This window comes from Thauera aminoaromatica, from assembly GCF_000021765.1.
Classification (GTDB): Bacteria; Pseudomonadota; Gammaproteobacteria; order Burkholderiales; family Rhodocyclaceae; genus Thauera; species Thauera aminoaromatica.
Map to the genome: position 1 here is coordinate 737,124 of NC_011662.2, position 52,247 is coordinate 789,370.

Here is a 52,247-nt window from a genome sequence, read left to right on the forward strand (position 1 = left end):
CGCGCGCTGCCGCGAGCTCGGCCTGCATGTGGTCGCCCATGCCGGCGAGGAGGGGCCGCCGGCCTACATCGTCGATGCGCTCGACCTGCTGAAGGCCGAGCGCATCGACCACGGCGTGCGCTGCACCGAGGATCCGGCGCTGGTCGGACGCCTCGTGCGCGAGCAGGTACCGCTCACCGTGTGCCCGCTCTCCAACGTCAAGCTGTGCGTGTTCCCCGACCTCGCCCGGCACAACCTCGGGCAGCTGTTCGCCGCGGGGCTCAAGGTGACGATCAATTCCGACGACCCGGCCTATTTCGGCGGCTACGTGGCGAAGAATTATGTCGACACCGCGCGCGCGCTCGGCCTCGGCCGTGCCGAGCTGCGTCGCATCGCGCGCAACAGCCTGGAGGCGAGCTTTGTGTCCGCCGCCGAACGCGCGCCCTGGCTCGCCCGGCTCGACGCGCTCGGGGAGGACTGCGAGGGAGAGGGCGGCGCGGCATGACGCCATCGACTGCCGCAGAGCGCCGGGCGCTGCGTGACCGCCTCACCGCGGTGCCGCTGTTCGCCGGCCTGCCCGCCGTGCAGCTGGCCGAGCTCGCCGCCGCGGCGCGCCTGCTCGAGCTGCCGGCGCGCACCCTGGTGCATGGCTGCGGCGAGCCCTTCGACGAGGCATACGTGTTGTGCAGCGGGACGGTGGTGCGCTTTCGCGAGCTCGACGGCGACGCGCGCAAGGTGGTCGAGCTGGTGCACACCCCTCAGATGCTCGGCTGCGGCGAGTTCTTCGGTGCCAGCCGTCATGAATCGGGCTGCGAGACGGCAAGCGCCTGCGCGCTGATCGCGCTCGACGCCGGCGTGCTGCGCGCGGTGGCCGAGCGCAGCCTGGTGCTGACCCGGCGCATGCTGCAGGCGGTGGCGGCGCGGCTGTGCGAGGTCGAGTTCGACGTCGCCGGGCGCCATGCCAGCCGCACCAGCGCGCAGCGCATCCTCGATTATCTGGTCGAGCTCGCCGGCGGCAGCCTGGCACTCGCCGGCGAGACCACGGTGGAGCTGGCCTCGACCAAGAAGGTGCTCGCCGCGCGCATCGGCATCACCCCCGAGGCCTTCTCGCGCAGTCTGCGCGAGCTTGCCGACAAGGGCGTGATCGTGGTCGACAAGCGCCTGATCCACATCCAGAACGCCGCCACCCTGGACACTGGTGCGGGCGAGCAGCCGCAGCGCCTGAGCTTCTCGCGCCGCAACAAGGGTGCGCGCCGCGACGAGACGATGTCGGTCGGTGAGCTGATCAACCTGTGCGGCCGCCTGCGCCTGCAGGTGCAGCGTCTGGCGATCGACTGGGTGCTGATCGGGCATGGCGTGGCGCCGGTCGAGATGCAGCTGCGCCTGCGCCAGGACATCGCCGAGTTCGAGCGCAGCCTCGCGGTCCTGCAGGCCGCCAGCCTCGCCCCCGAGCTCGGCGAGGCGCTGGAGGACGTGGGCCGGGTGTGGGCGGATTTTCGCGATGCGCTGGGTGCGGCCGAGCGCCCGCCGGCGGGCGCGGCGCGGGTGCTGCAGCTGAGCGAGGACTTCATCACCGCGGCGGATTTTCTCAACGCCGTGGCCGGCGGCTTCGCCGCCTCCGGCAGCCTGTACATGGTCAACGTCGCCGGACGCAACCGCATGTTGTCGCAGCGGGTGGCGAAGTTCTTCCTCTTCGAGGGCTTCGAGGGCTGCCCAGACCCGCAGGCGCAGATCGCCGCTTCGTGCCGGGCCTTCGAGCACAACCTGCAGCGCTTGCGCGAGAATGCCGGCGAGCTGCCCGAGCTGGTGGCGCAGATCGACGCCACGGCCGCCCTGTGGGCGCGCTTCATCGCCGCGCTCGACCCCGCGATCCGCCAGCCTCATCGCATCGGCCGGGTGCGCGCGGTGCTCGACGAGGGGGAGCGCCTGTTGCGCTACACCAACACCCTGGTCAAGCTCTTCGAGCGCCTCGCGCACTGAAATCCGGCCGCTGATTCCGCGCCCCGCCTGTCCGGCACGGGGCGCCCTTTTCCCCTCGATCCGTGGAGCAACCCATGAGCGCAGCCTCCAGCCCCTCCCACCCGACGACGCCGCCCGCCACCGAGCCGGCGTTGCGCCTGATGCCGATGCCGGCCGACCTCAACTCCGCCGGCGACGTGTTCGGCGGTTGGGTCATGGCGATGGTCGACATCGCCGGCGCCCTGCCCGCGATCCGCCGCGCTCGCTCGCACGTGGTCACGATGGCGGTGAATTCCTTCGTCTTCAGGCAGCCGATCTCGGTCGGCGACATCGTCAGCTTCCACGCCGACGTGGTCGCGGTGGGCAAGTCCTCGATCACGGTCGACGTGCACGTGTTTGCCGAGCGCCATCCGGCGGATCCGGTGGTGGTCAAGGTGACCGAGGCGCGCATGACTTACGTCGCCGTCGACCGCGCGGGCTGCAAGCGCATGGTGGGCCCGGAGTCGACCCTGCCCCCCGGCGGCGAGCGTCCGCCCCTGGACAAGGAGCTCGTGCTGCGGGTCGTGCCCATGCCGGCCGACCTCAACCCTTCGGGCGACGTGTTCGGCGGCTGGATCATGTCGATGGTGGACATCGCCGGGGCGGTGCCGGCGATCCGCGTCGCGCGCTCCAAGGTCGCCACCGTGGCGGTGGACTCCTTCGTGTTCAGGCAGCCGGTGTCGATGGGCGACATCGTCAGCTTCCACGCCGAGGTGGTGCGCGTGGGGCGCACCTCGATCACCGTGGATGTCGAGGTCTACGCCCAGCGCCACCCGGAGAACCCGGTGGTGGTGAAGGTGACCGAGGCGCGCCTGACCTATGTCGCGGTGGACGAATTCCGCGCCAAGCGCACGATCGGGGAGGGCTGAGCCCGCTTTCAGCCGAGCTGGCCGCGCACCCAGCGCACGATGTCGGCCGCGCTCATCGCGCCGGCCTGGCGGGCGATCTCGCGTCCGCCGCGAAACAGCGCCAGGGTGGGGATGCTGCGGATGCCGAAGCGTGCCGCCAAGGCCTGGTGGGCTTCGGTGTCGAGCTTGGCGAGGCGTAGCTGCGGTTCGAGCATGCCCGCGGCCTGCGCGAAGGCGGGCGCCATCGTGCGGCAGGGGCCGCACCACGGCGCCCAGAAGTCCACCAGCACCGGGACGTCGCTGCGGCCGACATGGCGGTCGAAGTTCGCCGCGTCGAGCTCCACCGGGTGGGCGGTGAACAGCGGCTTGCCGCACCTGCCGCAGTTCGGTGCTTCGGCGAGGCGGGTGGCGGGGACACGGTTGACGGCGTCGCAGTGAGGGCAGACGAGGTGCAGGGCGTCGGACATGGCGGGGCTCCCGGGCATTTCGGATTCTCCCGATGTCGAGGCGAAGCGGCGGGATTCAAGAGGGCCGGTGTCCGTCGATGCGGCTGGGGGTGGGGGCGGCATGTGGCCGCGATCCGGCGGATAATGCCGGCATCTCGTTGTGAAGGAGAAGCGCCGATGAAGCTGCCCCGAATCGTGGTGATGCCAGGCAGCCGCCGGCGCGAGGCCTTGTCGCGTCGCGTGGCGCAGGTGTGCGCGCAGGCCGTGCGGGAGGCGGGGGCCGAGGTCGAGCTCGTCGATCTGGACGATTACCCCGCGCCGCTCTACGACGGCGACCTCGAAGCCGCCTCCGGCCTGCCCGAGGGCATCGTGCGCCTGCAGCGGGTGCTGCATGCGAGCGACGGCCTGCTGCTGGTCAATCCCGAGTACAACGGCTCGCTCACGCCCTTGCTCAAGAACACCCTCGACTGGTGCTCGCGGCCCAACCCGGCCGACGCCGAGCGCTCCGGCGGCAAGGTGTATGCCGGGCGGGCGGCGGCGGTGGTGGGAACCTCGCCGGGCGCGCTCGGTGGCATGCGGGTGCTGTTCCACGTGCGCGACGTGCTCGGCTACCTCGGCATGCAGGTCATTCCGCAGCAGGTCGCGGTGGGCCAGGCCGGCGAGGCGGTCGGCGCCGACGGACGCCTGCTCGATGCCGCCCGGCAGGGCATGCTGGAGGGGCTTGCGGAGGCGTTGGTGGACACGGCGCGGCGCCTGCGCGCCTGAGGGCTTCAGTCCGTCGTCCCGCCCGTCATCGCGGTGGCGGGCGTCGCACGCAGGCCGCGCACCGCTGCGCGGGCCTGCTCGAAAACGCGCTCGGCCTCTTCGCGATCGAAATCCGTGGCGTAGCGCTTCTTGACCCCCTGCTCGTTGAGCAGCAGGTGGGCGGCGGGTCGGACGCCGCGCTCGGCCAGGCTGCTGCGCGTGCATTCGAGCGCGCAGCCGTCGAGCGCGAGGATCGGTCGCCCGGAGCGGGCGATGTTCACCAGATGGGGGACGTTGCCGCCGACCCCGGCGATGCAGGACATCTCTGCCTCGCCCTCGCGATCCAGGCGCAGCGCCACGTGGTTGGCCATCTGCGCTGCGCTGGAGCAGCCCGAGCAGGAATAGACGAGCGGCAGGTTCTTCTTGCGGCCGGCCATGGCGGGGTCCTCGGGCGGGCATGTTGGGACGAATAGTTTACTATGCTGCGGCAGTTCACCCGGTGGACCGTGTTCGGGGTGAATTGACCGCTATCAATCAACTTGTGAGGGTTTGCCGCTAGTGTGCAATGCATTCGCGGAGACGCTCTGCGACGGACCACGACAAATCGGAGAATACGCATGACCAAGTTTCCCTTCCTGATCGCCGCTGCGGCGTCCGTTCTGCTGGCTGCCTGTGGCAACTCCGGTAGCGGCACTCCCGCGGCGCCTGCCAAGGCCCCCGCGGCTCCGGCAGCGGCTGCGGCCCCCGCTGCGCCGGCCGCAGCTCCCGCTGCCGCCCCTGTTGCGGCCGCGCCCGCCGCCGCTCCGGCCGGTGCCGCGGGCGAGGGCACCTACAAGAAGGTTTGTGCGCTTTGCCACGCATCCGGTGTTGCCGGGGCTCCGATCCCGGGCAACAAGGCCGACTGGGAGCCGCGCGTCGCACAGGGCAAGGACACGCTCTACAAGCACGCGATCGAGGGCTTCACCGGCTCGAAGGGCATGATGCCCCCGCGCGGTGGCGGCGCTTCCTTGACCGACGATGAAGTCAAGGCTGCGGTCGACTTCATGGTTGGCAAGTTGAAGTAAGCCGGACTGCGGCAGTCCGCTGCGGCGGACGACGATGTGTTTTTCGCGGGGCCTGCGGGCCCCGCTTTCCATCGCGCGCCGGTGCGCTCAGTGCATGTGATGGGCGTGGTTGGCGTCGCGCAGGCCGGTGACGACGCTGGCGTCCACCTGCTCGAAGGTCAGTGCGCGGCCGCCTTGCTCGGCGATGAAGGCCTGCGCTGCGACGGTGTCGGCGAAGGCCGGCAGATCGGGGCCGCGCATCGGCCCGCGCGCGCGCGAGTCGCGCACGAAGACGGCGTGGCGGGCGGGAAGCCAGGTGCCGTTGCGGAAGTCGGCGACGTACATCGCCGCAGCCTCGGCGGCGGTGCGCGTGCTGCCGAAGCTTGCCGGTTTGTCCAGGAACATGAACAGGTCGACCGGCGAGTCGAAGAAGTGCGCCGCGCCGTCCTCGAAGACGATCTGCGCCGCCCAGCGCGGGAAGCGTGCCGGATACATGCCGCATACGGGGCAGCGTGCGTCCGCGGGGATGGGCCTGGCGTCGTATTTGCCCAGGCCGCTCGCAGGGTCGTACGGATGGGCCTGCGCCGCCCGCGTCGGGGTGACGACGCAGATGTCTTCCGCGGGCGGCTCGAAGCTGCGGCCGGCGCGCGTCGTGTAGTCCCACAGCAGCGCGCTGCCCGCGGCGAGCGAGACGGCGGCGCCGGCGAGCAGGAGCCGGCGGCGACCGCGTACGATGCTCACGTGCCGAAATCCGCGAGTTGCGGATCGCGACCGAGGACGTCGATCACCCGCGCGAGGTTTTCCTGCGGACTGCGCCGCGGATCGGTGAGCGGATCGGCCGCGACGCTGCCGTCGGCCCGATGCAGATGGTTGGGTGTGGTCTCGAGTTGCGGATGAACGGGCGCGGTGTCGATGCCCAGTTCGACTCCGTCGATGTCCGCGCTCGTGCGCCAGCGCAGCGAGTAGGCATCGGGTGCGGCGTAGCGCACGGTGAGGACCACTCCATTCCTGAGCACCAGGTTCAATGCATCCTGCGACAACCGTGCGGGGGCAAGCAGTGCACCTTCGTGTGCGCGCTCGACGTAGTCGAGCAGTTCGGTGTGCAGGCTCATCAGCGGTTGATCTCCCGCAGGCGCTCTCCCACGACCTGGCGTGCGGCCTCGTGGGTATCGGCCAGGATGCGCGCGGCGAGGTAGTGTTCGTAGCCGGGATGTTCGTCGACCGCGCCGGCGGCGATGCGGGCGAGCAACTCGGCTTCGTCGTTCGCGCCGATGGCGGCGAGGACCTTGCGGCGGTTTTCGCGCGCCTCGTAGATGAGCCGGGCGATCTGCTCGAGCTCGAGGGCCTGCTCGGGGGGGATGGCGTCGAAGATCGGATTCATCGTGGTGCCTGTCCTGCTTACATGGACTGATCGTGGAGGGCGCCGCCGTCGAGGATCGCCATGTCGGGCGTGACCTCGTCGAAGCGCAGCACCTTGCCGCCGTTCTCCGTGGCGAAGGCCTTGGCGTCGGCTTCGTTGGCGAACGAGGCCGCGGTGGGGCCCATCGCACCCATGCGCCGGGAGCCGAACACGTACCAGGCCTTCTTCGCATCGATCCAGTGCCCCTGGGGGGCGTTCCACGAGGCCTTGGCCATGTCCTGCACGAAGATCGCGGTGACCAGGCGGGCCTGCTCCGGGTTCAGGTATACGTTGAACATCTCGATGGTGTCGCAGAACCAGTCGGGGCGCTCCACGCCGGCGTAGTGCATCTGGACCTTGGAGCCGGGGTAGTCGGCCAGCAGCATGCCGTCGAGCGCGCAACTGGTGGCGCGGTCGATCTCGAGCGGCGTCACGGTGCCGCTGCCGGCTCCCTGCTTGCCGCTGCCGCAGGCCGCGAGCAGCCCGGCGGCAACGCCGGCGATCAGGAAGCGGCGACGGCTCGGGCAGGCGTGATGTGTGCACATGGGGAAATCACTCGATACGGTTCGTTTGGAAGGAGTGTTCAGCGGCGGAAGCGCCACGTCGCGATCGCCAGCGGACCCGCGATCCATGCCGCCATGACCAGCCCGAGCAGCCAGGGCCGCGCCAGCGCGGGCGGGAAGACGGTCGACAGGCCGTAGAGCGTGCGGACGTCCTCCATCGAGAAGATGTTCAGGATGCGGAAGACGTCGGCCGGGTTGAACAGCAAGGCGTAGGGCAGCGCTTCGCCGCCCCACCGGCCGGCGGTGACGACCAGCACGCCGAGCACCAGGAGGTCGAAGATCAGCACGAAGAAGAACCAGGTGGCGATCGCCAGGCCGGAGGCGCGGGTACGGTCGGCGGCGAATACCGAAAGCATCACCGCGATGCTCAGGAAGGCGCAGCCGAGCAGAACCGAGCTGAGCATGAAGCCGAAGTAATGGAACAGCGAGCCGAGGTCGAGCTGCGCCGACAGCACCACGCCGACCAGGCCGAAGCCGGCGACGGTGGAAAAGGTGAGCGCGCCCGCGAGGCCGAGGTATTTGCCGAGCAGGAGTTCGAGGCGGGTGATCGGCATCGACAGCAGCAGGTCGAGCGAGCCGCGTTCGCGCTCGCCGACGATGGCGTCGAAGCCGAGCACCAGCGCGATCAGGGGAATCAGGTAGATGACCAGGCTGACCAGGCTGGCGATGGTGACCTCGATCGAACGGAAGCCCACGGCGCCCTGCTGCGCCGAGCCGAAGTAGGCGATCGACAGCGCGAACACGGTGAACACCAGCGCCACGGCCAGGACCCAGCGGTTGCGGATGCGGTCCCAGAACTCCTTGCCGGCGATGGTGGCGATCTGTGAAAACTCCATGGTCCGCCTCTCAGTCCGAAAAGCCGAAGAACACGTCTTCGAGCGAAGGCTCGCGCACCGTGAGGTCGCGGACCTTGCCATTCAGGGTGGCCAAGGCGGCGATCACCGCCATCTTGGCATCGCGCGCGCACTGCACCGCGACATGGCCGTCGCGGGCTTCGATGGCGCCTACCGGCAGGCCGCCGAGGGCGTTGCGCACCGCCTCGAAATCCTCGGGCGCGACGCGCACGTCGAACCACAGCGGCAGATCCATCTGCTCGCGCAGGGCCTGCACCGTGCCGGTGGCCTGCACCTTGCCCGCGGCCATGATCGCAAGGCGGTCCACGCGTTCCTGGATCTCGGCGAGGATGTGCGAGGTGATCACCATGGTGACTCCCTCGCTCTTCAATTGCCGCAGGATGGCGTAGAAGCCGCGGATCGCCTCCGGGTCCAGACCGGTCGTCGGCTCGTCGAGGAACAGGATGCGCGGCTTGCCGAGGAGGGCCTGGGCGAAGCCGAGGCGCTGGCGCATGCCCTTGGAGTATTCGCGCACGCGACGCTTGGCCGCGTGCATCAGGCCGACACGCTCGAGCACTGCGGCGTTGTTCGCCGTCGAGACGCCCTTGAGACGGGCGAAGAAGTCGAGCGTTTCGGTGCCGGTGAGGTTGTCGTAGAGCACGACGTTCTCGGGCAGGTAGCCGACCTTGCGTCGCACCGTGCGGAAGTCGCTGCCCGGCACCGGCGCGCCGTCGATGCGGATCTCGCCGGCGGTGAGCGGGATCAGCCCCAGCATCATCTTGAACATGGTGCTCTTGCCCGCGCCGTTGTGGCCGATGAGGCCGAACAGCTCGCCGCTGCGGACCTCCAGGTCCACGCCATCCACCGCGTGGATGGGGCCGTAGTGCTTGCGAACGCCGCGGGCGACGATCACCGGTGCGCCGGGATCATTCTGAGCGGGGGAAATGTCTGCCACGCCATTGGCTCCAGTCAGGTTTGTTCGGTTCCATGCGCGGCCTGGGGTCCACGATGCTGGGCGCACGCAGCAGGGGAAACTGCTGGGCCACCATGCGCAAGGTCTGGATGGCTGGGCTGCCGAGCAGCAGCTTCATCATCGGGTGACGCCAGGTCAGGCGGTCGACCAGGTCGTTGGCCTCGTACCGCACGTCGCCCAGGCCGTCGCCGTTGCGGTCCCAGCCGAGGTAGTTGCTCCAGTGGTTGCCTTCCTTCTCGCCCCAGATCATGTCGTGCGCGGCCACGTAGCGGATCTGCTCGCGGTTGCCGATGAAGTCGTTGCGCTCCACCTTGTTGTTCTTGGACCCCGCCCACAGGTGGATCCCGACCACGTTGTCGATGATCTGGTTGCCGCGCAGCTCGTTGTACTCGGCATCGTAGATGAAGAAGCCGCGCTGGTTGCCGGCGACCACGTTGTTCTCGATCACGGCGTCCTGGATCGAGCGCAGCATGATGCCGTGGTCCGAGTTGCCCCAGGCGCGGTTGTTGCGCACCACCTGGTCGCGCACTTCCATCAGCGCGAGACCGCCGCGGTTGTACCAGGTCTCGTTGTCCTCCCAGACGTTGCGGTAGGAGGTCATGTAGTGCGTGCCGTAGCGGCTGTGATGCAGCTTGTTGCCGCGGAAGAGCGCGTCGTGGGAGACGTCCACGTAGATCGCGTCGCGCACGAAGCTGATGTTGTTGCCGATGATGCGCGCGCGCTGGGTGTTGTAGAGCTGGATGCCGTTGCCGCGCTTGGGCGAGTCGAAGTCGCGCTTGCCGGTGATGAGGTTGTTCTCGATCAGGACGTCGTTGGCCTTCTCGATCCACAGCCCGAACAGGGTGTAGGAGAAGTCGCAATGGCGCACGACCGCCTTGTGCGAGCCGGGGTAGATATAGACGCCGGCGTGCTGGTAGAGGGTGTCGCCGCCCGAGTTGGCGACGATGAGCCCCTCGATGGTGACGCCCTCCGCCTTTATGCTGATGGTGTTTTCCTTCAGCTCGCCGTCGATCGTGGGGCGCTCGATGCCGCGCAGGGTCAGCGGCTTGTCGACCAGCAACTGGCCGGCGTAGCGTCCGCGCTCGATTTCGATCACGTCGCCCGGCGCTGCGCGGTCGATCGCTGCCTGGATGGACTCGCCCGGCGTTACCCGCCACGGCGTGGCTGCAGCCGGCGTGGCCAGTGCGGCGAGCAGGGCTGCGGCAGCCAGGAGGCGAGGAAGACGGTGGAGGGAGCGCATTGCAGGGGGGGCGTTTGACAGTGGGGCAGAGTATGCGACGCAATGTCGCAGCGAGACTTGATCTAGGTGAAGTGCCCGGCGGCGGCGGGCCCGCGGAAAACGGCGCGCCGCCCCGGGGGCGGCGCGCAATGTAACCCGGGCGGGCCCCGGATGTCAGACCTGCACCAGGCCCATGCTCTTCAGCACGATGAACAGGGCGGCGCCGATCAGCAGGTTCTTGAAGCCCACGTAGCAGATCATGTCCATGATGCTGGCGCGGCGGTAGCGGCTGCCCCACCACGGACCGTCCTTCACGTAGGGCTTGGAACCCAGGCGCACCGCCACCTCGAACACGCTCCAGCCGAACCACCAGCCGATGATGGCACCGGGCGTCATGTTGCCCATCGCTGCCAGGATCCAGGCCACGCTCGCGGCCGCGGCGAGCGCCAGGCCGGCGGCCTGGACGACGCGCTGGCGCTGGAAGCCGTTGCGGCTCCACGGCCACAGGTGATCCCAGATCTCGGCAGGCAGGCGGCTGGCGGAGCCGCGGCTGGCATAGGGCGGCTCCACCTGCTCGGTCAGAATGCGCGGATCGACCATGATCGAATCCTCCTCGAATGCAGTGTCTTGATCAGGCCCGCGGCGCTGCGGGCGCCACCGGCTTGATCGGGATGTAGTAACCGTCCTTGCCGATCGGGGTCAGCGGCAGGCCGTCCTTGGTGCGACGCTTGCGTTCCTGTGCCAGCGGCGGGCAGGCGTGGTCGTCGGTGTAGAGGACCATGCAGTCCAGGCAGAGCATGCATTCGCGATGGTCGATGCGACCTTTCTCGTCGATCGCCAGCGAGCCGCAGCCGACCGCGCAGGCCTTGCAGCTGTCGCATTCCTGCTTGCGGCGCAGGCCGAACCAGCGGAAGGTCGAGGGCATGGCCAGCGAGGCGCCGAGCGGGCACAGGTATTTGCAGAACGGCCGCTCCATGAAGATCGACAGGCCGAGCAGGCCGGCGGCGAACAGCGTGTAGGGCCAGCTGCGGTTGAACAGGCCGACCAGGAAGGTGGTCTTGAAGGGTTCGACCTCCGCGAGCTTCTCGGCCAGGCCCATCGAGAACATCGATACCGCGAGCAGGCCGAAGAACACCGCGTACTTCACCCACTTCAGGCGGTTGTGCCACTTCATCGGCAGCGCGAACTGGAAGCGCTTGAGGCCGATCGCGCCACCCACCTTGTACAGCAGTTCCGACAGCGAGCCGAACGGGCACAGCCAGCCGCAGAACAGGCCGCGGCCCCAAACGAACACGGTGACGATGATGAAGATCCAGAACAGGAAGATGAACGGATCGGTGAGGAACAGCTCCCATTCCCACTTGAACAGCAGCGAGTGGAACCAGGTCAGCACCTGCGTGATCGAGGGCTGGGCGAGCAGGCCGAAGCCGACAAAACCGATGCTGATGATCCACGCGCTGTACTTGAAGGCGTTGACTGGCCACTTGTTCTTGCGCGTCGAGCGGCGGGTCAGTTCATCGCGCTTGGCATAGACCACCGCCACGGCGACGAGCAAGGCCGAGAACAGGACGATCTCGAGCGCGCGCGTCTTCCACACGCGGACCCAGGGCGCATCGGGCTTCTTGACCTCGGGCCGGCCACCCTCGATATAGGCGTCGGGCAGCCAGTATTCCCTGTCGAAGTTGATGAAGGTGCGCGCACCGGTCTCGCGGTCGATGCGGTTGCCGAGGAAGATGAACTTCCATGGGAAGGCGCCGGAGAACGAGGATGAGCGCACGATGAAGATCGCCGACTCGGTGAAGGACGGCGCGCCTGGTGCGGAAATCCCATAGAGGTTGTAGTAGTCGAGGTCGCGGAAGGTGAACACGTCCTGCCCCTGGCGAAGCTGGACACGGTCGTAGATGCCCCCGCGCACGAAGCCCGAGCCCTTGAACGACTCCCTGCCTGCGGTGCGGATGACGAAAAGCGCGTGTTCGCCCTCCTTGATGCGTGCCATCAGGTCGCGCCAGCCGGTTTCTCCCATGATCGCGCGGCCGACCTCGGGATGGTTCAGATAGCCGTACCAGAGGTCGATGAACGGGTCCTTGCCACGCTCGAGGCCGACCTGCTCGGGCATCACGGTCAGGCGTTGCACCACGCCTTCCTTGACCAGTGTCGCCCAGTCGAGCTTGCGGCCGCTGTCGACGAACCTGGCCTGAGGGCGGACGGTCTTTTCAAGGATGCCGACCTGGCGCCCGACTGCAGCGCCCGACATCATCATCACCTGGTTCTGCGCGATGACCGTGACGGTGGCGCCGGAGATGGCATCGAGGCCGATGATCTCTTCCTCGGGGCGCGAGCGGCCGATCTCGATGTTGGCGCCAACGAACTTGCCCAGGTATTGGTTGTTGAACTTGACCAGCGCGGATTCGGGGATGCCGAGCAGCAGGATCGGTTCGGAGTGCTTGAGGATCTTGATGCCGGCGAAGTTGCCTTGCGGGGTAAGCCCGATCAGCGTGATCACGGGCTTGCCGGAGTAGGCCGGGGTGTCGGTGACGTCGGTCGATAGCACCACGTAGCCCACCAGCTTGCGTTGGCCGTTTTCCTCGGCGTAGCCCTCGACGTAGGGCGGCTGACCCTTGCGCTCCGAGAAGCTGGTCGCGCCGGGCAGGACCTCCTTGCAGGGCACGTAGTCGCACAGCGCGGGTGAGGTGTTGATCTCGGGAGGCAGGTTCGCCTCATAGGCGCTCTGCGCCGAGACCTGCGCAGGCACGAGGGTTGTGGCAGCGAGCAGGGCCGCCATCGCAATGCCCCGCAGGGCGGAGAGGGGCTTCATGATGCGCTCCATAAGTAAATCACGATGGAGTTTAGGGGGTGGGGTCCGGCATGTATTTGTCCAGCGTCAAATTGCCGGTGGGCACGCCTCGAAACGCGAGCGGACTGCAGAAAACAATCGAGGGGCTTGCGCCCCTCGATCTTCAGACGGCACCGCAGTCAAGCGGCGCGGCGCGCTCCGGGATTACGGACGCACGAGCATGCGCGTACGCATCTCCAGGTGCAGCGCGTGGCAGAAGTGCGTGCAATAGCACCAGAACACGCCCGGCTTGTCGGCCTTGAAGGTGACGGACTTCGTCTCCAGCGGGTTCACCACGAAGTTGATGTCGTACTTCGGAATCGCGAAGCCGTGCGACAGGTCTTCCACCTTGTCGAGGTTGGTGAGGATGAGGGTGACCTCGTCGCCCACCTTGAGTTCGAACTCGCGCAGGCTATAGGCCGGTGCCTGCGAGGCGATCCTCACCGTGACCTTGTTGCCGTCGCGGAACACGCCCGATTCCTTTGCATCCTTGATCGCCAGCGGGTGTGCGTCCAGCACGCCGACCTGACGGGTCTTGATGAGTTCGCGCTTGACGATGATGAAGTCGTGCGGCTCCGGATGCACCGGGTGGTCGGCCAGCAGCACCATCTTCTCGCCACGGATGTCGATCAGCTGCTCGTTTTCCGGGTGCATCGGACCCACCGGCAGGAAGCGGTCCTTGGAGAACTTGCAGCCCACCGCCAGGAACTGGCCGCTGGCTTCCTTGGTTTCGCCCATGTCGGCGCTGATGTGGCCGGGCTGGTAATGCACATCGATACGGTCGACCACGTACTGCGCGGCCTTGTCGCCGTTATGGAACTTGATCGCGGCGTCGATGTTCCACTTGACGATCTGGCTGTCCAGGAAGAGGGTCGTGAAGGCGTTGCCGCGGCCGTCGTAGGTGGTGTGCAGGGGGCCGAGGCCGACTTCGACTTCAGCGACCACCGACTTGCGGATGTCGTCGAGCTTGCCGTCGAGGAAGTCGGCGACCTTGGCGACTTCGATGACCGTGCAGGTGGGCGACAGCTTGCCCGAGCAGATCATGTACTTGCCGTCCGGGCTGGCGTTGACGCCGTGCGGGTTCTTGGGGACCGGTACATAGGCGGTCAGCGCGGTCTTCGGATCGGGGTTGGCGGCCTTGGTGCCGTCGACGACCGGGACCTTGGAGGTGCCGACGGTGAAGGACTTGCCGTCCTTGATCGCCTTTTCGATGCGGGCGACGTCGAAGAACACGCAGGCGTCCATCTCGGCCGACATCATGTCTTCGTAGCGCGCGCCGCCCTCGGTGTTGTACTGGTTGGCGGCGGCGAAGCGGCCGTCATAGGAGGTCGCGACCAGATCCATGTTGCCGTCGACCTTGCACTGCCAGCGCACTTCCATCGTCTCGGCGTCGACGCAGGTGAACAGGCAGAAATACTTGGTCGGATCGTCGAGGTCGCGGCCGTCGTTCGGCTGCGGGATATGGAACTCGTTGCCGCAGAACACGCGGGTGGTGTGGTTGATGGCCTTGTCGACCGGGTCGCGCTTGTCCGAGAAGATGCCGTGGAAGCCCTGGATGTTCGGGATCTCGGTGATCGCGTCGCATTCGAAGACGTCGCCACGGATACGGCCCAGGCGGCCGTGGATCTTGTCGTTGACCCAGAAGTACTTGCCGTCGTAGGTGCCGTCGGTGTAGGAGCCGTGGATGTGGTGGGTGTCGCCGGTCTTGTACTTCAACTGGCCGTCCGCACGCGTGCCGATCACCTTCTTGGACTCGTTGGTGATGCCCCAGCCGCTCATGCAGTCGATGTTGAAGGTCGGCACGCGCTTGATTTCACGCCCCGAAGGCAGGCCGAGGACGCGGCATTCGCCGGAGTGGCCGCCGGACCAGATGCCGTAGTAGGTGTCGAGCTCACCCGGTGCCATGTGCAGCTTGAGGCCGGAGGCAGCATGCGCCGCGGCGGGCGCGGCGGCCGGTGCCGCGGCGGGTGCAGCGGCCGGAGCGGGAGCGGTTTCCTTGTTGCACGCGGACAGGCCCACCGACATGCCGGCACCGGCGAGGCCGGCGAGCGCTGCGGTGTTGAGGAACTTGCGGCGGCTCGGATCGGGCATGGCTTCGACCGGGTTCATCTTTGCGTCGTTCATGGTTCTTTGCTCCCGTAGGCAGGTGTAGTCGATCTCACAGACCCGGCATCGCGACCTTGCGCCCCTTGCGTCGGTTCTTCATGCGTGTCGGGGGCCTGTGACAAATTGTCCTGTGACGTTTTGTCGCACCCCAATTCTATGAAGGTGGAAATCAGTAAACCTTGATATAAGGCAAAGATGAGTCCTTCAGTTCTTGTTTGCGAAGGGAAGAATGCAGCCGATCGAGCAGGAAACCGAGCCCGCCGAGGATCTCGACAACCCCAATCCGGTACTGATGCCTGCGCGGGTGCTCAACGCCGTGCGCACCGATCGCGGGCGCCTGCTGCAGTTGCGCTGGGTTTCCCTGCTCGCGATGGTACTGATGAGCTTGGTCGTCTTCCCCTGGCTCGCGCCCGCGCAGCCGGTCGGGCCGCTCGCCGGGGTCACCTTGTGCCTGCTCGCGGTCAACCTCGCCCTGCTCGGTGGGGCTGCACGTTGGCTGGTGGGGCGCTGGGGCGCCTTCCTGCAACTCGCCGTGGATCTGCTGGCATGGGCGGCATTCCTCTATTTCACCGGTGGCGTGACCAACCCGGCGATCTCGCTGCTGCTGCCGGTGGTGGCGGTGGGCGCTTCGATCCTGCCCGCGGCACAGGCCTGGGCGCTGGCGGCCCTCGCGGTCGCGCTGTATTCCGTGCTGTGGCAGTTTCACCAGCCGGTTCGCCTGGCCGACGCCGATCAGGCGATGTACTGGCACCTGGCCGGCATGTGGATCAGCTTCGCGGTCTCCGCCGCCACCGTGGTCTGGTTCATCGTGCGGCTCAACGTGGAGCTGGCGCGGCGCGACAACGAACTCGCGGCGGTCAACGCGGCGCGTGCGCGCGACACCTACGCGGTCGGACTGGGCAAGCTCGCCGCCGGTGCCGCCCACCGCCTCGGCACACCGCTCGGCACGCTGCGCATTCTCGCCGACGATCTGGCGAGCCGACCCGAGCTCGCCTCCGGGCTGCGTGAAGACGTGCAGCTGATGCGCGAGCAGGTCGACTACTGCCGCGACATTCTCAACGGGCTCACGCGCGAGGCCGGCCAGCAGCGGGCGGAGAGCGGCGGGGCGGTCGAGGTGCGGGCCTGGGTGACGGAGGTGGGCGGGCGCTGGCAGCGTCTGCGCCCCGGGGCAGGCTTGTACATCGATGCGGAGGCGGCGGACGGGCAGGCGGTCATCGTCGCCGACGCATCGCTCGGCGATGCCCTGCACAACCTCATCGACAACGCCGCCAATGCCAACGAGCGCGCGGGAGCGCGCGCTTGCGCGGTGGAGCTCGGGATCCGCCGCGAGGGCGCGCGGGTGGTTGTCGAGGTGCTGGATCGCGGGCCCGGGTTGCCGCCGGAGCGCGTGGAGGCGGCGCGTCTGGCGCGGCTCGGGGAGCGTGCGCAAGGCATGGGCGTCGGCTTGATGCTGGCGCACGCCGCCGTCGAGCATCATGGCGGGCATCTTGAATTCCGTTCCAGACCGGGTGGTGGCACGATTGCGCGCATGCTGATTCCGCGACAGTCCGTACGATGACCCCCGACAACACGCCCTGCCTCCTTGTCGTCGATGACGATCCGGCCTTCAATCGCGTCCTCGTGCGCGCCCTCGGCCCGCGTGGCTTCGATACCTACGGGGCGACCGACAGCGAGGGCGCGCTCGAGCTCGCCCGCGACCACGAGCCCGAGTTCATCGTGCTCGACCTCAACATCGGCGGCGAGTCGGGCCTGAAGCTCATCCGCCCCCTGCTCGAGGCGAGCCCCGGGGCGCGTATCCTCGTGCTCACCGGTTACGCCAGCATCGCCACGGCGGTCGATGCGGTGAAGCTGGGGGCCGTCCAGTACCTGGCCAAGCCGGCCGACATCGACAGCATCATCCGCGCCTTGCGCGCCGAGGGCGTGAGACCCGAGGATCACGCGCCCGGGGCTCCGCTTTCGGTCGACCGCCTCGAGTGGGAACACATCCAGCGCGTGCTCGCGGAGCACCACGGCAACATCTCGGCAACCGCGCGTGCGCTGCAGATGCACCGGCGCACGCTGCAACGCAAGCTCGCGCGCCCGCCGGCGGGGGCCTGACCGGCAGGCGGGTCGCGCCGGTTCCCCTCTGTTCAAGGACGGCCTTCCGCTCTAACCTTCGTTCCCGATCGAACCTCCCCCAGACCCCCACAAGGATCCCATCATGCGCCGCTTGCTCCTGCTGCTGACGCCCGTCCTCGCTGCCACCGCACATGCCAGCCCCGTGCCTGCCGAGGCGCCGATCCGCATGGCCGGTCTGTGGCTGATGAACACGACCCCCGTCGGGGCCGCGGCGCAGACCTCCAGCTTCCACATCTGCATCGGCGCGCCTGCGCGCGACGACGTGCTCGCCCACCCCGGCAGCGCCGTGCAGAACTGCCGCGAAGAGCGCTGGAGCAAGGACGAGCACTACACCTACTATCAGGCGAGCTGCGAGGCCAAGGGCGGCAACGCGGGGGTCGAGGCGAGGTTTGCCGGTGACTTCAAGTACAACTTCCAGGGGGAGGTCACCATGACGATCGCGTCGCAAGCCGGCGCTGCCGAGGTGACCAGGATGGAGATCGATGGGCGGCGGCTGGCGCCTTGTCGCGGTGGGCTGCCGGAAGGCAGGTTCCTGATCAAGGGGCAGGATGGGGTGGGCAACCTGAATCTGGGCGAACCGATTCGCCAGCCGGCGCGCTGAAGCACGAGCCGTTGCCGACCACGGGAGTCGGTCGTCACAGCCACGGTCCGCAGATCACCGAGCGGGCAGCGGACGACCTCGCCGGGTCCTGCACCGCCTCCCCACGGAGCGATCACGACGTGCCTCCGCGACGACAGCATTACCGCGGCCGCAACCCGGCGCGCGCCCACAGCATCGCCGAGCTGCGCGCGATGGCGGCGCGCCGGCTCCCCGACTTCTGCCTCGAATACCTCGATGGCGGCGCCGACGACGAGCTCGCGCTCGCGCGCAACCGGCGCGTGCTCGACGAGATCCTGCTGCTGCCGCGCACCTTGGTCGATGTGTCGCAGCGCGAGCTTGCGGTGCCGCTCTTCGGTACCGAAATCGCGCTGCCGGCGGTGATCGCGCCCACCGGCTTCAACGGCCTGCTCACCCACGCGGGCGACCGCGTGCTCGCCGAGGCGGCGCACGCGGCGGGCATCCCGTTCTGCCAGAGCATGGTGTCGACCGTGGCGCTGGAGGACATCGCCGCCACCGGGGTGCGCCACTGGATGCAGATCTATCCCTTCAAGGACCGCGACAACCTCGCCGCGGTGGTGAAGCGGGCCGAGCATGCCGGCTGCGAGGCGATCGTGCTCACCACCGACGCCTCGGTGTTCGGCAACCGCGAATGGGACCGCCGCAACTACCGCGCGCCGATGAAGCTGGCCTGGCGCAAGCTGCTCGATGTCGGCCTTCATCCGCGCTGGGTCCTCGACGTGCTGGTGCCGCACGGCATGCCGCGCTTCCGCAACCTCGGCGACTTCCTGCCGCCGGGCATGGACAGCGCGAAGAACGCCGCCGCCTTCCTCGCCGCGCAGATGGACACCTCGCTGACCTGGGAGGACCTGCGCCGCCTGCGCGACCTGTGGCCGCGCCGGCTGCTGGTGAAGGGCGTGCTGCTGCCCGAGGATGCGCTGCGTGCGCAGGAGGCGGGTGCCGACGGCGTGGTGGTGAGCAACCACGGCGGGCGTCAGCTCGACTGCGCGCCGGCGCCGATCGAGACCCTGGCCGCGGTGCGCCAGGCGGTGGGGGCGGAGATGACGGTGATCGTGGATAGCGGCTTTCGCCGCGGCAGCGACTTCGTCAAGGCGCGCGCGCTCGGTGCCGATGCGGCGATGTCGGGGCGGGCGACGCTGTACGGCCTTGCCGCCGCGGGTGCCGCGGGCGCGGCGCGCGCGTTGGAGATCCTGCGCGGCGAGATGGAGCGCACGCTCGGGCTGATCGGCTGTGCGCGGATGGACGAGGTGGACGCGCGCTACGTCGGTCGCGGCTGAAGGCCTCGTGGGGAGGCGTGTGCCTCAGACCCCCCAGACCACCGGCGTCTCCTCGCGCAGCGATTCTTCCAGCATGGCCAGCAGCGGCCACGCGCGCTGGGCGAGGCCGACCGGGGCAGCCATGCCGGTGTTCCCGGCTTCCTTCTCTGCCTCCTCGTCGGCGTGGCTGCGCTGGCGTTCGAGCTCGGCCTGGCGGGCGCGCTCCTCCTCGATCGCGGCCTTGAGGCGGGCGATGGCCTCGGGGAGTTGTTGCACGGTGACGATGCCCTTGGCGTCGGCGGGGTCCTTGCCGAGGATGCCGACGAGCTTCTTCGCGGCGTCGCCGAACATGATCACGTCGGCGCTCGCGTGGGACTTGAAGGTGACCAGCATGGGGTGTCGCTCCTTGTCTTACAGGCCCTTGACGGCGTAGATGCCGGGCGCGTTGCGCCAGTAGCCCTTGTAGTCCATGCCGCAGCCGAACAGGAAGCGGTCGGGGATGTCGAGCCCGGTGAAGTCGGCGCGCATGCCGGGCCTCGCCTTGCGCTCGTGCAGCTTGTGCACCAGCACCGCGGACAGCACCTCGGCGGCGCCTTCTTCCTTCAGGTGCGCGATGATGGCCTCGAGCGTGTGGCCTTCGTCGAGGATGTCGTCGAGCACCAGCACCGTGCGTCCGCGCAGGTCCTGGGTCGGACGCACGCGCCAGTCGAGCAGGGTGCCCTGGATGGCATGGCCGTAGCGCGTGGCGTGCAGGTAGGCGACTTCGAGCGGGAAGGGCAGGCGCGGCAGGATGCGGCCGGCGAGGATCAGCCCGCCGTTCATCACCGCATAGACCAGCGGGTTGGCGTCGGCGAGGCGTGCGCTGATCTCGGCCGCCATGCGGTCGAGCGCGGCCTCCACGGTGGCGGCATCGGCGAGGCAGTCGGCCTCTTCGCGGGCGCGCTTGATTTCTTCCAGATTCAGGGACATGTCGATGAACTGCGGGCGCTCGCCCGGTGCGTTTGCGGACGCATCATTCTAGCGCCGATCCCCGCAAGGCGCCGCCTTCGAGGGCGTGCGCGGATGAGCGGCTTGCCGCGATGCCGCGGGCTGTGGTTTGTGCGCTTGTGCGCGGACCAGCGGCGCGGTAAAAGAGGCGGGTCTTCGTCCTGCCGCCCCGGAAACCGCCATGCCCATCCATGAAATCCGCCATCCGCTCGTGCGCCACAAGATCGGCCTGATGCGCGAAGGCGACATCAGCACCAAGAAGTTCCGCGAGCTCACTGCCGAGATCGCCCGCCTGCTTGCTTACGAGGCGTGCCAGGACTTCCCGCTCGAGACGGTCGAGATCCGGGGCTGGGCCGGTCCGGTCGAGATCGAGCAGATCAAGGGCAAGAAGGTCACCGTGGTGCCCATCCTGCGCGCCGGGCTGGGCATGCTCGACGGCGTGCTCGACATGGTGCCGAGCGCCAAGGTCAGCGTGGTCGGCATCGCGCGTGACGAGGAGACCCTGCAGCCGGTGCCCTACTTCGAGAAGTTCGTCGGCCAACTCGACGAGCGCATGGCGTTGATCATCGACCCGATGCTCGCCACCGGCGGCTCCATGGTCGCCACCGTGGACATGCTGAAGCGCAAGGGCTGCACCCACGTGCGCGCGCTGGTGCTGGTGGCGGCGCCCGAGGGCATCGCGCTGATGGACGAGAAGCATCCCGACGTGGACATCTACACCGCGAGCATCGACAGCCACCTCAACGAGCACGGCTACATCATCCCCGGGCTGGGAGATGCCGGCGACAAGATCTTCGGCACCCGGCACAACTGAGTCCGCGGTGACGGCGTGCGATCGTCCGCTGCGGTCGCCGCGTCATCACGGCTTCATCGATAACGACAACCATGCCGGCTGCGCGCCACGCCGACCGCGTGCGCCCGGCGGAGAACCCTCATGCGTGAAATTCCCATCCAGTCTGCCGAGCCGCTATGGCGGCAGGCGATCTCCGGCGCCCAGATCCTCTTCGTCGCCTTCGGCGCGCTGGTGCTGGTGCCGCTGCTCACCGGACTGAACCCTTCCCTGGCGCTGCTCGGCGCCGGCGTCGGCACCCTGCTGTTCCAGCTCCTCACCGGGCGCCAGGTGCCGATCTTCCTCGGCTCGAGCTTCGCCTTCATCGCGCCGATCATCTTCAGCATCCAGACCTGGGGCATCCCGGCCACCATGGGCGCGCTCGCCTGCGTGTCGCTGATGTACTTCGTCTTCGCCGGGCTGGTGTGGAAGCACGGCGCCGAGATCGTGCACCGCTACATGCCGCCGGTGGTGGTGGGGCCGATCATCATGATCATCGGCCTGTCGCTTGCCGCGGTGGGCGTCAACATGGCGATGGGGCGCAGCGGCGACGGCAAGCTCGAGCTCGTGCCCTACGCCACCGCGCTCATGGTGGCGGGGATCTCGTTCGGCACCACCGTGCTGGTGGCCGTGTTCGCGCGCGGCTTCCTCAAGCTGGTGCCCATCCTGTGCGGCGTGGCGGCGGGCTACGTCGCGGCGATCCTGTTCGGCCTGGTGGATTTCGCCGCGGTGGGTGCGGCGCCCTGGTTCGTGCTGCCGCAGTTCGTCACGCCGAGCTTCGAGCTCGCGGCCATCCTGTTCATGTTGCCGGTGGCCCTGGCGCCGGCGATCGAGCACGTCGGCGACGTGCTCGCGATCGGTGGGGTGACCGGCAAGGACTATACCGAGAAGCCCGGCCTGCACCGCACCCTGGCCGGCGACGGCGCCGGCGTGCTGTTCGCCGGCCTGGTCGGCGGCCCCCCGATCACCACCTATTCCGAGGTCACCGGCGCGCTGACCCTGACCAAGAACTACAACCCGGCGATCATGACCTGGGCCGCGGTGTTCGCGGTGATCCTCGCCTTCTTCGGCAAGTTCAACGCGCTGCTGGCGTCGATCCCGGTGCCGGTGATGGGCGGCATCATGATGCTGATGTTCGGCTCGGTGGCGGCCGTCGGGCTGAACACCCTGATCAAGGCGCGTGTCGACCTGGAGGAGCCGCGCAACCTGGTGATCGTGTCTTCGGTGCTGGTGATGGGCATCGGCGGTCTGGCGCTGAACTTCGACGGCCTGACCCTGCAGGGCGTCAGCTTGTGCGCCGTCGTCGCGGTGGTGCTGAACCTGATCCTGCCGAACGCTCGAGCCGGCGCCTGAGCAGCGCGAGCAGGCCGCGCAGGAGCGGGACGGCGGTGGGCAGCAGCGCCGAGAGCCGCCCGCCGCGCGCCTGGCGAAGCAGCAGCCAGCCGACCCAGGCGCGCTTGGCGAGCCGCAGCGTGAGTCGCGGCCTTGCAGCGAGCACGACGAGCAGTGCGACCGACAGCACGGGGACCTTGTCCTTCGCCCACGCGAGGTGATCGCGCAGCGCATCGACGCGGTCGAGCGCGCCGTCGATGCCGGCGAGGCGCTGCGTGATGTCGGCGCGCTGGGCCTCGGCGCGCAGCTGCAGCTTCTGCTTGCGCAGCGCGAGTTCGACCTGGCGGGGATCCATGCGCGGCACGCCTTCAGTCGGGTTTCTTCAAGGCCGCGCGGTCGCGGGCGAGCTCGGCCAGGCTGGCCGAGAACAGCTTCGTGCCGCTACAAAAAGCGCGCGCCGCGTTACTCGCCGCGAGCAGCCCGCCGCCGAGGCAGATCGCAGTGGAGATGCCGAGCGCGAGCAGGCGATGTTCGTCCCAGAACAGCACGGTCAGGAACACCATCAGAAACACCAGCCCGAAGCCGAGCAGCAACCCCGCCAGCACCGTGTTGAGCGCAAGCCCGGTGAGGCGGAGCTTTTCTTCCTGAAGCTCGACCGCAAGCAGTTCCAGCCGCGTCTGCGCCGTCTGCAGCCCGGCATCGACGATGCCGTGCAGGCTTTCGGCGAGACGCGGTCTGGGCGGCCTGGGCTCGGTGCTCATCGAATCAGCGACGGCTGACCAGCAGGCCGAGCAGGAAGGCGACGCCGGCGGCGACGCCGACCGACTGCCAGGGGTTTTCGTGCACGTAGTCGTCGGTTGCGCGCACGGCCTTCTTGCCGGAGTCGACGATCGCGGCCTCGGCATCGGCCAGGCGGTCCTTGGCGACCGCGACGCGACCGTTGATGCGCGCGCGCAGATCATCGAGCTTGCCGCCCTGCTGGTCGGCGGTGAGCTTGAGGAGTTCCTCCGCGTCCGAAATCAGGGACTTGAGGTCGTCGACGATCTTGTCCTTGGAGGGCTGAAGGGTCGTTGCCATGGTGGTTCTCCTGTGAGTGGTCCGGGAAAAGTGGCCTGAAGCGCTTCGTGCCATGCCTGAAGCAAGCCTACCCCGCGGGGCGTCCGGCCGCAATGAACGATGCGTAAGCGAGTGCTGAAGCCGCTGCAGGGGTATGCCGAATCGAAGCGCGATGTCCGGTTGCAGCGTGTTTTCGGCGGTGCGCCGGGTGCCGTTGCTTGGCAAAATCGGGGCATCTTTCGCGAACGTGCCTGGCGCCGACCGGAACGGCTGCGGATGAAGACGCTCCAAGGACAAGCTTCTCACCGACAAGGTTGCACCATGATCCGTAAATTCGCCCCGATCCTTTGCCTCGGCCTTTTGGCGACGACCGTCCACGCTGCCGAAGACATCGACACCGCGGCCTTGTTCTCGGCCTCGCTGACCGGGCTCGACGCTCAGCCGGTGGCCATGGAGCGCTTCCGCGGGCGGCCGCTCATCGTCAATTTCTGGGCGCGCTGGTGCGCGCCCTGTCGCGAAGAGATCCCCGAGCTCATCCGCCTGCGCGATGCGCAGGGCGCGGACGGGATCGAGGTGATCGGGGTTGCGCTCGAGAGCCAGGTCGAGGGCGTGCGCGTGTTCGCCACCGCCAACGACATGCGCTATCCGGTGGTGCTGGCGGCGAAGCAGGGCATCCCGCTGATGAAGGCGCTCGGCAACGCGGCGGGCGGCGTGCCCTACACGGTCTATATCGGCCGCGACGGCAAGGCGGTGGGCAGCAAGCTGGGGATCGTGCGCGCGGACGATCTCGCCGCGGCGACGAAGGTGCTGCTGAAGTGAGCGCGTGCGGGTGAATGCCCGCACTGCCGCGGCCAGGTTGCCGCAGCTTTCAGACACGGGCGGCGCCGGGCGCCATCGGCGCCCGGGCCGTGGGCTACTCGAAGCGCCCGGCGTCGAGCATCGACGGAAGGCCCGCGCCGACCTCGTCGAAACGCAGGACGCGCGCGCCCTTGTGCTCCTTCAGAAAGTCGGCCGCGTCCTCTCGACTGGCCAGGGGCACGAACTCGTGCCCCATCGGCCCCAGTACGTCCGAGCCCACGACGTACCACGCATTCCTCGCGTCGATGGCGGTCAGCCCGTAGTACTCGGTCACCGAAATGCGCTCGATCTGGTCGCGGCTGTGGCCGGCAGCGTACTTCGCCGGGTCGTGCCAGAACTTGAACAGGTCCTTGGCGCCGTCGAAGAAGTGGGCGTGACCGTCCTTGTAGACGATGGTCGCCACCCAGTTCGGATACTTCGACACCAGCATGCCGCACACCGGGCACAGATCCTTCGTGCCCGGCTTCGGCAGCTCGGCGGCCGGCGCCTGCGCGAGCGCGAACCCCGTCCAGGCTGCGAAAACGAAAGCGAGCAGGGTCTTCATCCTTTGTTGCGCTGCTCCATCATCTTTTGTCGACGCTCGGCGCGGTTCTTGCGGATGCGGGTGACGTCGGCCGACATGTCGGTGTAGGCGGCCAGCAGCGCGCCGTCGAAGTCGGTGAGCTCGCCGCCGTTCGCCGCCTGCGAGACCTTGGCGGCCTCGGCGCTGCCGTAGGCGACCTTGCTGCGCGCGGTCATCACGCCGGCCAACTTGCTGCCGACCAGGAAGCTGGCCTTCTCGACTTCGACCAGCGGCCTGGTATCGCCTTCGGCTGCGTTGTCGCCCACCCACAGCGCCTTGGGGTCGCGATCGATGTTCAGCGCCAGGCTGATCGCCGCGCAATGCAGCGAACAGGTGCCGTCAGCGAGGTCGTCGGCGTAGTGCACGACCATGCGCGAGTGGTGGAACTGTTTGCGATCCATGCCGCAATACGGGCATTTGGGATGCTTGGCGAGGTCATCGACCTGCGGCTGCGGATCGGCTGCGGTCTTGGGGATGAACTGCGCCGGGGTGCCGTCGCCGGTGCAGCCGGACTGCGCGGCGGCCTTGCCGGCGGTGGCCATTCCGATGCTGGCGAGGACGGACATCTTGAGGGCTTCTCTGCGATCCATGGTCTGCTCCTTCGGGGTGGTGCCGGCGCGTGCCGGCAGGGTTCGATTCGAATCGGGCTGCGCCTGCGGCAGGCGCTGCGGCCCGGGGCCGGGTCATCGCGTCTCCGGCAGGATGCGATCGAGCTGGATGGCCAGCAGCCTGTCGTCGAGTTCGCCGATGACCTTGCCGCTGATCAGCCCGTTGCGATCGACGAAGATGGTCATCGGCAGGCCTTTCACGCCGTAATCGCGGGTGATGCGCGCGCCGGGGTCGAGCACGGCCGAGTAACCGACGCCGAGGCGCTCGATGAAGGCGGCGGCGGTGGCGCGGTCCTGGGCGACGTTGACCGCCAGCACGCTCAGTCCGCTCGCCGCGTGTTCGCGCCAGGCACGGTCGATCCGCGTCATGCTGTTGGCGCAGTAGCGGCACCAGTCGGCCCAGAAATCGATGATCACCGGCTTGTCGGCAAAGTCTTCCGGGAACCGGCGTACGCCGCCGTCCAGGCCCATTGCCTCGAAGGCGGGGGCAGCGATGCCGCGCGCCGGGCCGGCGTCGGATCCGCCCCGGCCGCAGGCGGCGAGCAGGGTGCAGGCAAGGACGAGCAGCAGGTTCTTCATCGGCAGTGGCCTCAGTCGAGCAGGATCAGGTTGGAGCGCAGCACCATCACGCTCGCCACCAGCATGAAGAGCACAAAGCCCGCCGCGGCGATGCCGGCCAGGCGTGCGCTGGCCTGCGGGGCGAGGGTGGCGAGGCTGGGGCGGCCGCCGAACATCCTCAGCACCCCGGCCGCCAGCCCGGCCGCGGCGGCGGCGAACAGCGGGATGTAGAGCAGGTAGCCCTGGTAGCCGTATTCGGGTTTCAGGATGCAGAACGGGCAGTGGTGATGGGGATGCTCGTAGATGTACAGCGACACGAAGGCGACCACCCCGGCGAGCGCGGCGAAGAAGGCGGCGACCGAGGCCGTGCCGACCGCGAGCCCGCTCCACAGCCTGTGCCCGCCGCTCTTCCAGTGCCAGGCAGCGAGCAGGATCGCGCCGCCCAGCGTGGCGTAGAAGACGCTCATCGCCCGTGCCGGCGCCAGCGCGCTGACCTCGCTCGCGACCGTGTCGGCCTCTTCCGAGAACAGGCTGCCGCAGCACGAGGTGATGACGTCCGCCTCGAGGCGGATGAAGTAGTTGAACTGCAGGTACAGCACCGCCGCGGCGAGCGGCGCGTAGGCGAGCAGCAGGCGGTACTTGATGCGGGTGAGCGGATAGTCGCGCGCCTGGTTGTCGAGGCGGTTGATCGCCAGCCACGTCGCCGCGAAGAAGAACGCCACGAGCTGTGCGTATAGCGCCGGAAAGCCGTACGCGTTGGCGTTGAGCGTGCCGACGGCGCACATCGCGCCGACGAACATCACCGACATCCTGTCGGCGTTGAACACGAACAGCAGCGTCGACAGCACCTGCAGCCCGCACACCAGCGCCACCATCATCGAGAACAGGTAGGTCAGGCGCTCGAGCCGCAACTGGCGCTCGCTGCCGCTGCCGAGGTCCCAGTGGCGGATGAGCTGCAGCGCGAACGGCGACGCCACCGCCAGCATGGCCACGCTCAGGCCGGCGGCGAGCAGCAGGGCGATGATGGCGGGCTGGAAGATCATGGCCAGGCCTTGCGCGTGTCGACGACCTCGATGAGCCGGCCGTCGCGCAGCGAATACACCCGGTCGACGACCTCGGACTCGACCACCAGCGGGTCGTGGCTGGTGAGGATCACCGTGCGCCCGGCCTCGGCGAGGCGGCGCAGGATGGCGAGGAATTCGGCCGAGAGCGTGCTGTCGAGGTTGGCGGTGGGTTCGTCGGCGACGAGGATCTCGGGGTCGTTGATGAGCGCACGGCAGATCGCCACGCGCTGCTGCTCGCCCCCGGAGAGCCACTCCACCTTGGCGTCGCGGCGGTGCGCGAGCTGCAGGTCGGCGAGCAGGGCCTCGGCGCGCGCCAGCAACTGCGCGCGCGGCGTGCCGCCGGGGTAGCCGGGCAGGATGATGTTCTCGACCGCCGACAGGCCGCGGATCAGGTTGAACTGCTGGAAGATGAAGCCGAAGGTGCGGCGGCGGATCTCGGTCAGGAAGCGCTCGGGCAGGCCGGAGATGTCCTCGCCGTTCAGGCGCACGCGGCCCTCGGTGGGGCGGGCGAGGCAGCCGAGGATGGTCAGCAGCGTGGTCTTGCCCGAGCCCGAGGGGCCCTTGAGCACGCTCACCCGCGCCGGCGGGATCTCCAGGTCGATGCCCTTGAGCGCCCAGTATTCGTTGTGCTGGCCCTGGTTGAACACCTTGCGGATGTTGGCGAGTTCGAGCATCGCGTCAGCTCCGCATCACGGTGTCGGGGTCGGTGGTCGCCGCGCGCCAGATCGGCACCAGGGTGGCCGCGGTGTAGGGCAGCACGGTGAACACGAACAGCGTGGCCACCTGCAGGCCGTCGATCTGCGGCGTGAGCGCGAAGCTCGGGTACAGCACCGCCCAGCCTTTGAGCACCGGTGCGAACAGGGTGAACTCGAAGTGGAACACATGCACGTAGGCGGCGACGTAGCCGACCAGGAAGGCGAACAGCGAGACCAGGAAGCCTTCCCAGAACTTCATCGCGATCACGTCGCCGGTCTCCCAGCCGATCGCCTTGAGGATGCCGATCTCGCGTTTTTCTTCCGCCGACAGGCCGGCAGCCTTCTCCCAGGCGAAGATGCCGAAGGCGAGGATGGCGGCCGACAGCAGCGCCAGCATCATGCCCTCGCGCCAGTCGAAGATCGACGCATAGGTGCGCAGCACCTCCTCGCGCAGGATCGGGCGCGAGTCGGGCAGGGTGCCGAGCAGCTTGACACCGACGTTGCGCACCTCGAGCGGGTTGGCCACCCACAGCGCGATGTCGGTGTAGTGGCCGTCCGGATAGGCGAAGAAGCGGCGGAAGTCGGCCTCGTTCATCAGCACCAGGTCGGCGCTGACCAGTTCGGACTCGTGCGCCAGCACTGCGGCGACGATGAAGGTGTGCAACTCGCCGGAATATGCGCGGAAGGAGATGCCGTTGCCCGCCGACAGCCCGCGCGTGCGCTCCAGCGCCGGGCCGACGACGATCTCGCCCGGGACGATCTCGCGATCGGCCGGAACCATGAAGGTGTAGTTGGCCTTCAGCACGCTGTCGTAGTAGTAGCCCCACAGCCGGCCCTCGATCTTCTGCACGCCGCGGATGCGGCCGATCCGCTCGATGTAGCCCGGCGGCACCAGGTCGTGGCGGCCGGCGATGAGGCGCTGCAGCACGATCTCCGGCGCGCCGGCCAGCACCCGCGTGGCCTCGTTGCGCAGCGCGTGGGTGTACAGCGCCACCGAGGCGAGCACGAACACGAGCAGCGTATAGACGAACAGCAGCCCGAGGCTCTTGCCCTTGCGCCGCGCGAGCGACTGCGCGGTGAAGTCAATCAGGTGACGCTGCCTTTCGATCCAGGGTTTCATGGTGGTCCAGCAGCAGGCGTGGTGGCGGCAGCAGCGAGCCCGAGGGGAAGTGCTCCAGCGCCATCGGGTGGTCCTGGAAGGCGGAGTGCAGGTCGGCCTGGCTCAGGTGGCGGGTGTAGCGTGCCTCGGTGAACAGCACCACGTCGGACAGGCGCAAGCCGGTGACGAGTTCCGTTGTGCGCTGCAGTGCCGCCTCGCGTGCGCTGCGCTGCCTGGCGGCGTCGGCGAAGGTTGCCGCAAACAGCACGCCGGCGAGCAGCGTGGCGGCGAGGACGCGGTCGGAGGGGCGCTCCAAGGGCATGCCAAGGTCCCCGCTACTTGCCGCGCGCCAGGGTCTTCCGGCGCATTTCCTCGTAGCTCAGGCTGTGCGCATCGGCTGCGGGCGCTGCGCTGGCAGCGAGGTCGTAGCGCATCGGCGAGCGCTTGACGATGTAGCGGGCCTGGCGCGGATCCAGCCAGGTGACCGCCTTGACGCTCGGACTCTCCCAGGCCGCCACCCACATCCGGGTGGACACGTCGTCCATCCACGGAAAGCGCGTGCGCTGCTCTTCGAGCCAGAAGACCAGGCAGCCGACATCGTCGAACGTGAAGGTATTGTCCCTCGGCCCCCCGCGCAGTTGCGCGGCGAAGCGGTGGTCGGCGATGCGCATGTTGCAGCGCACGCAGGCATCGCGATCCCAGGCGATGGGCTTCATGCCCTCGGGCCACACCTCTCCCGAGCAGGCCGCCAGCGGCGTCAGCAGCAGGCCGCCGGTGCCGAGGCGGGCGATGAAGCGACGTCTGTCAGGGTTGTACATGGGGCTCATCTCCGACCGCTCGAGGATCTCCCTTGGAGGCGGACGCCGGGTTCGAATGCCCGGATGATAGCGCCGGCGCGTGGCCCCCGGGCCGCATGGCCCCGGAGGAGGGCAGGGGTGCGACCGCGTGTCGCACCCCACGGGGCTACAGCGTCCAGTCGTAATCCACCGTCAGCGGCGCGTGGTCCGAGAAGCGCTGCGCCTTGTAGACCTCCGCCGCCTGGGCGCTCGCAGCCAGTCCCGGGGTGGCGACCTGGTAGTCCAGCCGCCATCCCACGTTCTTCGCCCACGCTTGGCCGCGGTTCGACCACCACGTGTAGCAGGCCTCGGTGGCCTCGGGGTGCAGGCGGCGATAGACGTCGATCCAGCCCTGTTCGTCGAACAAACGCCCGAGCCACGCGCGCTCCTCGGGCAGGAAGCCGGAGTTCTTCTGGTTCGACTTCCAGTTCTTCAGATCGGCTTCGCGGTGGGCGATGTTCCAGTCGCCGCACACCACGACCTCCTGTCCGCTCTGGAAGAGCTGGTCCATGTGCGGCAGGAAGCGGTCCATGAAATCGAACTTGACCTGCTGGCGCTCCGCCGAGCTCGAGCCCGAGGGCAGATAGAGCGAAACCACCGAGAGCTTGCCGAAGTCGAGCTGCAGGAAGCGGCCCTCGGCGTCGATCGCGGGGATGCCGAGGCCCTCGACGACGCGGTCCGGCGCGTGCCGGCTGTAGATGCCGACGCCGCTGTAGCCCTTCTTCTCGGCGGCGTGGAACCAGCCCTGCATGCCCGCGGGCGCGCGCATCTCGGGGCGCAGGTCGGCGTCCTGCGCCTTGAGTTCCTGCACGCACAGGAAGTCGGCCTGCTGCGCGGGCAGCCAGTCGAGCAGGCCCTTGGTGCAGGCCGAGCGGATGCCGTTGAGGTTCAGGGTGATGATGCGTAACATCGGCGGTTTCCAGTTTCGCTGCCAGGCAGCCAAAGAGCCGTGGATTTTAGCCGGGATTTCATTGCCCTCGCGTGCCGCAAGGGCGTGCTGCGCTTCGGCGCATTCGTCACCAAGGCGGGACGCAACTCGCCGTATTTCTTCAATGCCGGTCTGTTCGACGACGGCGCCTCGTTCCGCGAGCTGTGCGGCTACTACGCGCGCACCATCCGCGCCGCGGGTATCGCCTGCGACATGCTGTTCGGGCCGGCCTACAAGGGCATCCCGCTCGTCGCCGGCACCGCGATCCGGCTCGCCGAGGACGGCGTGGACCTGCCCTTCGCGTTCAACCGCAAGGAGGCCAAGGACCACGGCGAGGGCGGCACGCTGATCGGCGCGCCGCTGCGCGGCAAGGTGCTGATCCTCGACGACGTGATCTCGGCCGGCACCTCGGTGCGCGAGTCGGTCGAGCTGATCCGCGCCGCGGGCGCCGAGCCCGCCGGTGTGGTGATCGCGCTCGATCGCATGGAACGCGGTAAAAGTGCCTTGTCCGCGGTCGAGGAGGTCAAGGAGAATTTCGGTATTCCGGTCGTCGCGGTGGCCACGCTCGAAGACCTCGTCGCCTACCTGGCGGACAGTCCCGAGCTTGCGGCCAACCTCGACGCAGTCCAGGCATATCGGGAACAGTATGGGATTTCCTCGCGCTGAACGCGTCCTCGCCGGCTTCGCCTGCACCGTCGCGCTGGTGGCCTCGTCCGGCACGCTGGCGGCGCAGCAGTCTGGCGGCGCATCGATCTACTGCTGCGATGTCGGCGGTCAGCCGGTGTGCGGCGACATCCTGCCCGCCGCCTGCTACGGCCGCGCCTACCGCGAGATGAGCCCCTCGGGCACCGTGCGCCGCACGGTCGCGGCGCCGCTCACGCCCGACGAGATCGCCCAGCGCGCGGCCGCCGAGCACAAGCGTCGCGCCGAGGAGGCAGAGCGCATGCGCCAGCTGCGCCTCGACCAGGCGCTGCTCGAGACCTATCGCAGCGTCCAGGACCTCGACAGCCGGCGCGATCGCGAGCTGCGCGAGCTCGACCGCAGCATCCGCGAGCTGCGCGCACGCGAGTCGGAGTTGATCGAGCGCCAGCGCGTCATGATCGACGAGGCCACGCATACGGACAAGAGCGACGTCGCCGCCAGCCTCGAGGCCGACATCCGCCTGCTCGACAGTGAGATCGCCGCCCAGTCCTCGGTGGTCGCGGCCAAGCTGCGCGAGCGCAATGCGGTGGTCGAGCGCTTCGAGGAACACCGTCGCCGATACGTCGAGCTCACCTCGGCGCCCGAGTCCGCGCGCATCCCGCCGATGCCGCGTCGTTGAGTCTTCTGCCGTGCCGCCCGGCCGGGCGGCCGCAACGCGAGGCAGCGATGCCCCCCTCGACCCCCTCAGAAGTCCGCGTGCGCGCGGCCTGCCCGCACGACTGCCCCGACACCTGCGCGATGGAGGTCACGGTTGCCGATGGCCGCGCGGTGAGGATCCGCGGCGCCGCCGACATGCCCTTCACCAACGGCACGCTGTGCACCAAGGTGGCGCACTACCTCGAGCGGGTGTATTCCGAGCGCCGCCTGCTGCATCCGATGAAGCGGGTGGGGCGCAAGGGCGAGGGGCGCTTCGAGCGCATCTCCTGGGACGAAGCCCTCGACACCATCGCGGCGAAATACCGCGAGATCGCCGCCGAGGACCCGCGCGCGATCCTGCCCTACAGCTACTGCGGCACCATGGGCCTGGTGCAGGGCGAGAGCCTGGACCGGCGCTTCTTCCATCGCCTGGGCGCCTCCCTGCTCGAGCGCACGATCTGCGCCACCGCGGGCGCGCACGGCTGGAAGGCGACCGTGGGCGCGATGCTCGGCGCCGATCCCGAAGCCGCCAGCGAGGCCGGCCTGATCCTGATCTGGGGCGCCAACCCGGTGGTGTCCAACCTGCACGGCTGGCGCCACCTGCAGGAGGCGAAGCGGCGCGGCGCCCGCCTGGTGTGCATCGATCCGCGGCGCACCGATACCGCGAAGAAGTGCGACCTGCACCTCGCCCCGCTGCCCGGCACCGACGGCGCGCTCGCGCTCGCGATGATGCAGGTGCTGATCGCCGAGGGCCTGCTCGACCGCGAGTACATCGCCCGCCACACCCTGGGCTTCGACGCGCTCGCCGTACGCGTGCGCGCCTGCACGCCGGAGTGGGCGGCGCCGCTCACCGGCCTCGCGGCCGAGGCCATCCGCAGCCTGGCGATCGAGTACGGGCGCAGCGCGCGCAGCCTGATCCGGCTCAACTACGGCCTCAACCGCTGCGCCGGTGGCGGCATGGCGGTGCGCAACGTGGCCTGCCTGCCCGCGCTCACCGGCGCGTGGCGCCACCCCGGCTGCGGCGCGCTGCTGTCGACCTCGGGCAACTTCCCGGTGGATGTGCAGGCGCTCGCCCGCCCCGACCTCTATCCCGACGCGAGGCGCTTCCCGCCGCGGGCGCTCAACATGTCCTTCATCGGCGACGTGCTGCTCGACAGCCGCGACCCGCCGGTGCGCGCGATCCACGTCTATAACGCCAACCCGGTCGCAGTCGCGCCCGACAGCCGTCGGGTGCGCGCCGGCTTTGCGCGCGAGGACCTCTTCTGTGTGGTGCACGAGCAGTTTCAGACCGACACCGCCGACTACGCCGACATCCTGCTGCCCGCCACCAGCCAGCTCGAGCACCGTGACCTGCACAAGGCCTACGGCCATCCCTACGTTGTGGACAACCGGCCGGCGATCGCGCCGCTCGGCGAGGCGCGCTCCAACACCGCGGTCTTCCGTGCGCTCGCCCGCCGCCTCGGCTTTGCGGCTGCCGCGCTCTACGAAAGCGACGACGCCATCGCGGCGGCGGCCTTCCGCGCCGACGACCCGCGGGTGGCGGGCCTCGCCGAGGGCCTGCAGGCGCGGGGCTGGGCGCGGCTCGCGCTGCCCGCGGGCCACGCGCCCTTCGCCGACGGTGGCTTCCGCACGCCTTCGGGCAAGTGCGAGTTCTTCTCCGCCGCGCTCGCGCACGAGGGCCTCGACCCTTTGCCGGCCTGGCATCCGCCCGCCGAGTCGGTGCCCAGCAACCCGGCGCTGGGTGCGCGCTATCCGCTCGCGCTGATCACCCCGCCGGCGCGCAACTTCCTCAATTCCACCTTCGCCAACCAGGCGCGCTTTCTCGCCGACGAGGGCGGGCCGAAGCTCGAGATCCACCCCGAGGACGCCGTCGCGCGCGGCGTCGTGGAGGGCATGCGCCTGCGCATCCACAACGACCGCGGTGACTTCATCGCGCGTGCGGTGGTCACCACCGACGTGCGCCCCGGCGTGGTGTGCAGCCCCTCGGTGTGGTGGCCCAAACTGTGCGAAGGCGGCCACAACGCCAACGCGGTCATCGCCGCGCGCCCCACCGACATGGGCGGCGGGCCGACCTTCTACGACTGCCTGGTGGAGGTGGAGCCCGCATGAGCCCGAGTACGACCCTCGACGCGGTGGCGGACATCCTCGCGCGCGCGCAGCGCATCCTCTTCGTCACCGGTGCCGGCATCTCGGTCGATTCGGGCCTTCCCACCTACCGCGGCATCGGCGGCCTCTACCACGACCGCCTCACCGAGGAGGGCCTCACCATCGAGGAGGCCTTGTCGGGCGAGATGATGGCGACCCGGCCCGAGATCGCCTGGCGCTACATCGCCCAGATCGAGGCCAGCTGCCGCGGTGCGAAGCCCAACGCCGCCCACCGCCTGATCGCCGCACTCGAGCAGGAGAAGGCGCTGGTGTGCGTGCTCACCCAGAACGTCGACGGCCTGCACCGCGCCGCCGGTTCGCGCAACGTCATCGAGATCCACGGCACCGTGCATCGGCTGCACTGCATGTCCTGCGGGCAGGGGCGCCGGGTGGAGGACTACGCCGGCCTCTCCATCCCGCCCGAATGCCCGCGTTGCGGCGGCATCCTGCGCCCGGACGTGGTGCTGTTCGGCGAGGCGCTGCCCGAGCTCGCGATCGAGCGCCTGGAGAGCGTGCTGTCGCAGGGCATGGACGCGGTGGTGTCGATCGGCACCACCAGCGTCTTCCCCTACATCGCCGGCCCGGTGCTGTGGGCGGCGCGCGAGGGCATACCCACGGTGGAGATCAACCCCGGCGACACCCAGGTCAGCCAGTTCGTCGACCACCGCCTGCGCATGTGCGCCGCCGAGGCCCTGCCCGAGCTGTGGTGGCGGATGCATCCGGCGGATCCGGCGGAAGACAGGGGTTGGTGAAGGAAACGGGGCCGTTTCCGCCAGGGGCAGGCCCGACCGAGGGTGGAGCGGGCCTCGGAAAGGATCGCGACTTGCGTCGCTCCTACAAGAATCGCGGCGCCCGGGGTGGGGCGTAGGCGCGGCGCAAGCCGAGACCTGACGCTCCTCCAACGCCGCGCTTCCGTTCGGGGCGCCGCGTGGAGGATCTCCCCGCTTACAGCAACACCCGCTCGATCCCTCCGCTGTTCGCCTTCGCCACGTAGTCCGGCAGCCAGTTCTCGCCGAGCAGGTGCCTGGCCAGCTCGACCACGATGTAGTCGGGCTCGATGCCGCCGGCGTCGTCGGCGTAGCGGTGCATGCCCTGCAGGCAGCTCGGACACGAGGTCAGCATCTTGATCTTCGCGTTCGGGTCGCCCTCGCGCAGCTTGGCCGCGCCCTTCTCGATCTCCTCCTGCTTGCGGAAGCGCACCTGGGTGGAGATGTCGGGGCGGGCCACCGCGAGCGTGCCGGATTCGCCGCAGCAGCGGTCGGACAGGTCGACGCGCGTGCCCATCAGCTCGTTGGCCACCTTGATGCCCTGGTACTGCTTCATCGGCGTGTGGCAGGGCTCGTGGTACATGTACTTCACGCCGCCCACGCCCTCGAGTTTCACGCCCTTCTCCATCAGATACTCGTGGATGTCGAGCAGGCGGCAGCCGGGGAAGATCTTCTCGAATTCGTACTTCTGCAGCTGGTCCATGCAGGTGCCGCAGGACACGATGACGGTCTTGATGTCGAGGTAGTTGAGCGTGTTGGCCACGCGGTGGAAGAGCACGCGGTTGTCGGTGGTGATCTTCTGGCCCTTCTCCTCCTCGCCGGCGGCGGTCTGCGGGTAGCCGCAGCACAGGTAGCCCGGCGGCAGCACGGTGTGCGCGCCGACGTGGTAGAGCATGGCCTGGGTGGCCAGCCCGACCTGGCTGAACAGGCGCTCGGAGCCGCAGCCCGGGAAGTAGAACACCGCCTCGGACTCGCCGTTGGCCTTGTGCGGGTCGCGGATCACCGGGATGACCTTGTCGTCCTCGATGTCGAGCAGCGCGCGGCTGGTGCGCTTGGGCAGGTTGCCGGGCATCGGCTTGTTGATGAAGTGGATCACCTGGGCCTTGATCGGGGCCTTGCCGAGCGTGGCCGGGGGCGCCTTCACCTGCGGCTGGACGAGGCCGAACTTCTTGCCCAGCTCGTGGGCGAAGCGCTGCGCCTTGTAGCCCCAGTCGATCATGCCGGTGCGGAAGGCCTTGATCGTGGTCGGGTCCTTGATGGTCAGGAAGGCCATCGCCGCCGCCTTGCCCGGATTGAACGACTTCTTGCCCTGCTTGCGCAGCAGGTTGCGCATCTTGATCGACACGTCGCCGAAGTCGATGTCCACCGGACAGGGCTTCTCGCACTTGTGGCAGATCGTGCAGTGGTCGGCCACGTCCTCGAACTCGGCCCAGTGCGCCAGCGACACGCCGCGCCGGGTCTGTTCCTCGTACAGGAAGGCCTCGATCAACAGCGAGGTGGAGAGGATCTTGTTGCGCGGGGAATACAGCAGGTTGGCGCGCGGCACGTGCGTGGAGCACACCGGCTTGCACTTGCCGCAGCGCAGGCAGTCCTTGATGTCGTGGGCGATCTCGCCGACATCGGTCTGCTCCATGATCAGCGACTCGTGGCCCATCAGGTTGAAGCTGGGGGTGTAGGCGTTGTCGAGGTTGCCGCGGATCGGCCCCTTGCGCATCAGCTTGCCGCGGTTGAAGCGGCCTTCGGGGTCGACCTTTTCCTTGTAGCTCCAGAAGTTCGCCATCTCGTCGTCGGTGAGATAGTCGAGCTTGGTGATGCCGATGCCGTGCTCGCCGGAGATGACCCCGTCCAGGCTGCGTGCCAGCGCCATGATGCGGTCGACCGCGCGGTTGGCGGTCTGCAGCATCTCGTAGTGGTCGGAGTTGACCGGCAGGTTGGTGTGCACGTTGCCGTCGCCGGCGTGCATGTGCAGGGCGACGAAGACGCGGCCGCGCAGCACCTCGCGGTGGATCTCGGCGACGCGGGCGAGGATGGGGGCGAACAGGGCCCCGTCGAAGGTCTGCTCGAGCAGCGGGCGCAGCTCCTCCTTCCACGACACGCGGATCGAGTAGTCCTGCAGGCGATGGAACAGGGTCGGGCTGGCGGCGCGGTTGGAGAGCTCGCCGGCCTGGACGCCATAGGCGGCGAACTGCGGCTCGGCCTCGGCGAGCGGGAGGTCGAGCTTGTCCAGCAGCCACTGCCAGCGCCGGCGCACGCCGGCGACCTGCTCGAGGGCCTGGGCGCGGTGGTCGGAGACCAGCGCCTCGCGGTCGAGGCCCTCGTCCTTGATCTCGAGCGGCAGCTCGCCCTGCAGGAACTCGGCGAGGCGGTCGCAGAGCGCGATCTTGTTCTGCAGCGAGAGCTCGATGTTGATGCGCTCGATGCCGTCGCAGTACTCGCCCATGCGCGGCAGCGGGATGACCACGTCCTCGTTGATCTTGAAGGCGTTGGTGTGGCGCGAGATCGCCGCGGTGCGGGAGCGCTCCAGCCAGAAGCGCTTGCGCTGCTCGGGGCTGACCGCGATGAAGCCCTCCGAACCGCGCGCGTTGGTCATGCGCACGACCTCGGAGGCGGCCTTCATCACCGCGTCCTCGTCGTGGCCGACGATGTCGCCGATCAGCACCATCTTGGGGCGGCCGTGGCGGCGCGCCTTGGTGGCGTAGCCGACCGCCTTGACGTAGCGCTCGTCGAGGTGCTCGAGGCCGGCGAGCTGCACGCCCGCGGCGTGGCCGGCGCCGCCCGGCTTGAAGAAATCGGTGATCTCGACGATCGCCGGCACCGCCTCGCGCACCTGGCCGAAGAACTCCAGGCACACCGTGCGGGTGACCGGCGGCATCTTGTGCAGCACCCAGCGTGCGGCCACGATGAGGCCGTCGGTGCCTTCCTTCTGCACGCCCGGCACGCCGCCGAGGAACTTGTCGGTGACGTCCTTGCCGAGGCCGACCTTGCGGCAGGCGGCGCCCGGCATGGCGAGGATCTCCTCGCCGAGCGCGGCGTTGGTCAGCCCGTCGAAGCGGCGCAGGCGGAAGCGGACGGTCTCCTGCTCGTGGATCTTGCCGAAGTTGTGGTCGAGGCGCTCGACCTCGAGCCAGTTGCCGTCGGGCGTGACCATCTTCCACCACGCCAGGTTGTCGAGCGCGGTGCCCCACAGCACGGCCTTCTTGCCGCCGGCGTTCATGGCGATGTTGCCGCCGATGCAGGAGGCGCTCGCCGAGGTCGGGTCGACCGCGAACACGCGGCCGGCGAGCGCCGCCGCCTCGGAGACGCGCTCGGTGACCACGCCGGCGCCGGTGCGGATGGTGGGGTAGGGCTCGGCCATCGCGCCGTCGATGCCTGGCAGCACGGTGGGCTCGACCGCGCTCATGGCGAGCAGCTTCTCGGTGTTGATGACGACCGAGCTGGCATCGAGCGGCACCGCGCCACCGGTGTAGCCCGTGCCGCCGCCGCGCGGGATGATGGTCAGGCCGAGCGCGATGCACTCGCGCACCAGCGGCGCCATCTCCTCCTCCGTGTCGGGGTAGAGCACCACGAAGGGATACTCGACCCGCCAGTCGGTGGCGTCGGTGACGTGGGAGACGCGGGCGTGACCGTCGAAGCAGATGTTGTCGCGCCGGGTGTGTCTGGCCAGCGCCTTGAGCACCGCCTTGCGGCGGCGTGCGGTGTCGTCGAACCAGCGCTCGAAGTTGGACACCGCCTCGCGCGCACGCGCCACCAGCAGGGTGACGTGGTCGTTGCCCTGGCGGCGTTTGTCGATCTCGTTGAGGCGGTGGTCGAGCGCGCCGATCAGCGCGTCGCGGCGCTCGCGCGAGGTGAGGAGGTCGTCCTCGAGGTAGGGGTTGCGGCGCACCACCCAGATATCGCCGAGGACCTCGTAGAGCATCCGCGCCGAGCGGCCGGTGACGCGTTCGGTGCGGAGCTGGTCGAGCACCGCCCAGGCCTCGGCCCCGAGCAGCCGGATGACGATCTCGCGGTCGGAAAACGAGGTGTAGTTGTACGGAATCTCGCGCAGGCGTTGGCTCATTGGACTACCCGGAAGCGGCTGCAGGGAAGCGGTCCATTCTAGCGAACCGCAGTGCACCATGCAGCAAAAATCAAGACCTTAAGGCCAGCAGGGATTCGGCCTCCGTCGCCTGGTGCGGCGAGCTTCAGCGCGCGGCGGTGAGCGCGATCTCGATCCGCCAGCCCGGGTCGGCGAGCCCGGCGACCTGGACGCAGGCGCGTGCCGGGGCGCTGCCGGGCGGAACCCAGGCATCCCACACCGCGTTCATGCCGGCGTAGTCGGCCATGTCGACGAGGTAGATGGTGGCCATCAGGATGCGCGCGGGGTCGCTGCCGAGCTTGGCGAGCTGGCGGCCGACGGACTCCAGCACCTCGCGTGTCTGGGCTTCGATCGATCCGGCGCTGCTCGCGGGGACCTCGACCAGATGCAGGACGCCGGCGTGGATGACGGCGTCGGCATAGCGGGCGGTGACGCCGTGGCGTTCGATGGCGGACATGGGGGGGCTCCGTTGCGAGGGCAGGGGGCGAGTATAGGCGAGGGCGGCGGCGCGGCGCGGGTCGGCGTGCGCGGCGGGCTCAGGCGCCGGCGGACGGCAATGCCCAGGCGATCGCCGCGTAGCGCAGGCCCTTGCCGAGCGCCATCCACGCCAGGCAGGCGAAGGCGTTCAGGCGCAGCGCACCCGCGGCAGCGCACAGCGCGTCGCCGATCAGCGGCACCCAGGACAGCAGCAGGGCGAGGCTGCCCCAGCGCAGCAGCGTGCGTGCATGCGCGCCGGATTCCTTGCGGGGCAGCAGGCGGCCGAGCGCGTAGGTGCTCATGCCGCCCGCGGTGTTGGCCGCGGTGGCGACGAGCAGCGCTGCCGGCGTCAGTTCCGGGCGCAGCGCCAGCAGCGCGGCGAATACCGCTTCGGAGCCGCCCGGCAGCAGGGTCGCGGCCAGGAAGGCGGACGCGGCGAGGCCCGCGAGGAGCGTGGAGTCCTCGTTCAGCATCGGTGCGGGCGCCGGCGGGGAGCCGCATGCGTCTCGGTGGCAATGCGATGCGCATTGACGCCGATGTATGTCATATGCAAAATCGTGTTACGCATTTTGCGTAGAACCGGACGAGGAGACAAGATCATGAAGCGAATTCTCGGCGCCACCGGCGTCGTTCTCGTGCTCGCGGCGCTGACCCCCGCGCAGGCATGGGCCAATCCCCAGCACGAACGCATGAAGCGTTGCAATGCCGAAGCGAAGACGCAGGCGCTCGGGGGCGATGCGCGCAAGGCCTTCATGAGCACCTGCCTGAGCGGCAAGCACGAGGCTGCCGCTGCGAGTGCTCCGGGTGCCGCGCCTGCTCTCGCCTCCGGCAGCGCGGCCGGCGTCCCGGCTGCAGCGCCCGTTGCGGCACCGGCTATGGTGCCGGCAGCGGCCCCGGCCGTCGCACCGGCGGCCGCGGCGACGGCCGCGAGCGCGGCCGGTGCAGCCGCACCTGCGCTTGCGGTCGCGCCGACAGCGGGCTCCGCACAGAAGGTCTCGAGCGAGGACATGGCAAGGCAGAAGGCCTGCAATCGTGCGGCTACCGAGCAGTCGCTGCGCGGGGCCAAGCGCAAGGCCTTCATCGGCGAATGCATGAGCGGCTGATCCGGTCGTTTCCATGCGGGCGTGCCGCGCGGGCGGGCGCCTGTGTCCCCCGCGCACGCCCTTCTCCCGCGCGCGGGGCTCAGACGATGTCGAAGAACACCAGGTCGCGCTCGAGCTCGGTCGTCGAGAAGCCGCAGCCGAGCCGGCCGGGACCGTCGAGCAGCATCTGCTCCTGTCTCACGAAGCACTCCGGCTTGCCCTCGATGGCGACGAAGCTGCCGTTGGTGCTCTGATCGAACAGCACGAAGCCCTCGGGGCGGCGCTCGATGCGCGCATGCTGACGCGAGGCGCGCGGATCCATGATCGTGACGTCGTTGGCCAGCTCGCGGCCGAGCAGCAGCACCGGGCGCAACTCCTCCACGAACAGGACTTCCTGCTGGTGGCGCAGGCGCAGCCGGCTCGACAGCCGCGCTGCGCCGGGAACCGAGGTGACCAGACCGCTGCGCTGTCCGATCGCATGCACCGGGATGCCGACCCGCGTCCACACCGGACCGCTCAGCGGCTGCGAGCCGACCTGTTGCCGTGCGGCACCGCCGAGGACCATCACCGCGGTGCCGGAGATCAGCGCCTGCCCGCTCTCGGCCAGATGGGCGAGCTGGCGGGCCACCGCTGGACCCTCTCCGGCGGGCTCCTCGCCATCGTTGTCCAGGACCCCATAGTGCACGCCGATGCGTACCGTCTGCTTGCTGCCGAGCAGGGGTGGAAGGCCGTGTATGCGGTCGAGCGCCTCGCTCGCCGCGTGCACCGCCGCGTCGCTGCGTTCGAATCCGGCGATGGTCTGCTCCGCGCCGCCGAGCAGGACCTGGCCGCCCTGCATCACGATCGCACGCTCGATCCGCCGCGCGTGACGCTCGGCGGCATGGCGCGCCTCGTCCGCACCGAGGCGTTCGGCGAGCACCGCATCCACCGGATGGAGCGCGACCAGCACGCAGAGGTTCTTTCGCTCGGGCATCGCAGGGTTTTCCGTGTCAGATCTGGCGGCTGGCGTGGCCGGCCCGGAACAGGATCATGGGGATGTCGCACCGGATCCGCAAGGCGCCGGCGTCGGCATCCGAATCAGGCGCGGTCGCGCCTCCCTCAGGCGCATTCGCGTTCTTCCTGGTCGCCCGCGCGGAACAGCTTCACGCTGGCGCCGAGCGTACGGTCGGGCAGCTCGGGCGGATCGAAGGCGGTGTCGCCTTCTTCGACCACGGTGTGCTGCGTGAGGCCGACGAAGTCGAACAGGCGCGCGTCGGACAGGTGCGAGGGCACCACGTTCTTCAGCGAAGTGGCGAGCGATTCGATGCGGCCCGGGTAGTCGCGCGCCCAGCCCTGCAGCATGTTCTTGATCAGCTTGCGCTGGGCGTTTTCCTGCGAGCCGCACAGATTGCACGGGATGATGGGGAAGTCCATCGTGCGCGCGAAGCGTGCGATGTCGGCCTCGGTGCAGTAGGCGAGCGGGCGGATCACCACGTGCTTGCCGTCGTCGCTGACCAGCTTGGGCGGCATGGCCTTGATCTTGCCGCCGAAGAACATGTTGAGGAACAGGGTCTCGAGCATGTCGTCGCGGTGGTGGCCGAGCGCGATGCGGGTGGCGCCGATCTCCGTGGCGGTGCGGTAGATGATGCCGCGGCGCAGACGCGAACACAGCGAGCAGGTGGTCTTGCCCTCGGGAATCTTGTCCTTGACGATCGAGTAGGTGTCCTCGGTGACGATGCGATACTCGACACCGATCGACTCGAAGTAGGCCGGCAGCACGTGGTCGGGGAAGCCGGGCTGCTTCTGATCGAGGTTCATCGCCACGATGCGGAAGTCGACCGGGGCGCGTTCGCGCAGCGCGAGCAGGCAGGACAGCAGGGTGTAGGAGTCCTTGCCGCCGGAGACGCACACCATCACGGTGTCGCCGTCGCCGATCATGTTGTAGTCGCCGATGGCCTCGCCGACGCCACGCTCGAGCTTCTTCTTCAGGCGCAGGAAGGTGTTGGAGAAGCGGGCGTCTCCGCCGGCCTCGGTGGTGGGGAGGGCGGCGGCGGGGGCGGAGGCTGCGGTCACGGTCGATGCTCGTCGGGAAAATCAGGTACGAATTATCCCAGAAACCGGCGCGGAAACGACCCTTGGCTACAGATGCGCGCTGCGCCCGCCATCGACTGCGAGGATCTGGCCGGTGATGTAGGGTGCGTCGAACATCAGGAAGGCGACCGTGCGCGCGATGTCGTCCGGGCTGCCGACGCGGCCGAGCAAGGTGTGGGCGACGATGCGCTCGCGCTCGGCGGGCGGGAACTGGTCGTCCTCCGGCCATTCGATCGGGCCGGGCGAGACGCCGTTGACCCGCACCGCGGGGGCGAGCTCGATCGCGAACGAACGCGTCAGCGCCGCCAGTCCCGCCTTCGCCGCGCAATACACCGGGTAGCCGGCGAGCGGGCGCTGGGCGTGGATGTCGACAATATTGACGATCGCGCCGCGCGCCTCGCGCAGGGCGGGCGCGAGCGCCTGGGTGAGGAAGAGCGGGCCCATCAGGTTGGAGCCCATGAGCTCGTCCCAGGCCGCGCGGTCCACGCTGCCGAGCGGAGTGGGGAAGAAGCTGGAGGCGTTGTTCACCAGGCCGTCGAGGCGATTGCCGCGCGCCAGCACCGCTGCGGCGATCTCCGCGGCGGCGCCGAAGCGCGCGAGGTCGCCGCCCACGGTAAAGGCGGAATCGGCGCGCAGGGCGCACAGTTCGGCAGCGAGCGCTTCGGCCTCGCCCGCGCTGTGGCGGTAGTGCAGGGCGAGGCGGGCGCCTCCGGCGTGCAGCCGGCGTGCGATCGCCGCGCCGACGCGGCGCGCGGCGCCGGTGACCAGGATCAGCGGTGCCGCGGTGGATTCGGGTTCGGGAGGAGACGTGCGCATCGGATTCACCGTGAGGCCCGGAGCTGACCGGGCGGCTGGGCGGGCGTGCCGCTACAATCGCGGCCTCGCCCTCCTGTCCTGCAGAACGATCATGTCTTCATTGCCCCAGCCTTCCGCCGATGCGCTCGCCCAGAGCGCTCGCCTGCTCGAACACATCGAGGCCGAGCTGGCCGCGGCCGCTGGCTGGATCCCGTTCGCGCGCTACATGGAGCTCGCACTCTACGCGCCGGGGCTGGGGTATTACAGCGGTGGCGCGCGAAAGTTCGGCCCCGGCGGCGATTTCATCACCGCGCCCGAGCTTACCCCGCTTTTCGGCCAGGCGCTCGCCGCCCAGGTCGAGCAGGTGATGCGCGCGAGCACGCCCGCGCTGATCGAGGTCGGCGCCGGTACCGGCCTGCTCGCCGCCGACCTGCTGCTCGAGCTCGAACGCCGCGGCTGCCTGCCCGAGCGCTACGGCATCCTCGAGCTCTCGGGCGAATTGCGCGAACGCCAGTTCGACACCCTGGCCGCCAAGGTTCCTCACCTGGCAGCGCGCGTGCATTGGCTGGACGCGCTGCCTGAGCGCTTCTCCGGTGCAGTGGTGGCCAACGAGGTGCTCGACGTGATGCCGGTGCATCTGCTGGTGTCGCGCGCCGAGGGGCTCTTCGAGCGCGGCGTCGCCATCGCCACCGATGCCGCGGGGATACGCCGGCTGTGCTGGGCGGACGTGCCGGCGGCGGGCGCGGTGGCGGAAGGAGCGCGGGCGCTCGCCCTGCCGGTGCCGCAGAGCGGGGAATACGTCACCGAGCTGAACCTCGCCGGCAAGGCCTGGGTGGCGGCCTGGGCCGAGCGCCTGCACGCGGGCGCCCTGCTGCTGATCGACTACGGCTATCCGCGCGCCGAGTACTACCTGCCCTCGCGTTCGGGCGGCACCCTGCTGTGCTACTACCGCCACCATGCCCACGGCGACCCTTTCCTGTGGCCGGGGCTCAACGACATCACCGCCTTCGTGGACTTCACCGCGGTGGCCGAGGCCGGCTTCGAGGCCGGGCTGGACGTGCAGGGCTACACCACGCAGGCGCAGTTCCTCTTCAACTGCGGCGTGCTGGAATGCCTGGAGCGGCGCGGCGCCCGCGAGAGCGCGGACTACATCCGCGCCGCGCGCGCGGTGCAGCGCCTGACCGCGCCGCAGGAGATGGGGGAGCTCTTCAAGGTGATCGCGCTGTCGCGCGCGATCGACGGACCGCTGCTCGGCTTCGCGCGCGGCGATCGTACGCACGCGCTCTGAGGCGGCCCGGCGTCGGCTACAGCGCGCGCTCGGCCAGCCAGTCGGCGATCCGCATCGCGGCGATCTCCCAGTCGTGCTCGAGCATCATGCCGTGGCCCATGCCGGGGAGGATCTCGGCCTGGCGACCGTAGGTCATGGCGGTCATGTGCACCTGGTCGGGCGGGATCAGGGCGTCGTGCTCGGCGCCGAGGATCTGCATCGGCACGCGGTGCATGCGTGCCGGCTGCGGCAGGTTGAACAGCGACATGTCCCAGATCGCGCGGTGCGACTCGGGCTGGCTCAGGCGGTAGTAGCGTTGCAGGTCGTCGGCCGCCACCGGCTGATGGAAGAGCGCCTCGCGCAGGCTGTCGATGTCCACGTCGTTGCCCGACATGATGCGGTTGAGGTCGGAGAGCAGGTGCGGGCGCTTGAAGATCAGGCCGAAGGCCGAGCCCATCAGGCCTTGCGGCGGGACGGCGGACATCAGCACCGCGGCGGGCGCGTCGTGTTGCTCGAGATACTTCTGCACCACCATCCCGCCCATCGAGTGGCCGACCAGCACCGGCGGCGCAGGCAGGCGGGCGGCGACTTCGGCGACGTCGCGCACGTAGTCGTCGATCGAGTAGGAGTCGAGGTGCTCGCGCTGGCGGCTGCGGCCATGGCCGGAGAGCGAGACGGCATAGGCCTGCCAGCCGCGGCGGGCGAACCAGGGCAGGAAGTGCTCGTCCCAGCACCATGCCGAAACGTAGGCGCCGTGGATGAAGAGCAGGGGGTGTTCATGGGTGGCGCGCTCGGGTGCGTGACACAGCACCTCGAGTTCGCCGAAGCGGGTTGCGTTCATGCGGGGTCCTTGTCCAGGGCCTTCACGGCCGCCACGCGGGCGGTGTGCAAGGCCTGAGGAATCAGCGATTTGTCGCTGCACTCGGTTGCGATTCTACCGGCATCGACGGCGCGCACGGCCTGCAGCGCGGCCTGCCAGCGTGACAAGGGTCTCCATTCCGACGCGTTTTCCGCGCCGCTGCCGCGGCCGGCGTGGTCGCAGGCGGCCGCCTGCAGCATCAGGAGGAAGCGCTGCGGACGGCGCAGGCCGTCGCAGCGTTCGATCAGCTTGACCATGGTTTCGGCGCGCAGCTCGTGCGCGCGCGCCAGGATGCCGTGCTCGCGCGCCACCATCTCGGCGAGGTCGCGGCAGTCGGCGGGGGCCTTCAGGCGTTCCGACACCTCGCGCGCGCGGCGCGCGCTCGCGGCCTCGTGGCCGTAATGGTGCGGCAGCAGGTGGGCGGGCGTGTCGCCCTTGCCGAGGTCGTGCAGCAGGCAGGCCCAGCGCACCGCGAGCGGCTCGTCCGCGGCGGCGGCGTGGTCGAGCACCATCAGCACGTGCTCGCCGGTGTCGATCTCGGGGTGGTACTTCTCCGGCTGCGGGATCCCGAACAGGCGGTCGAGCTCGGGCAGCAGGCGTGCGAGTGCGCCGCAGGCACGCAGCACGCGGATCATGCGCGAGGGGCGCGCCTCCATGAGCCCGCGCGCGAGTTCCTGCCAGACGCGCTCGGCGACCAGATGGTCGACCTCGCCGGCCACGACCATCGCGCGCATCAGTTCCAGGGTCTCGGGTGCCAGCTCGAAGTCGGTGAAGCGCGCGGAGAAGCGCGCCACGCGCAGGATGCGCAGCGGATCCTCGGCGAAGGCGGGCGACACATGGCGGAAGACGCGCGCGGCGAGGTCGCGCCGGCCACCGCAGGGGTCGATCAGGCGGCCGTCCTCGGCGCGCGCGATCGCGTTGATGGTGAGGTCGCGGCGCAGCAGGTCCTCTTCGAGCGTGACCTCGGGCGAGGCGTGGCAGACGAAGCCGGTGTAGCCGTGGCCCGACTTGCGCTCGGTGCGCGCGAGCGCATATTCCTCGTTGGTGTGCGGATGCAGGAAGACCGGAAAATCGCGGCCGACCGGGCGGAAGCCGCGCGCGAGCATCTCCTCGGGCGTGCTGCCGACCACCACCCAGTCGCGATCCTTCACCGGCAGGCCGAGCAGGGCGTCGCGCACCGCTCCGCCCACGACATAGGCCTGCATCAGCCGTAGAGGTCCTCTTCCGGGATCGACTCGGTCTCGGCGCGTGCCGCCGTCGCCCACTCCTGCATGTGCGGGTTGGCGAGCAGGGTGGCGAGGTACTCGCCGGCCGCGCCCGCGGGCTTCACCGCGTAGGTCTGGAAGCGGAAGGCCACCGGCGCGAAGGCCGCGTCGGCGAGGCTGAAGCGGCCGAAGAGGTAGGGGCCCACGGCGCCGAAGCGCGCGCGGCAGTCGTTCCAGATCGCCACGATGCGCGCGATGTCGGCATCGACCTCGGGACTGTGGCCGAAACCGGTGTAGTCCTTGCGCACGTTCATCGGCATGCGGCTGCGCAGGTTCTGGAAGCCGGAGTGCATCTCGGCGGTGACCGAGCGCGCCAGCGCGCGTGCGACCGGGTCGGCGGGCAGCAGACCGGGGCGCTTCTCGGCGAGGTATTCGCCGATCGCGAGCGAGTCCCACACCACCACGCCGTGGTCGTTCAGGCAGGGTACCTTGCCCGAGGGCGAGTGCGACAGGATGCGCTCGCGGCTGCCGGGGATGAACAGGGAGATGTGGATCTCCTCGAAGGTGAAGCCGCCCTCGCGCGCAGCCAGCCAGGCGCGCAGGGACCAGGAGGAATAGTTCTTGTTGCCGATGATCAGCTTCATCGCGGACTCCGTAGAGAGTTGCTCTTCAGCGCCGCGCGTGGCGGCGGAAGGGGTAGTAACGGGCTCGCGGCGCCGCCTGGCCGAGCCAGGCCGGGGCCACGGTCTCGAGCGCGGTAGGCACCATGCCGAAGGGTTGCGGGGTGCCGCTGGCGACGTTGTCGACCTTCATCGAGCGCACGTTGTCGCGGCTCATCAGGGGCTGGGGGGCGAGCTCCATGAGGCGCGCCTGCCACATCGCCAGCTTCTCGGACAGCGGATAGATCGGGCGCGGCTTGCCCACGAGCGCGGAGACGTACTCGACGAGCTGGCGCAGCGTGTAGACGGTCGGTCCGGCGAGCTGGAAGGTCTGCCCGCCTGCATCGTCGCGCGTCAGGCTCTGCCACACCGCCTCGGCGACGTCCTCGACATAGACCGGCTGGAAGCGCGCGGTGGCGCCGGCGAGCGGCAGCACCGGGAACATGCGCGCGAGGTCGGCGAAGAGGTTGAGGAAGCTGTCGCCGCGGCCGAACACCACCGAAGGCTGCAGGATGGTCCACGCGATCTCGGGCGAGCCGGTGCGGATCGCGGTCTCGCCGGCGGCCTTCGAGCGCTGGTATTCCGACGGGCCGTCGGAATAGGCGCCGAGGGCGCTGATGTGCACGAGGCGGGGCACGCCCGCCGTGCGACAGGCGGCGACGATCTTCTGCGGCAGCTCGACGTGGGCGCGCGCGAAGTCGGGGCCGAAGGGCCTGCCCGGGCGCGAATGCAGGACGCCGACGGTGTTCACCACGGCGTCGGCGCCCTCGAACAGGCGCGCAAGCAGGGCGACGTCATGCACGTTGCCCTCCACCACCTCGACGTTGGGTAGCAGCAGAACATGGCCGGCGCGGCTGCGGCGGCGGGTGGGAATGAGGACCTTGACGCCTTCCTTGCAGAGACGATTGGCGATGGCGCTGCCGATAAAGCCGGAGCCGCCGACGATGACGACGCGTTTCGGGTTCATGTTTCGACTGGACCGTGCTGTTGCTGTGGATGGAATGGGTTGGCGCACGCGGAAGCTTACTCGCTGGCAGCCCCGGGTGCGATCGTGCCGAGTCGTGCCTTGAGCGATTGCGGCCGTTTTTCGAGCATCGCCGCGTAGATCACCGCGTTGGCGAGCACCTTCTTGACGTAGTCGCGGGTCTCGTCGAACGGGATCGTCTCGGTATAGATCGCGCCCTCGAGCGGCGCCGCGTCGCGCCAGCGCCGCGCCCGCCCGGGGCCGGCGTTGTAGCCGGCGCTGGCGAGCACGGGGTGGGCGTCGAGCCCCTCCATGATCAGGCGCATGTAGCTGGTGCCGAGCAGCACGTTGGTCTCGGGGTCGGTGAGCAGGCGCTGGTTGTAGCCGGCGAGGCCGATCCGATCCGCCACCCACTTGCCGGTGGCGGGCATCACCTGCATGAGGCCCTGGGCGCCGACGCTGGAGCGTGCCGGAACCACGAAGCGGCTCTCCTGGCGCATGAGGCCGTACACCCAGCCGAGGTCGAGCCCCTGCGCGCGCACCTGCGGCTCGATGAGGTCGCGATAGGGGGTCAGGAAGCGCAGCTCGAAGTTGCTGCGCGGGTTGGCCAGCTCGGCGGTATTGATCGCGCGGTCGTAGAGCTCGTTGCGCAGCGCAAGGTGGGCGGCGGCGAGGCGGAACTGCTCGTCGCGTTCGCGCACGCCCCAGACCCATTCGCGCAGCGCCTCGGTGCGCAGCTCCAGGCGGTAGAGCGCGAGTGCGCGCTGCAGGCCGGGGTCGCGCTCGGCCTCCTCGAGCTTGGCGCGCGGTAGCGGCGCGGTGGCGGGGGGCGGCGGGAAGGCCTCGCCGAGCTCCTCGCGCGCGAGCATGCCGTAGAAGTGCGGCTCGCCGGCGATACGCACGTAGAGCGACTCGGCGGCGTCGCGGCGCCCGGCCGCGGCGTGTGCGCGGCCCAGCCAGTAGATCCAGTCGGCAGCTTCGCGTTCGTCGGCGGGCATGGCTTCGATCGCCTCGCGCACCGCGTGCCAGTCGCCGATGCGCAGCGCCGCACGCACCCGCCACGCACGTTGCTGGGCGGTGGTCTCGATGTCGCCGGCGGCGGCGTAGAGCGCGCTCGCCTCGGGCAGGCGGTCGAGCGCGGCGTGCATGCCGAGCGCCAGATGGGCGTAGTTGCGCTCGGCCGCGCCGAGGCGGTCCTGGATGCGCAGCAGGCGCAGGCGCGCGGCGGAGACGTCCTCGCGCGCCAGGCGCACCAGTGCGGCGAGCGCGAGCTCGCGGCCGGCGCGGCTCACGGCGAAGTTGGGCTGCAGCCGATCCAGCCAGGGTGCGGGCGAGCGGATCGCCTGCGCCAGGTCGGCGTGGGCCGGGGCGTTGCCGGCGGGCAGCAGCGACAGGCTGGCGAGCGCAGCCTCGGGCTTGCGGGTGTCGATCTGTCGGCGGATGCGCCACCACACGCGTTCTTCGTCCACCGCGCCGGAGTCGACCGCCGCGCGCAGCGGCGTGTCGCAGGTCGGATCGGCGTCGGCGAGGGTGTCCCATTCGCGCGCGAGCTCGGCGAAGACGCTGCGCTCGCCGGTCAGCACGCGCGCGCTCCAGGCGTTGCAGCGCAATTCGGCGTCGGGGCTGCGCAGGTCCGCGTACACCGCGAGGAAGCCGTTCCAGTCGCCGTCCCTGGCGAGGCGGCGCAGCCAGTCGGCGCGCAGGCGTTCGGCGAGGTTGGAGCCGGCTTCTTCGGCGAGGAAGGCTTGCAGGGCCGCGACGGGCACGGGTTCTTCGGCACGCGCGAGGCGGTTGATCAGCAGCCAGTAGCGCGGATAGGCGTCGAGGGGGTGGGCCTCGCGCACGGCTGCGAGACGTTCGAGCGTGCTGCGGTCGCCCTTGCGCAGGGCCTCGCGAGCGGCGACGATACGCCCGTCCCCGGACTCGCCGCCGATCTGTGCGAACGCGCCGGCGGGGGCGAGGAACGTCGCGGCCGTGAGCGCCGCAACCAGTGCCTTCTTCATGCCAGGTGATGCCTCCGTTTGACCGCCAACCATACCATATCGAAGATGAGTTTCGCCCCCTTGTCCCATGATCCCGGCGCGCGTCGCCAGCGCATGCGCGAACATGCGCTGGCGTTGCGCGAGCGCCTGCCTGCCGAGCGTCGCGAGCGCCTCGCCGCGGCAATCGGCGAGCATCTCGACGACCTGGTCGGACGCTTGCAGCCACGCCGGCTCGCCTTCTGCTGGCCCTACCGCGCCGAGCCCGACCTGCGCCCGTGGGTGCAGGCCTGGCGTGCGGCCGCGCCCGGGCGGGTGGCGGCCTTGCCGGTGGTGCTCGAGCGCCATGCGCCGATGATGTTCCGCGCGTGGACGCCGGGCGTGCCGATGCCGCTCGACCGCCATGGCATCCCCCACCCGGCGGACGGCGAGGCGGTCGAGCCCGAGCTGGTGCTGATCCCCCTCAATGCCTTCGACGAACGCGGCTACCGCCTCGGCTACGGAGGGGGCTACTTCGACCGCACGCTGGCGGTGCTGCGCACCGTGGCGGTGGGCGTGGGCTTCGAGGTCGGGCGCGTGCCCGACACGCTGCCGCAGGAGTTCGATCGCCCGATGGACTGGCTGGTGACCGAGGCGGGGGTGGCGAAGCCGCGCGCCTGAGCGGCGGCTGCAACCCTGCACGGCCTGCCTGCGGGGCTCAGCTCCCGGACAGGAACATGCGGTAGGCGGGGTTGTCGGTCTCGGCCACGTAGTCGTAGCCGAGCCGCTGCAGGAAGGCGTCGAAGGCGTCCTTGTCGGCCGGCGGCACCTGCATGCCGACCAGCACGCGGCCGAAGTCGGAGCCGTGGTTGCGGTAGTGGAACAGCGAGATGTTCCAGTCCGAGCGCAGGTTGGAGAGGAAATTCATCAGCGCGCCCGGGCGCTCGGGGAAGACGAAGCGGTATACCACCTCGTTTTCCACCTGCGGTGCGCGTCCGCCCACCATGTAGCGCACGTGCGACTTGGCCATCTCGTCGTCGGTGAGGTCGAGCGCAGGCAGCTCGTGGCGCTCGAGCATCTCGACCAGGCGTCCGACCTCGCTGCGGTTGTGCACGGTGACGCCGACGAAGATGTGGGCGCGCTCGGCGTCGGCGTAGCGGTAGTTGAACTCGGTGATGTTGCGGTTGCCGAGCACGCTGATGAACTTGCGGAAGGAGCCCGGCTTCTCGGGGATGGTCACCGCGAGCACGGCCTCGCGCTGCTCGCCGAGCTCGGCGCGCTCGGCGACGAAGCGCAGGCGGTCGAAGTTCATGTTGGCCCCCGAGGCCACCGCCACCAGGCTCTTGTCGCGCAGCTTGTTGCGGCGGGCGTACTCCTTGGCGCCGGCGACGGCGAGCGCGCCGGCGGGCTCGAGGATGGAGCGGGTGTCCTCGAAGACGTCCTTGATCGCGGCGCAGATGGCGTCGTTGTCGACCACGATCATCTCGTCCACATACTGCTGGCACAGGCGGAAGGTCTCGGCACCGACCTCCTTGACGGCGGCGCCGTCGGCGAAGATGCCGACCTGCTCGAGCGCGATGCGCTTGCCCGCGGCGAGCGAGCGCGTCATCGCGTCGGCGTCCACCGCCTCGACGCCGATGATCTTCGTCTCCGGGCGCAGGCGCTTGATGTAGGCCGCCACGCCGGCGATCAGCCCGCCGCCGCCGACACAGCAGAACACCGCGTGGATCGGCTTCGGGTGCGCGCGCAGGATCTCCAGGCCCACCGTGCCCTGGCCTGCGATCACGTCGGGGTCGTCGAAGGGGTGGACGAAGGTGAGTTTCTCGCTCTTCTCGAGCTCGAGCGCGTGCGTGTAGGCGTCGGAATAGGATTCGCCTGCGAGCACGACCTCGCCGCCGCGCGCCTTGACCGCGTCGATCTTGATCTGCGGCGTGGTGCTCGGCATCACGATCACCGCGCGCACGCCCAGCCTGGCCGCCGACAGCGCCACGCCCTGGGCGTGGTTGCCCGCCGAGGCGCAGATCACGCCGCGCTTCAAGGCCTGCGGCGACAGGTTCGCCATCTTGTTGTAGGCGCCGCGGATCTTGAAGCTGAACACCGGCTGCATGTCCTCGCGCTTGAAGTAGATGCGGTTGTGCGTGCGCGCCGACAGGTTGGTGGCGAGGTCGAGCGGTGTCTCGACGGCGACGTCGTACAC

At 69.4% G+C, this 52,247-nt stretch carries 57 protein-coding genes and 1 pseudogene (2 of these 58 cut by a window edge); 20 read left to right on the plus strand and 38 right to left on the minus strand.

What is annotated here, in order from left to right:
* The 4 genes and pseudogenes from TMZ1T_RS03145 to TMZ1T_RS21500 form a co-directional block, all read left to right on the plus strand.
* Positions 1–484, plus strand: the end of a protein-coding gene (locus TMZ1T_RS03145) for an adenosine deaminase (protein ID WP_012584565.1). 548 nt of this gene lie to the left of the window's left edge; 484 of the gene's 1,032 nt are visible here — the last part of the coding sequence; its start codon lies off the left edge, out of view; the stop codon is at positions 482–484.
* Positions 481–1,959 (plus strand): type IV pili methyl-accepting chemotaxis transducer N-terminal domain-containing protein, encoded by a 1,479-nt coding sequence (locus TMZ1T_RS03150; RefSeq protein WP_012584566.1) that lies wholly within the window; start codon positions 481–483, stop codon positions 1,957–1,959. Before TMZ1T_RS03145 ends, TMZ1T_RS03150 begins: the two co-directional genes overlap by 4 nt.
* A 146-nt stretch (positions 1,960–2,105) precedes the next feature.
* Positions 2,106–2,333 (plus strand): annotated as a pseudogene (locus TMZ1T_RS21495) (acyl-CoA thioesterase); the annotation flags it as partial.
* 93 nt (positions 2,334–2,426) lie between these two features.
* Positions 2,427–2,846, plus strand: a complete 420-nt coding sequence (locus TMZ1T_RS21500; RefSeq protein WP_049766929.1) for an acyl-CoA thioesterase — start codon at positions 2,427–2,429, stop codon at positions 2,844–2,846.
* A gap of 8 nt (positions 2,847–2,854) precedes the next feature.
* Here the strand turns inward: TMZ1T_RS21500 and trxC are convergent, their stop codons facing one another.
* The gene (gene trxC, locus TMZ1T_RS03160; protein ID WP_012584568.1) at positions 2,855–3,292 is read right to left on the minus strand and encodes a thioredoxin TrxC; all 438 of its coding nucleotides are present in this window, start codon (positions 3,290–3,292) and stop codon (positions 2,855–2,857) included.
* A 156-nt stretch (positions 3,293–3,448) separates the two neighbouring features.
* On the opposite strand from trxC, the gene TMZ1T_RS03165 reads away from it, so the two are divergent.
* Positions 3,449–4,036 carry an NADPH-dependent FMN reductase gene (locus tag TMZ1T_RS03165; RefSeq protein ID WP_012584569.1) on the plus strand — a complete coding sequence of 196 codons (588 nt, stop codon included), beginning with the start codon at positions 3,449–3,451 and terminating at the stop codon, positions 4,034–4,036.
* Positions 4,037–4,041: 5 nt separating this feature from the next.
* Here the strand turns inward: TMZ1T_RS03165 and TMZ1T_RS03170 are convergent, their stop codons facing one another.
* Positions 4,042–4,452, minus strand: a complete 411-nt coding sequence (locus tag TMZ1T_RS03170; protein ID WP_004310556.1) for a putative zinc-binding protein — start codon at positions 4,450–4,452, stop codon at positions 4,042–4,044.
* 180 nt (positions 4,453–4,632) lie between these two features.
* Between TMZ1T_RS03170 and TMZ1T_RS03175 the strand changes: the two genes are divergently transcribed.
* A complete protein-coding gene (locus TMZ1T_RS03175; protein WP_012584570.1) occupies positions 4,633–5,079 on the plus strand; it encodes a c-type cytochrome in 447 nt (148 codons plus the stop codon).
* A gap of 87 nt (positions 5,080–5,166) precedes the next feature.
* Here TMZ1T_RS03175 and TMZ1T_RS03180 read toward each other — a convergent pair whose 3' ends face one another.
* The 10 genes from TMZ1T_RS03180 to nosZ all read right to left on the minus strand — a co-directional run bounded on the left by TMZ1T_RS03180 (position 5,167) and on the right by nosZ (position 15,002).
* On the minus strand, positions 5,167–5,799 hold the full coding sequence (locus TMZ1T_RS03180; protein WP_012584571.1) for a nitrous oxide reductase accessory protein NosL: 633 nt from the start codon (positions 5,797–5,799) through the stop codon (positions 5,167–5,169).
* A complete protein-coding gene (locus TMZ1T_RS03185; protein WP_004305210.1) occupies positions 5,796–6,170 on the minus strand; it encodes a hypothetical protein in 375 nt (124 codons plus the stop codon). The genes TMZ1T_RS03180 and TMZ1T_RS03185 overlap by 4 nt, the downstream gene beginning before the upstream one ends.
* The gene (locus TMZ1T_RS03190; protein ID WP_004305209.1) at positions 6,170–6,439 is read right to left on the minus strand and encodes a hypothetical protein; all 270 of its coding nucleotides are present in this window, start codon (positions 6,437–6,439) and stop codon (positions 6,170–6,172) included. Before TMZ1T_RS03190 ends, TMZ1T_RS03185 begins: the two co-directional genes overlap by 1 nt.
* Positions 6,440–6,456: 17 nt before the next feature.
* A complete protein-coding gene (locus tag TMZ1T_RS03195) occupies positions 6,457–7,002 on the minus strand; it encodes a nitrous oxide reductase accessory protein NosL (RefSeq protein WP_004305207.1) in 546 nt (181 codons plus the stop codon).
* A gap of 38 nt (positions 7,003–7,040) precedes the next feature.
* Entirely contained in the window at positions 7,041–7,856 is an 816-nt protein-coding gene (locus TMZ1T_RS03200) for an ABC transporter permease (RefSeq protein WP_004305205.1), read from the minus strand.
* A gap of 10 nt (positions 7,857–7,866) precedes the next feature.
* Complete coding sequence (locus TMZ1T_RS03205) at positions 7,867–8,808, minus strand: ABC transporter ATP-binding protein (protein ID WP_012584572.1); 942 nt, start codon at positions 8,806–8,808, stop codon at positions 7,867–7,869.
* Positions 8,780–10,066 (minus strand): nitrous oxide reductase family maturation protein NosD, encoded by a 1,287-nt coding sequence (locus TMZ1T_RS03210; RefSeq protein ID WP_012584573.1) that lies wholly within the window; start codon positions 10,064–10,066, stop codon positions 8,780–8,782. The genes TMZ1T_RS03205 and TMZ1T_RS03210 overlap by 29 nt, the downstream gene beginning before the upstream one ends.
* A 153-nt stretch (positions 10,067–10,219) precedes the next feature.
* Positions 10,220–10,645, minus strand: coding sequence for a hypothetical protein (locus TMZ1T_RS03215; protein ID WP_004305198.1), 426 nt, complete (start codon positions 10,643–10,645; stop codon positions 10,220–10,222).
* 31 nt (positions 10,646–10,676) lie between these two features.
* The gene (locus TMZ1T_RS03220; RefSeq protein ID WP_012584574.1) at positions 10,677–12,860 is read right to left on the minus strand and encodes a NosR/NirI family protein; all 2,184 of its coding nucleotides are present in this window, start codon (positions 12,858–12,860) and stop codon (positions 10,677–10,679) included.
* Between the two features lie 183 nt (positions 12,861–13,043).
* On the minus strand, positions 13,044–15,002 hold the full coding sequence (gene nosZ, locus TMZ1T_RS03225) for a TAT-dependent nitrous-oxide reductase (protein WP_004305194.1): 1,959 nt from the start codon (positions 15,000–15,002) through the stop codon (positions 13,044–13,046).
* Between the two features lie 211 nt (positions 15,003–15,213).
* Here nosZ and TMZ1T_RS03230 point away from each other — a divergent pair, with 211 nt between their 5' ends.
* The 4 genes from TMZ1T_RS03230 to TMZ1T_RS03245 all read left to right on the plus strand — a co-directional run bounded on the left by TMZ1T_RS03230 (position 15,214) and on the right by TMZ1T_RS03245 (position 18,998).
* Positions 15,214–16,542, plus strand: coding sequence for an ATP-binding protein (locus TMZ1T_RS03230; RefSeq protein ID WP_012584575.1), 1,329 nt, complete (start codon positions 15,214–15,216; stop codon positions 16,540–16,542).
* Positions 16,539–17,081, plus strand: coding sequence for a response regulator transcription factor (locus TMZ1T_RS03235; protein WP_012584576.1), 543 nt, complete (start codon positions 16,539–16,541; stop codon positions 17,079–17,081). Before TMZ1T_RS03230 ends, TMZ1T_RS03235 begins: the two co-directional genes overlap by 4 nt.
* A 103-nt stretch (positions 17,082–17,184) precedes the next feature.
* A complete protein-coding gene (locus TMZ1T_RS03240) occupies positions 17,185–17,703 on the plus strand; it encodes a DUF3617 domain-containing protein (RefSeq protein ID WP_012584577.1) in 519 nt (172 codons plus the stop codon).
* Positions 17,704–17,822: 119 nt separating this feature from the next.
* Complete coding sequence (locus TMZ1T_RS03245; protein WP_012584578.1) at positions 17,823–18,998, plus strand: alpha-hydroxy acid oxidase; 1,176 nt, start codon at positions 17,823–17,825, stop codon at positions 18,996–18,998.
* Positions 18,999–19,022: 24 nt separating this feature from the next.
* Here TMZ1T_RS03245 and TMZ1T_RS03250 read toward each other — a convergent pair whose 3' ends face one another.
* A complete protein-coding gene (locus TMZ1T_RS03250) occupies positions 19,023–19,370 on the minus strand; it encodes a DUF1840 domain-containing protein (RefSeq protein ID WP_012584579.1) in 348 nt (115 codons plus the stop codon).
* A gap of 18 nt (positions 19,371–19,388) precedes the next feature.
* On the minus strand, positions 19,389–19,946 hold the full coding sequence (locus TMZ1T_RS03255; protein ID WP_012584580.1) for a hypoxanthine-guanine phosphoribosyltransferase: 558 nt from the start codon (positions 19,944–19,946) through the stop codon (positions 19,389–19,391).
* A gap of 199 nt (positions 19,947–20,145) precedes the next feature.
* Here TMZ1T_RS03255 and upp point away from each other — a divergent pair, with 199 nt between their 5' ends.
* Together upp and TMZ1T_RS03265 are read left to right on the plus strand one after the other, a co-directional pair.
* On the plus strand, positions 20,146–20,778 hold the full coding sequence (upp, locus tag TMZ1T_RS03260; RefSeq protein WP_004305181.1) for a uracil phosphoribosyltransferase: 633 nt from the start codon (positions 20,146–20,148) through the stop codon (positions 20,776–20,778).
* A 120-nt stretch (positions 20,779–20,898) separates the two neighbouring features.
* Positions 20,899–22,146 (plus strand): uracil-xanthine permease family protein, encoded by a 1,248-nt coding sequence (locus tag TMZ1T_RS03265; RefSeq protein WP_004305179.1) that lies wholly within the window; start codon positions 20,899–20,901, stop codon positions 22,144–22,146.
* Here TMZ1T_RS03265 and TMZ1T_RS03270 read toward each other — a convergent pair.
* From TMZ1T_RS03270 to TMZ1T_RS03280, 3 genes are read right to left on the minus strand one after another with little or no spacing between them, the layout of a single operon-like run.
* Positions 22,079–22,480, minus strand: coding sequence for a YqjK family protein (locus TMZ1T_RS03270; protein ID WP_012584581.1), 402 nt, complete (start codon positions 22,478–22,480; stop codon positions 22,079–22,081). The two genes, TMZ1T_RS03265 and TMZ1T_RS03270, sit on opposite strands and share 68 nt — an antisense overlap.
* Before the next feature lie 13 nt (positions 22,481–22,493).
* Positions 22,494–22,886 (minus strand): phage holin family protein, encoded by a 393-nt coding sequence (locus TMZ1T_RS03275; protein ID WP_012584582.1) that lies wholly within the window; start codon positions 22,884–22,886, stop codon positions 22,494–22,496.
* A 4-nt stretch (positions 22,887–22,890) separates the two neighbouring features.
* Positions 22,891–23,202 (minus strand): DUF883 family protein, encoded by a 312-nt coding sequence (locus tag TMZ1T_RS03280; RefSeq protein ID WP_004305172.1) that lies wholly within the window; start codon positions 23,200–23,202, stop codon positions 22,891–22,893.
* A 111-nt stretch (positions 23,203–23,313) separates the two neighbouring features.
* On the opposite strand from TMZ1T_RS03280, the gene TMZ1T_RS03285 reads away from it, so the two are divergent.
* Entirely contained in the window at positions 23,314–24,000 is a 687-nt protein-coding gene (locus TMZ1T_RS03285) for a TlpA family protein disulfide reductase (protein ID WP_245537149.1), read from the plus strand.
* 94 nt (positions 24,001–24,094) lie between these two features.
* On the opposite strand, the gene TMZ1T_RS03290 is transcribed toward TMZ1T_RS03285, so the two are convergent.
* The 9 genes from TMZ1T_RS03290 to TMZ1T_RS03330 all read right to left on the minus strand — a co-directional run bounded on the left by TMZ1T_RS03290 (position 24,095) and on the right by TMZ1T_RS03330 (position 30,371).
* Entirely contained in the window at positions 24,095–24,583 is a 489-nt protein-coding gene (locus tag TMZ1T_RS03290) for a nitrous oxide reductase accessory protein NosL (RefSeq protein ID WP_004305169.1), read from the minus strand.
* The gene (locus tag TMZ1T_RS03295) at positions 24,580–25,191 is read right to left on the minus strand and encodes a nitrous oxide reductase accessory protein NosL (RefSeq protein ID WP_004305167.1); all 612 of its coding nucleotides are present in this window, start codon (positions 25,189–25,191) and stop codon (positions 24,580–24,582) included. Before TMZ1T_RS03295 ends, TMZ1T_RS03290 begins: the two co-directional genes overlap by 4 nt.
* A 93-nt stretch (positions 25,192–25,284) precedes the next feature.
* Positions 25,285–25,788: a TlpA family protein disulfide reductase gene (locus TMZ1T_RS03300; protein WP_004305165.1), complete on the minus strand. Its 504-nt coding sequence runs from the start codon at positions 25,786–25,788 to the stop codon at positions 25,285–25,287.
* A gap of 11 nt (positions 25,789–25,799) precedes the next feature.
* A complete protein-coding gene (locus tag TMZ1T_RS03305; protein WP_004305163.1) occupies positions 25,800–26,810 on the minus strand; it encodes a hypothetical protein in 1,011 nt (336 codons plus the stop codon).
* Positions 26,807–27,505, minus strand: a complete 699-nt coding sequence (locus TMZ1T_RS03310; protein ID WP_004305161.1) for an ABC transporter ATP-binding protein — start codon at positions 27,503–27,505, stop codon at positions 26,807–26,809. The genes TMZ1T_RS03305 and TMZ1T_RS03310 overlap by 4 nt, the downstream gene beginning before the upstream one ends.
* Positions 27,506–27,509: 4 nt before the next feature.
* On the minus strand, positions 27,510–28,646 hold the full coding sequence (locus TMZ1T_RS03315) for an ABC transporter permease (protein WP_004305158.1): 1,137 nt from the start codon (positions 28,644–28,646) through the stop codon (positions 27,510–27,512).
* Positions 28,609–28,947, minus strand: a complete 339-nt coding sequence (locus TMZ1T_RS03320; protein ID WP_004305157.1) for a hypothetical protein — start codon at positions 28,945–28,947, stop codon at positions 28,609–28,611. The genes TMZ1T_RS03315 and TMZ1T_RS03320 overlap by 38 nt, the downstream gene beginning before the upstream one ends.
* A gap of 13 nt (positions 28,948–28,960) precedes the next feature.
* Entirely contained in the window at positions 28,961–29,443 is a 483-nt protein-coding gene (locus TMZ1T_RS03325) for a hypothetical protein (protein ID WP_012584583.1), read from the minus strand.
* Between the two features lie 145 nt (positions 29,444–29,588).
* Positions 29,589–30,371, minus strand: a complete 783-nt coding sequence (locus tag TMZ1T_RS03330; protein WP_004305153.1) for an exodeoxyribonuclease III — start codon at positions 30,369–30,371, stop codon at positions 29,589–29,591.
* A 39-nt stretch (positions 30,372–30,410) separates the two neighbouring features.
* Here TMZ1T_RS03330 and pyrE point away from each other — a divergent pair, with 39 nt between their 5' ends.
* The 4 genes from pyrE to TMZ1T_RS03350 are packed head-to-tail and all read left to right on the plus strand — an operon-like array spanning position 30,411 to position 34,624.
* Positions 30,411–31,055, plus strand: coding sequence for an orotate phosphoribosyltransferase (gene pyrE, locus TMZ1T_RS03335; protein WP_004305151.1), 645 nt, complete (start codon positions 30,411–30,413; stop codon positions 31,053–31,055).
* Positions 31,036–31,710, plus strand: coding sequence for a hypothetical protein (locus TMZ1T_RS03340; RefSeq protein WP_004305149.1), 675 nt, complete (start codon positions 31,036–31,038; stop codon positions 31,708–31,710). The genes pyrE and TMZ1T_RS03340 overlap by 20 nt, the downstream gene beginning before the upstream one ends.
* Positions 31,711–31,757: 47 nt before the next feature.
* Complete coding sequence (locus TMZ1T_RS03345; protein WP_012584584.1) at positions 31,758–33,836, plus strand: molybdopterin-containing oxidoreductase family protein; 2,079 nt, start codon at positions 31,758–31,760, stop codon at positions 33,834–33,836.
* Positions 33,833–34,624: an NAD-dependent deacylase gene (locus TMZ1T_RS03350; RefSeq protein WP_012584585.1), complete on the plus strand. Its 792-nt coding sequence runs from the start codon at positions 33,833–33,835 to the stop codon at positions 34,622–34,624. The genes TMZ1T_RS03345 and TMZ1T_RS03350 overlap by 4 nt, the downstream gene beginning before the upstream one ends.
* 193 nt (positions 34,625–34,817) lie before the next feature.
* Here the strand turns inward: TMZ1T_RS03350 and TMZ1T_RS03355 are convergent, their stop codons facing one another.
* The 3 genes from TMZ1T_RS03355 to TMZ1T_RS03365 form a co-directional block, all read right to left on the minus strand.
* Positions 34,818–38,696 carry a DUF3683 domain-containing protein gene (locus TMZ1T_RS03355; RefSeq protein WP_012584586.1) on the minus strand — a complete coding sequence of 1,293 codons (3,879 nt, stop codon included), beginning with the start codon at positions 38,694–38,696 and terminating at the stop codon, positions 34,818–34,820.
* 124 nt (positions 38,697–38,820) lie between these two features.
* Positions 38,821–39,171, minus strand: a complete 351-nt coding sequence (locus TMZ1T_RS03360) for a RidA family protein (RefSeq protein WP_012584587.1) — start codon at positions 39,169–39,171, stop codon at positions 38,821–38,823.
* Positions 39,172–39,250: 79 nt separating this feature from the next.
* Positions 39,251–39,664 (minus strand): YqaA family protein, encoded by a 414-nt coding sequence (locus TMZ1T_RS03365; RefSeq protein ID WP_012584588.1) that lies wholly within the window; start codon positions 39,662–39,664, stop codon positions 39,251–39,253.
* A gap of 126 nt (positions 39,665–39,790) precedes the next feature.
* On the opposite strand from TMZ1T_RS03365, the gene TMZ1T_RS03370 reads away from it, so the two are divergent.
* Positions 39,791–40,294, plus strand: a complete 504-nt coding sequence (locus TMZ1T_RS03370) for a PsiF family protein (protein ID WP_012584589.1) — start codon at positions 39,791–39,793, stop codon at positions 40,292–40,294.
* A 79-nt stretch (positions 40,295–40,373) separates the two neighbouring features.
* On the opposite strand, the gene TMZ1T_RS03375 is transcribed toward TMZ1T_RS03370, so the two are convergent.
* The 3 genes from TMZ1T_RS03375 to TMZ1T_RS03385 form a co-directional block, all read right to left on the minus strand.
* The gene (locus TMZ1T_RS03375) at positions 40,374–41,246 is read right to left on the minus strand and encodes an FHA domain-containing protein (protein WP_004327335.1); all 873 of its coding nucleotides are present in this window, start codon (positions 41,244–41,246) and stop codon (positions 40,374–40,376) included.
* A gap of 125 nt (positions 41,247–41,371) precedes the next feature.
* Positions 41,372–42,325, minus strand: a complete 954-nt coding sequence (ttcA, locus tag TMZ1T_RS03380; protein ID WP_004327333.1) for a tRNA 2-thiocytidine(32) synthetase TtcA — start codon at positions 42,323–42,325, stop codon at positions 41,372–41,374.
* 66 nt (positions 42,326–42,391) lie between these two features.
* Positions 42,392–43,159 (minus strand): pteridine reductase, encoded by a 768-nt coding sequence (locus TMZ1T_RS03385; RefSeq protein ID WP_012584590.1) that lies wholly within the window; start codon positions 43,157–43,159, stop codon positions 42,392–42,394.
* 91 nt (positions 43,160–43,250) lie between these two features.
* On the opposite strand from TMZ1T_RS03385, the gene TMZ1T_RS03390 reads away from it, so the two are divergent.
* Positions 43,251–44,426, plus strand: coding sequence for a class I SAM-dependent methyltransferase (locus TMZ1T_RS03390; protein WP_012584591.1), 1,176 nt, complete (start codon positions 43,251–43,253; stop codon positions 44,424–44,426).
* 16 nt (positions 44,427–44,442) lie between these two features.
* On the opposite strand, the gene TMZ1T_RS03395 is transcribed toward TMZ1T_RS03390, so the two are convergent.
* The 5 genes from TMZ1T_RS03395 to TMZ1T_RS03415 are packed head-to-tail and all read right to left on the minus strand — an operon-like array spanning position 44,443 to position 50,095.
* Positions 44,443–45,246: an alpha/beta hydrolase gene (locus TMZ1T_RS03395; RefSeq protein WP_004306727.1), complete on the minus strand. Its 804-nt coding sequence runs from the start codon at positions 45,244–45,246 to the stop codon at positions 44,443–44,445.
* A complete protein-coding gene (locus TMZ1T_RS03400) occupies positions 45,243–46,469 on the minus strand; it encodes a multifunctional CCA addition/repair protein (RefSeq protein ID WP_004306731.1) in 1,227 nt (408 codons plus the stop codon). The genes TMZ1T_RS03395 and TMZ1T_RS03400 overlap by 4 nt, the downstream gene beginning before the upstream one ends.
* Complete coding sequence (locus tag TMZ1T_RS03405) at positions 46,469–47,113, minus strand: glutathione S-transferase family protein (RefSeq protein WP_004306733.1); 645 nt, start codon at positions 47,111–47,113, stop codon at positions 46,469–46,471. The genes TMZ1T_RS03400 and TMZ1T_RS03405 overlap by 1 nt, the downstream gene beginning before the upstream one ends.
* 25 nt (positions 47,114–47,138) lie before the next feature.
* Positions 47,139–48,095 (minus strand): complex I NDUFA9 subunit family protein, encoded by a 957-nt coding sequence (locus TMZ1T_RS03410; RefSeq protein WP_004306736.1) that lies wholly within the window; start codon positions 48,093–48,095, stop codon positions 47,139–47,141.
* Between the two features lie 56 nt (positions 48,096–48,151).
* On the minus strand, positions 48,152–50,095 hold the full coding sequence (locus TMZ1T_RS03415; RefSeq protein ID WP_012584592.1) for a lytic transglycosylase domain-containing protein: 1,944 nt from the start codon (positions 50,093–50,095) through the stop codon (positions 48,152–48,154).
* Positions 50,096–50,140: 45 nt separating this feature from the next.
* Here TMZ1T_RS03415 and TMZ1T_RS03420 point away from each other — a divergent pair, with 45 nt between their 5' ends.
* Positions 50,141–50,731: a 5-formyltetrahydrofolate cyclo-ligase gene (locus tag TMZ1T_RS03420; RefSeq protein WP_012584593.1), complete on the plus strand. Its 591-nt coding sequence runs from the start codon at positions 50,141–50,143 to the stop codon at positions 50,729–50,731.
* A gap of 37 nt (positions 50,732–50,768) precedes the next feature.
* Here the strand turns inward: TMZ1T_RS03420 and ilvA are convergent, their stop codons facing one another.
* Positions 50,769–52,247: the 3' portion of a threonine ammonia-lyase, biosynthetic gene (gene ilvA / locus TMZ1T_RS03425; protein WP_004306745.1), read on the minus strand. The gene runs 45 nt beyond the window's last position; the window shows 1,479 of its 1,524 coding nt (coding positions 46–1,524); the start codon falls outside the window, past its right edge; its stop codon occupies positions 50,769–50,771.

What these genes read in the sequence shown, in the direction of transcription:
- TMZ1T_RS03150 (WP_012584566.1), top strand. Translation starts at nt 481, where the DNA reads ATGACGCCATCGACTGCCGCAGAGCGCCGGGCGCTGCGTGACCGCCTC.
- TMZ1T_RS21500 (WP_049766929.1), top strand. Translation starts at nt 2,427, where the DNA reads ATGGTGGGCCCGGAGTCGACCCTGCCCCCCGGCGGCGAGCGTCCGCCC.
- trxC (WP_012584568.1), bottom strand. Translation starts at nt 3,292, where the DNA reads ATGTCCGACGCCCTGCACCTCGTCTGCCCTCACTGCGACGCCGTCAAC.
- TMZ1T_RS03165 (WP_012584569.1), top strand. Translation starts at nt 3,449, where the DNA reads ATGAAGCTGCCCCGAATCGTGGTGATGCCAGGCAGCCGCCGGCGCGAG.
- TMZ1T_RS03170 (WP_004310556.1), bottom strand. Translation starts at nt 4,452, where the DNA reads ATGGCCGGCCGCAAGAAGAACCTGCCGCTCGTCTATTCCTGCTCGGGC.
- TMZ1T_RS03175 (WP_012584570.1), top strand. Translation starts at nt 4,633, where the DNA reads ATGACCAAGTTTCCCTTCCTGATCGCCGCTGCGGCGTCCGTTCTGCTG.
- TMZ1T_RS03185 (WP_004305210.1), bottom strand. Translation starts at nt 6,170, where the DNA reads ATGAGCCTGCACACCGAACTGCTCGACTACGTCGAGCGCGCACACGAA.
- TMZ1T_RS03190 (WP_004305209.1), bottom strand. Translation starts at nt 6,439, where the DNA reads ATGAATCCGATCTTCGACGCCATCCCCCCCGAGCAGGCCCTCGAGCTC.
- TMZ1T_RS03195 (WP_004305207.1), bottom strand. Translation starts at nt 7,002, where the DNA reads ATGTGCACACATCACGCCTGCCCGAGCCGTCGCCGCTTCCTGATCGCC.
- TMZ1T_RS03200 (WP_004305205.1), bottom strand. Translation starts at nt 7,856, where the DNA reads ATGGAGTTTTCACAGATCGCCACCATCGCCGGCAAGGAGTTCTGGGAC.
- TMZ1T_RS03210 (WP_012584573.1), bottom strand. Translation starts at nt 10,066, where the DNA reads ATGCGCTCCCTCCACCGTCTTCCTCGCCTCCTGGCTGCCGCAGCCCTG.
- TMZ1T_RS03215 (WP_004305198.1), bottom strand. Translation starts at nt 10,645, where the DNA reads ATGGTCGATCCGCGCATTCTGACCGAGCAGGTGGAGCCGCCCTATGCC.
- TMZ1T_RS03220 (WP_012584574.1), bottom strand. Translation starts at nt 12,860, where the DNA reads ATGAAGCCCCTCTCCGCCCTGCGGGGCATTGCGATGGCGGCCCTGCTC.
- nosZ (WP_004305194.1), bottom strand. Translation starts at nt 15,002, where the DNA reads ATGAACGACGCAAAGATGAACCCGGTCGAAGCCATGCCCGATCCGAGC.
- TMZ1T_RS03230 (WP_012584575.1), top strand. Translation starts at nt 15,214, where the DNA reads ATGCAGCCGATCGAGCAGGAAACCGAGCCCGCCGAGGATCTCGACAAC.
- TMZ1T_RS03235 (WP_012584576.1), top strand. Translation starts at nt 16,539, where the DNA reads ATGACCCCCGACAACACGCCCTGCCTCCTTGTCGTCGATGACGATCCG.
- TMZ1T_RS03240 (WP_012584577.1), top strand. Translation starts at nt 17,185, where the DNA reads ATGCGCCGCTTGCTCCTGCTGCTGACGCCCGTCCTCGCTGCCACCGCA.
- TMZ1T_RS03250 (WP_012584579.1), bottom strand. Translation starts at nt 19,370, where the DNA reads ATGCTGGTCACCTTCAAGTCCCACGCGAGCGCCGACGTGATCATGTTC.
- TMZ1T_RS03255 (WP_012584580.1), bottom strand. Translation starts at nt 19,946, where the DNA reads ATGTCCCTGAATCTGGAAGAAATCAAGCGCGCCCGCGAAGAGGCCGAC.
- upp (WP_004305181.1), top strand. Translation starts at nt 20,146, where the DNA reads ATGCCCATCCATGAAATCCGCCATCCGCTCGTGCGCCACAAGATCGGC.
- TMZ1T_RS03265 (WP_004305179.1), top strand. Translation starts at nt 20,899, where the DNA reads ATGCGTGAAATTCCCATCCAGTCTGCCGAGCCGCTATGGCGGCAGGCG.
- TMZ1T_RS03270 (WP_012584581.1), bottom strand. Translation starts at nt 22,480, where the DNA reads ATGGATCCCCGCCAGGTCGAACTCGCGCTGCGCAAGCAGAAGCTGCAG.
- TMZ1T_RS03275 (WP_012584582.1), bottom strand. Translation starts at nt 22,886, where the DNA reads ATGAGCACCGAGCCCAGGCCGCCCAGACCGCGTCTCGCCGAAAGCCTG.
- TMZ1T_RS03280 (WP_004305172.1), bottom strand. Translation starts at nt 23,202, where the DNA reads ATGGCAACGACCCTTCAGCCCTCCAAGGACAAGATCGTCGACGACCTC.
- TMZ1T_RS03290 (WP_004305169.1), bottom strand. Translation starts at nt 24,583, where the DNA reads ATGAAGACCCTGCTCGCTTTCGTTTTCGCAGCCTGGACGGGGTTCGCG.
- TMZ1T_RS03295 (WP_004305167.1), bottom strand. Translation starts at nt 25,191, where the DNA reads ATGGATCGCAGAGAAGCCCTCAAGATGTCCGTCCTCGCCAGCATCGGA.
- TMZ1T_RS03300 (WP_004305165.1), bottom strand. Translation starts at nt 25,788, where the DNA reads ATGAAGAACCTGCTGCTCGTCCTTGCCTGCACCCTGCTCGCCGCCTGC.
- TMZ1T_RS03305 (WP_004305163.1), bottom strand. Translation starts at nt 26,810, where the DNA reads ATGATCTTCCAGCCCGCCATCATCGCCCTGCTGCTCGCCGCCGGCCTG.
- TMZ1T_RS03310 (WP_004305161.1), bottom strand. Translation starts at nt 27,505, where the DNA reads ATGCTCGAACTCGCCAACATCCGCAAGGTGTTCAACCAGGGCCAGCAC.
- TMZ1T_RS03315 (WP_004305158.1), bottom strand. Translation starts at nt 28,646, where the DNA reads ATGAAACCCTGGATCGAAAGGCAGCGTCACCTGATTGACTTCACCGCG.
- TMZ1T_RS03320 (WP_004305157.1), bottom strand. Translation starts at nt 28,947, where the DNA reads ATGCCCTTGGAGCGCCCCTCCGACCGCGTCCTCGCCGCCACGCTGCTC.
- TMZ1T_RS03325 (WP_012584583.1), bottom strand. Translation starts at nt 29,443, where the DNA reads ATGTACAACCCTGACAGACGTCGCTTCATCGCCCGCCTCGGCACCGGC.
- TMZ1T_RS03330 (WP_004305153.1), bottom strand. Translation starts at nt 30,371, where the DNA reads ATGTTACGCATCATCACCCTGAACCTCAACGGCATCCGCTCGGCCTGC.
- TMZ1T_RS03340 (WP_004305149.1), top strand. Translation starts at nt 31,036, where the DNA reads ATGGGATTTCCTCGCGCTGAACGCGTCCTCGCCGGCTTCGCCTGCACC.
- TMZ1T_RS03345 (WP_012584584.1), top strand. Translation starts at nt 31,758, where the DNA reads ATGCCCCCCTCGACCCCCTCAGAAGTCCGCGTGCGCGCGGCCTGCCCG.
- TMZ1T_RS03350 (WP_012584585.1), top strand. Translation starts at nt 33,833, where the DNA reads ATGAGCCCGAGTACGACCCTCGACGCGGTGGCGGACATCCTCGCGCGC.
- TMZ1T_RS03355 (WP_012584586.1), bottom strand. Translation starts at nt 38,696, where the DNA reads ATGAGCCAACGCCTGCGCGAGATTCCGTACAACTACACCTCGTTTTCC.
- TMZ1T_RS03360 (WP_012584587.1), bottom strand. Translation starts at nt 39,171, where the DNA reads ATGTCCGCCATCGAACGCCACGGCGTCACCGCCCGCTATGCCGACGCC.
- TMZ1T_RS03365 (WP_012584588.1), bottom strand. Translation starts at nt 39,664, where the DNA reads ATGCTGAACGAGGACTCCACGCTCCTCGCGGGCCTCGCCGCGTCCGCC.
- TMZ1T_RS03370 (WP_012584589.1), top strand. Translation starts at nt 39,791, where the DNA reads ATGAAGCGAATTCTCGGCGCCACCGGCGTCGTTCTCGTGCTCGCGGCG.
- TMZ1T_RS03375 (WP_004327335.1), bottom strand. Translation starts at nt 41,246, where the DNA reads ATGCCCGAGCGAAAGAACCTCTGCGTGCTGGTCGCGCTCCATCCGGTG.
- TMZ1T_RS03385 (WP_012584590.1), bottom strand. Translation starts at nt 43,159, where the DNA reads ATGCGCACGTCTCCTCCCGAACCCGAATCCACCGCGGCACCGCTGATC.
- TMZ1T_RS03390 (WP_012584591.1), top strand. Translation starts at nt 43,251, where the DNA reads ATGTCTTCATTGCCCCAGCCTTCCGCCGATGCGCTCGCCCAGAGCGCT.
- TMZ1T_RS03395 (WP_004306727.1), bottom strand. Translation starts at nt 45,246, where the DNA reads ATGAACGCAACCCGCTTCGGCGAACTCGAGGTGCTGTGTCACGCACCC.
- TMZ1T_RS03400 (WP_004306731.1), bottom strand. Translation starts at nt 46,469, where the DNA reads ATGCAGGCCTATGTCGTGGGCGGAGCGGTGCGCGACGCCCTGCTCGGC.
- TMZ1T_RS03405 (WP_004306733.1), bottom strand. Translation starts at nt 47,113, where the DNA reads ATGAAGCTGATCATCGGCAACAAGAACTATTCCTCCTGGTCCCTGCGC.
- TMZ1T_RS03410 (WP_004306736.1), bottom strand. Translation starts at nt 48,095, where the DNA reads ATGAACCCGAAACGCGTCGTCATCGTCGGCGGCTCCGGCTTTATCGGC.
- TMZ1T_RS03415 (WP_012584592.1), bottom strand. Translation starts at nt 50,095, where the DNA reads ATGAAGAAGGCACTGGTTGCGGCGCTCACGGCCGCGACGTTCCTCGCC.
- TMZ1T_RS03420 (WP_012584593.1), top strand. Translation starts at nt 50,141, where the DNA reads ATGAGTTTCGCCCCCTTGTCCCATGATCCCGGCGCGCGTCGCCAGCGC.